Below are 57,671 nucleotides of genomic sequence, written 5' to 3' on the forward strand. Positions count from 1 at the left end.
ATATTTTTTTGAATAAAATAATATAATATTTTTATAATTTAATAATTCGTTAATATAAATGTTATTTTATAAATATTTCGTTTTTTATTTTATCTAATTGATTTACTAAACGTTAAAAAAAATAACTCAATTCCAAAAATTTAGAGTTAATAATTTCAGAGAAAAAAGTGTTTTTTTATGGTTATTCCTTAAAAGTTAAAAAAAGCGGTCCTACCTAGGATAATGCATACGTGTGAAGTCCCGGAACCATCCTCCGCTTTCTGAGTTTATCAAAAAAACAGGCAAAAACTATGTTCTCTTCTGTTTCTTGCTGGAAAACCCGGTTATCATCATTGGTAACGGAATCAAATTTTGTATTTTTGCAGTCATACTTTTATCAATGTCAATTTTTTCAAATAATATACGCTTTTTAAGAGCCAGAAGAAAGCTCTCCCAACAGAACGTAGCGGATGAACTGATGATCTCCCGTGTACGGTATTCCAAATATGAAAACGGAGTCTCTGAACCCCCTATCGAATTGTTGGTGAAAATTTCCAAATATTTCCACGTTAGTATTGATCTGATGTTGTCTGTAGATATAGAGAAACATCCTATGGATGACATGATGAAACTGCCTGATAACAGGATTGTGCTTCCTGTAGCGGTAGACGATCTGGGAAATGACACGATTGAAATTATCCCTCAGAAGGCCTCCATGGGATACCTTGAGGGATATAGTGATGTAGACTATATTGAAAGTCTTCAGCGCATTGCGCTGCCGTTCCTTACCAATGGGAAATACAGGGCTTTTCCTGCAGATGGGGATTCTATGCCGCCATTTAAGAACGGCTCCTATATCGTAGGTAAATATGTAGAAGGAATCAGTGAACTGAAACCAGGGAAAACATACGTTTTTGTGACCTTAAATGACGGGATCACCTACAAGCGTTTTAAAGAAACGAAAGAAAATACCATCTGTGTAAGTGCGGATAATTCATTCTATGAACCTTATGACATTCCGTTTGAAGAGGTGGTAGAGATCTGGCAGTATGCATCGGGAATTTTCCCGGAAGACTTTGAGCCGGGAGATTATGAAAGCTATAACTTTAAAGAAATGTTCCGCGAGCTGAGACAGGACATCCGGGAGCTGGACAAAAAGGTATCGGTGCGCCGAAAAAAATCCTAATCATATAGACACAGGATCAGCTATACAGGCTGATCCTCAGTTTCCAGCTCAATCCATACGGGGGCATGATCACTGCTTTTTTCCCACCCACGAACATGCTTGTCTACTCCACCGGATTGCAAACGCGAACTTATATAAGGGCTCAATAAGATATGATCAAGCCTTATGCCTGCATCACGGTCATAGGCTTTGTAAAGATAATCCCAGAATGTATAGATTTTTTCGTCCGGATACAGCGACCGGATAGAATCCAGCCAACCTTTTTTCTGTAATTCCCCATATGCTTTTCTAACCTCTGTTCTGTACAGGGCATCATTCTCCCATCGCTCCGGTTTGTGAACATCCAAAGGACCAGGAATGATATTGAAATCGCCGATAAGAATTGCCGGCAATTCCATTTTGATAAATTGCTGGGTTCGCTTTTTAAATCGTTTGATCCATGAAAGTTTATAATCAAACTTGGGTCCCGGATAGGGATTTCCATTGGGAAGATACAGACAGCAGATGACGATTTTTCCTATAATCGCTTCAATATAGCGACTCTGGAGGTCTTCGGGATCGCCAGGGAGCGAGTTTTGCACTTCAGTAATCTCCATATTTTTGGCTAGGATTGCTACACCGTTCCAGCTTTTCTGCCCTTTCCATATGGCTTCGTAGCCGGCCGCGTTAATTTCTCTTATAGGAAAACGTTCCTGTGGAGCTTTCAGTTCCTGGAGGCAGACAATATCCGGTGACGATTCTTTGAGCCATTGTAAGAGTACAGGTAGCCTCCCGTTTATACCGTTGACATTATAGGTTGCTATTTTCATAAAAGAATAGATTATTATAGGATGACAGCTATTAAGATGGTGGCAATAATTATTCCACACTTCTATCCTCACTTACAGCGTCTTGGCATAACAAGCTTGAAATATATGTAATCTCTGATCAATGGTTTTTCATGGAGCAGCCCTCAGTTCATATGCCTCTTCTGATCTCTAATATAATATCTCTACCCGGCATTAGTTTGTACGTTACAGAGAATTAACATACCTATAAAATTTTATTAATCAACACATTACAAAACAAATCATTTTCTTCAAAAAATCATAACTCTACTTTTATTATATATTTATATAACTTTGTATGATCAATTTTAAAGTTGGCAATGAGATGTTTGAATTTAAATTAATGAAGCCAAAATGTATAATATTCTTAAGGTAACACTCCTTTTTTCTCTTTTTTCCTTATTCCATATAAAAGCACAGTATAAAAGCCGCGATAATATCAGGTTAAACTATAAAAAGGAACTGGATATGTACGCTGAAGAATACAGAAATGATCCCAATACCTATTTAAATAAGTTTGAAGAACTACGGCAAAATGCAATCAGTGAAAATTACCACGATATTGCAGCTGACTGTCTTTATTATAAAGCTCGCTGTTTTTATTTTAATAATAAAACTGACAGCTCTGTAGCGAATGCTGAAAGGGCTATTGAAGAAGCCGAGAAATACAATATTATATATGTTAAAGCTAAGACTAAAGGATTACTGGCTTTAGAGTTTTCGAGAAAAGGATTAACCGACCGTGCTATTGATCAGCTGGAAGATGCATTGCAAATGCTGCCTGTGGGAGATCACAATAACAGAGCTCTGTTATCTGCAATGGGAATTCAAATTGCTTTTCATGGAAATGATTCTCAAAAAGAAGATGACTATTCAGATTCATGTCTGCGTGAAGCCCGGCTGTCCGGGAACAAAACCAGATTGCGCAGTGCCTATTTTGCTAAAGGAAAGATGAGTCTGGAATCTGAAAACTATGTACAGGCAGAGGCTTATTTCAAAAAGGCTGCTGCCTTATCAGATCCCAGGGATAATTTTCAAAATGCACATCTTCATATGGCTTTTGGAGAACTCTACTTTAAACAGCAGAAATATGACAGTGCGATATCGCGTCAGATGAATGCATTAAAATCTGCAATGATCGTAAAGGATAAACGTTTGCTGTTACAGATCTACAACCAATTAAAAAAATCTTATAAGGCAACTGATAACATCAAAAACTACCAGCTTTCTGATGAAAATTCAATACGACTTCGGGATACTTTGGACGTATTGAATATCCATCAGCAGCAAGCAGTACTAAGAGCCATGGAAAAAGAGCTGAAGAAAAGCCACGAACAGGAAAAAAATAATTATGTTATGGCCTGCGCAGGTGCCCTATTCATTTTACTTTTTATCCTGTTTCTGTTCTTAAAACATTATAAAAAAACACAAAAATTAAAGAATGTCTTTCTTGAAAAAGAGGTATTGCTCAACCGTGAACAACAAAAAAACAAACAGCTTGAGGGTGAACTCAGGAAAGATGTTCTCGCAGATCTGTTGTCCAGTGCTACAGAAAATCATCCGCTTTTTTTAAACAAATATAAAAAGGTTTATCCTGCATTTTTTGAAACATTGGATAAGCTAAGCAGTGAGCTTACCACTGAAGATCTAAAATGCTGTGCCATGATGCATATGAATCTTTCCGCCAAAGAAATGGCTGGCTATACCTATTCTTCCATAAGAACTGTTGAAAACAGAAAATATCGTATTCGTAAAAAACTCAACCTCTGTTCTTCAGTTGATCTCAATAAGTTTTTAATGAATGTCTAAAAAAGTAAATTCTATAGCGTTAAAACCGGCAGTTTTCTTGCTTGTAGCTTTTATTTGATTTTCAGGTGATTACCTCTCTGTTTTCACATGTGAGTAGAAACAGAGTATCTGAATTTTTGGTATTTATTTTTCCTTAATGGTAGTTTTGTCTCAGAATAATGAACAAATTACACGATTACAGAAAGTCGGTTTTCTTGTTCAGACTAATGATCCTGAAAGAAAAGCAAAAGTATAACTTCCGAACCTCTCAACTTAGATACAGAAATTCTCCCTTAAAAAAACTACTGAAATAATAGATTTACTAAATGAAAACTGACTTTAAAAACATTCACATTGGCAATCTGATTGAAAACCGCGTCAACGAAACAAGCATAGAATTGGAACGGATAAGCAATTTTATGAAATGTGAAGAAAATGAACTGAAACAGATGTATAAGCAGGAGCATCTGCCGGCTGACATCCTCCTCAAATGGAGTAAATTGCTGGAATATGATTTTTTCAGAATCTACTCTCAACATCTGGTCCTTTATGCACCCCAACAAAAACAGGGGCTTTACAAGCAAAATGAAGACTACGTATCCAGTTTACCGAAATTTAGAAAGAATGTATATACAAAGGAGATCATTAGCTTTATGCTGGAGCTTATCCATACCCGGGCAAAAACAAAACAACAGATTATTGATGAATATAAGATCCCCAAAACAACTTTGTATAAATGGATTGAAAAATATAACCCATAATAAAAAGGGATGAGTAATAGTACTTTAAAAAAACCTGATTATAAAAAGATCTATACCGATATGATCAATGCCCATTATCCGGATAAGAAACAGGTATGTGAACCGCTTCTGTCTAAAAAAGAGCTTTCTATAATGGAAGTCATCAAAATCAATAAGCTTTTGATTGGGGGCATAAAAAAAGAGAGTCAAAAATACAAATCTTACGACAACGCTTCGATCATAGAAATATTGGATTTCCAGAGAATGCATGGATTAAATAATTCTGAATTGGCTAACCACTTTCATCTGAGCAGAAATACCATTGCCCGATGGAAGAAAATGCGTTGCTCGGGGCTGTTAGGATAAAATCTAAAAAATCAACAGGAAGCAGGTCGTCATATTGCATAAAACAGGATGAATAGTATCATCCTGTTTTAAAAAAAACTGTTAAAAAATGTAAAATATGTACGAAGAAAATATTTTTATTATATCTGTGCCGCTTTCAGCATTACATCATGCAGATCTGTGTTCTTGATGAACGGCTGCAAAAGCTCGCTTCCGGGGCCATAGGCAGCAACCTCCACATAATCCCCCGAATGGTCCATACTGATCCATCCTACAGAATTTCTGCTTTTCTGCATGTCAGAATACAGTTTGAACGGAAGTTTCTTATAGTTATAAAGGCCTTCTTCTTTTTCAAGTCCGTTATAAAAGCTCAACAGATGCCTGGCTTCATCATCATTCAGAATCAGCTTGTTGCTTTCATAGATCCAGTCCTTTACCTGTTTTACCGAATAGTTTTTGTGAATCGTATTTAAAATATACTCATTGGCGTATTTATATTCTGAAATGCTGTTGAACTGTTGTGTAGCATCAGTGCCATAGATCGTTCCAGGATTCGCATTGCCATGATCAGTCGTGATAATGACCAGTGTGTTTCCATCTTTTTCTGCAAAATCCACTGCCGTTTTTACGGCTTCATCAAATGCCAGCTGATCGTGGATGAGAGCAGCAATGTCGTTGGCGTGGGCAGCCCAGTCTACCTTCCCCCCTTCTACCTGAAGCACAAAACCATCAGGATGGTTTTTCATCTGATCAATAGCAGATTGCGTCATTTCGGACAAGGTAGGTGTATTTTTAAAATCAGTAAGATTCGCCCGGTCTATGCTGTAAGGAAGGGCTCCTGTACTGAAAATTCCCAATGTTTTTTCTCCATTTTTCGCAGTTTTAAGATCTGCACGTTCTTTCATGATCCGGTATCCTTTTTTGCGGTAAACGGAATAAACATCTTTTTTATCTTTCCTATTTTCCGGATTGAAAAATTCGTCACCGCCCCCCATCAGGACATCCAGCTTCAGGTCGGCATACATTTCTGCAATCTGAGGTTCTGCATTTCTCCTTTCAGAATTGATACAGAAACCTGCCGGAGTAGCATGGGTAATGGTTACGGTGGTAACGCAGCCTGCCTTCTTCCCGGCTTTTTTAAATTTTTGCCAAATAGGAAGATGCTTTTCTCCATTCGCTCCGATATTCAACACCCCGTTTTTCACCCGTATACCGCCTCCGAAAGCCGAACTTGCCGCGGCTGAATCTGTTACAATGGAACTGGCGGAGGCAGTATCCATCAGCGCACGTGAAACTTTTTTCTCATGATACAGATTCATCCAGTGACTTCCTTTTCCAAGAATATTTCTGGAATACAGATCTGCCATGGAAAGGGTTCCAAGGCTCATTCCGTCGCTGACCATGAAGATGATATTCTTTGCTTTTCCCATATGCGGCGGTTGAGTACTCCGTTGCGAGCTCCACAAATCAGAAGGCGATAAAGTGAATAAGCCTGAAAATAAGGCTGATCCTTTTAGAAATTTACGTCTGTCCATATACGATTAAAAAATGATGCTAAAGGTAGTGTATTTATCTTTTATTGATACTTTGTTGCATTAACAAATGGTTAATTTTAAATATTCTTTGGGAACGGGTCTTCAAATTGCATTTTTTGGTCAAACATTTCCTTCTCCGTTTCCGTAATGAGACAATGCTGAAGGTCATTGATGACCTGGGTTTTGTCTACATGCTGTCCGATAAAGACGAGTTCATTGATCCTGTCGCCCCAGTTTTTATCCCATCTGCTTTCAATCAACTCCTGGTTTTCTGCAAAGGAATTATACTGAACACGAATATTCATAGGCATACTGATCCACCATACCCCTGCTTTTTCAAGACGGAACGAACCGCCTGCCTGGGAGAAGTTCAGCGCGTCATCCGGTCTGGATGCCAACCAGAATAACCCTTTGGCCCTGATCATTCCTTCCGGATAATGATGATGGAGGTAATCCCATAATCTCATAGGATGAAAAGGCTTTGCATCCCGGAAAACCAGGGAACTGATTCCATACTCCTCGGTTTCAGGAGTATGGTGGCCGGACATCAATTCTTTTTGCCAGCCTGCAGAAGACTCCGCAGTGTCGAAATCAAAAAGCTTTGTATTCAAAATCATTTTGGGATCAATTTTCCCAAATTCGGAATGGAGGATCACCGCTTCAGGATTGAGCTTTTTTATAGCTGCCGTCAAAAAGCCGAGGGATTCACCGTCAATAAGATCTGTTTTGTTGAGGATAATTACATTGGCAAATTCAATCTGATACGTAAGAAGATTGACAATCGTCCGGAAATCCCCTTCCATGTCCGTGAGATCACGATCAGCCAACAGCTCAGCAGAACCAAAATCTTTCATAAAGTTATAACAGTCCACTACCGTTACCATGGTATCAATATAGCTGAAACGGGACAGATCAATCCCACTTTGTTCATCCACATATGTAAAAGTCTGAGCTACGGGAACAGGTTCGCTGATTCCGGTACTTTCGATAATCAGGTAATCAAAACGGTTTTCATGGGCAAGGCGCTCCACTTCCACCATCAGATCTTCCCGTAAGGTGCAGCAGATACAGCCATTGCTCATTTCTACCAGTTTTTCTTCTGTTCTTGACAGACTGTTCTGGTTTTCAACAAGGCGGGCATCAATATTTACTTCGCTCATATCGTTTACAATGACAGCTGCTTTCAAACCTTGTTTATTATGCAGAATATGGTTCAGCAGCGTAGTTTTTCCTGCTCCCAGAAAACCACTGAGAACAGTCACGGGCAGTTTCTTCATAAATTAATGTTTATGGTTTTTATAATTGATGATATGTCCTGTAATCAGACCTGCTGCTCCTATATAGATAAGTGGCCAATGCGTTTCAAAGATCAGATCTGCCATCACAGAAACGAAAATCAGAGCAATAGAAACCCAAAATAATGCTTTTAACCAGCCGCCGGACATTTTTTGTGTAACCCTGAAAACTACGATAACGCCAATAAGGAGAAATGCCAGATCTATATAGGGATTATGGGATATTCCCAAGGGAATAATCAGCAATAATGGAAAAACGATACAATGAATCAGACATAAAATAGCAGCAGATATGCCTACAGCATCGAGGATTTTTGATTTCATAAATGTATGGGATTTAAATTTCTTATTGTAACTTTGTTGCAAAAGTAAAAATAAAAACCCAAATAACGCAACTTTGTTGCATTAAAAAATGAAACAAATCAGAAATACCCACGCGAAAACAGAAATTCTCAACCTTATCAATGACTCAGATATAGCCCTTACCCATTCTGATATTCAGAAAAAATTAGGTGATTTATGCAATCGAGTGACGATTTACAGGGTATTGGAAAGGCTTGAAAATGAAGGGGCTATTCATAAGATAGTCAATGTGGACGGGGTGGTTAATTTTGCCAAGTGCAGTGGAAAATGCACCCATGAGCAGCATTTCCACAATCATGTCCACTTCAACTGTAAGCAATGCCACTCTGTAACATGCATTGAAAATGCGATTCCGGAAATCAGCCTACCGGATCATTTTATTGCTCAGGAGTATAATTTTATCATCAGCGGTATCTGTCCGAAATGTACAGAAGCCTGATTCACCTATTGAATATTGGTTTTATACCTGTAATCATAAAGCATAAAAAAACGCCTTGAAAAATTATTTTTAAGGCGTTTTTATTTTTAGTTTCAAATACGTTAATACGTTATAAAGGAGAGATATAAACCTCTATTTTGGTCCCATCATAATTGAAGCTGCCGTCAGGGTTCTTCTTCCCTAAAATCCATTTCATATCCACAGCTTCGTTCCATGCTGATCCTAATTTAAATCCATTTACAGACCGGATATAATTAATATCTCCTGTAGTGATGGCAGAATGAAAAAAAGTTTTATCGATCAGTCTGTAAAACCCTATGGCCTTACCTTTCGGAATAATAGAATAGCCATCCCACTTATCTCCGCTTAAATAATCTAATTTTGTCAGCCATTTCTGTCCTGCTGATTCTGCAAGTTCATTGGGACTGATACTGGCGCCGTTCATATACAGGGTATACGCTACGACATCATGACAAACTCCGGTGTTGTATTTTGAAATATTCTCTGCGCCTGAAAGAAGTGCATTGGCAACGGTAGTTCTTTCGGACAAATCTAATTGAGCTTTCCTGGCTCCTTCTGGTGTGATGAAAGACATATTACTATTTTTTTTGGTGTACGTAAAGATACTCCTTTTATATTAAATGGCTCAGGAACAGTATTGAGATTAATTTTCTAATAAAAAAACAGCATATTATTTCGGGATTAGAAATAGTAAACGCATTCAATCTTTATTTTTTTATATTGCTTTGTCTATGGCGTGTTTAAGGAGTCAATTTCATGTTTGATCTTCATCCAGTTCATACTGTCCAGTGTCTGCAGCTCTTGGTCAAATTGCTGTTTCCAGTTCCTGCCAAGCTTTTTCTCAAGACTTTTAAAATAGATGGTGTTGGCAGATTCATATTGTTTTTTAAGATTTTCTATGCTGTCCGTAACTTCGCATCCGGTTTCAATGCGTTCATAGCACAGGTTCCATCTTTTGACCAGGCTGTCTATTGCATCATAGGCGCCCATCGGAGGAAGTTCGCCGTAACGCAAATCCTTCCAGCAAAGAGTTGTGGGCTTTGGAGAGGATTGGGTTTTGGCTGGATCCGGCTTACATGAGGTGAGACAAAGCAATAAGCCTATCCAAAGTAAATGGGTAGACGTATTCGGGTACATTTTTCTGATGCTTTCAGCACTATGACTATCTGACTTTTTCATGATATAAAATATATAATAGGAATACTTTCTTTATGCTGTCAGGCAGATCATCAGCCCATTACAAATTCCAGTAAACGCTCTCTTGTTATAACCTGGTTTCCCTTATAGAAATCTTCAGCATCCAACCGGGCCAGAGAAGCGGTGGACTGTGAGGCCAGCCACGCAACAAATGCATCTTTGCTTTTAAAGATCTGCGGCACCGAAAAGTCTGTCCCATCGTAAAATTCTCCGTATAGAAAATGTTGCTCAGCGTTCATACCCATTGCCATTCCACAATAATCACGGTGATGGAAGCCTAAAAGGTTTCCCCTCTGCAGTTGATCTGCCACCCTTTCCGCCAATTTTTTTCCCATCATTTGTGTATCTTCCGCCAGTAAATCTAAAAAATCCTGACCCCTCATCGTTTATATTTTATCTTTTTTTAAATGTAATAAAATTCCGGGTTACAATGCTCGAATAATGAAGAATCTTTTTGTTGTATTCGTAACATTATATTTTTTAATTTGGTCTAAAAATCTGCGGATGATAAAAATGAAAAATAAAATTGCATGCATTATTATACTATTACTTTCCATTGCTGTATTCGGACAGGAAGCTAAACAAATAGATGCGTATGCTGAAGCCAGGGCAATTATCAAAGACCTTGATTCTATTGTGAATCCCAACGGAATTCAGGAAAGATATAAAGCAGACATCGGAGGTACAAAACAATGGGTATTTGTACGGGGACAGGATAAGGAAAACCCGGTCATATTGTTTGTGCACGGTGGTCCCGCTTCTCCGCTTTCTCCTGTGATGTGGATGTTTCAACGTCCAATAGAAGAATATTTTACGGTGGTCAACTACGATCAGAGAGCTGCTGGCAAAACTTATAATGCAAATGATACCGTGTCCCTAAAGAATACGATCTATATTGAACAGTATGTCAATGATGCCATTCAAATGGCTGAGCAGATCCGGGAAAAGTATAAAAAGAAAAAGGTGATTCTCATGGGACATAGCTGGGGAACCATTATTTCCATGAAAGCAGCATTGAAGCGGCCAGATCTTTTCTACGCTTATGTGGGAATAGGACAAATCATCAATACCAAAGATAATGAAAGACTAAGTGTTGAATTTGCAGTGAAAGAAGCGACCAGACTTAAAAATGAAACCGCCTTGAAGGAGCTGATGTCGATAGCGCCTTATCCCGGAAATAAACCCATTACCCGGCAACGGATTATTATTGCCCGGAAATGGCCCCAGTATTATGGTGGCCTCTCGGCTTTCAGAGACAATTCCCGGTATTTTTTCCAGGCTCCATTGCTTTCGCCGGAATACAGTTACAGCGACGCGGAATCTATTGGAAAAGGAAGTCTTTTTACCCTCTCGAAAGTACTTCCTGAATTTCTTGATACTGACTTTAAAAATGTTAAAACATTCCCCATACCGGTTTTTATGTTCATGGGAAGACATGATTATACAACTCCTTCAGAACCTACGGCCCAATGGCTACAGCAGGTAAAAGCTCCTGCAAAAAAGGGGATCTGGTTCGAAAACTCTGCTCATCTGATTCCTATGGAAGAGCCGGGAAAAATGCTGGTTACCTTATTGAATGAAGTGAAGCCTGTCTGCCGGTAACAGAAGGCTCTGATAATGAATTTTTCTAAGCTTCCAGTTGGAAAAGCTCCATCGTCGCTTTATGATAATGTGATGGAAGTCCCTCCGCATTACCCATTTTTTTTGATCCAAGGTGAGAAAATCCACATTGTACATAGTAACCGGTGAGCCTTGGATTACCGGCTGTTGTATCCATTCGTACATACCTTTTATTATTTTCTGCAGCAAACTGTTTCGCCCATCCTGCGATCTGCTCTACAAACTTTTGTCCGCGAAAGTTTGGATTGGTGGCGATCCTGTGGATGTATATGGCGGAATCGGTATTTCGGTCTCCCCACACCGGAAGATCGTCAAATGTGATACTCCAGACACAGGCAATATGTCCGTCCACCATAATTTTCCAGTGCCGGTTTTCTTTAATTTCAGTTTCTATCATGTTGCGGTCAAAATCCGGCCATTGTACACCAGATACGGTTTTCTTAAAATCAGAAGCCGTTTTATAGAGATTGAAAACTTCATCAATATCCTGTAGAAAGGTATTCGCTATCATTAATTCATTATTCTTCTTCAAAAATACCGAAAAAATGATTCTCCATGGTATGCTCATTGTTATTCAGAATGGGTATAAATACCATCCAATTCAATGCGTTTCGTTGGGGAAAGAAAATAAAAATATTATTTTTATCCCCCTAAAAGAATTTAAAGACCCATTATGCCGACTGATGCTTCCCATAAGCTGATTCCCATGACCACTTTCGTTATTGAATATTATTCTAACGAAGGATATGCCGATCTTCAAATATTAAGTTTGATGAAGAACTACGCGAATTTTTTGAAACAACCCCTCACGCTGGGAATGTTTGTACCGGTAGATGAGCTGGGGAATGTATTGAAAGAACCTAAAAATTACACTTCATGGAAGTCGCTGGAGCACAATGACGGAAAAAGAATGAGTGCCGCTGGTTTTGCGGAATATGGTAACTATCAGAAGGCGGAAGAAAAAGTAATGTTTGAAGGCTTCAGAGTAGATTATAACGGATATTCAAAAGTAAGGATCGTGGCCTCATATCATCCTGTGATAGAATTCTCTTTCAATAAAAATGACCTGTTGCCTGCAGGATTTATTGATGTAGAATCGCTCACTGCTTTTGATGATATTTTCTTAACTGCTCACGCTTTGAGATTAATCGGAATAAAAATAAAACCCTGAATAATAAGGACATAGATGAGTAAATAATATATGTCATCCTGCTGCGGAATCAATATGCAAGAAACAAATCTATATAGAATGTTCGCAGAAATATCAGTTTTGTTTGTGAAGGCACCGTTCAATAGGAATGGACTTTAGTCCGTTCACATTGAATGTAAATAATTCATTGGCTAAATTTTCAATATTTCTTCCAGATTGATGATTAATGCAGCTTGTGCCGTATTGATCCTGGACTGTGCCTCTTCGGAAACAAACCATTCCCAACGGTCAACTTCAGGAATTTCTATTATTTTACCGGATTTAGGCGGCCACTCTAGCGATAAGGTATTGCTGCAAAGGTCTGACGTTTCGATATCACCTTCTATTGCCCAGGCATAGACGGTTTTCCCTCCTTTTTGTTTAATGGGGGTTAATTCTATAAAATCGCCTGTCATTGCTTTTCCTGTCTCTTCTTCAAATTCTATTAATGCCCGCGACAATGGATCTTCACCAGGCAGTATTTCTCCTTTTGGAATAGACCATGCGCCCATATCTTTATTTTTCCAAAACGGACCACCCGGATGTACGAGAAAGTAATGAAATCCATTATTTTCTTTTTTAAATAATAAAATTCCGGCACTTGTTTTCATAGACTTCATGGTTGGATTTTTCGATTATTAATAGGTTTCCAAAACTCTCTTATTTAGTTTTTGATGATGCAGGAACTTCTGAAAGTTTGTTATTTTTGTATATAAAACTAACCGGTATACTTTCACCATCAGAATAATGAAATCCGGGTTCTACCACTCCTTTTACGACTCCATTTTCTATGGTTTTAAAAAAAGTCTGTGTCTCAGCCAGATCGGCTCCCCTGTTGAAAGAATACTGATATTTGAGCTGGCCACCTTTATTGATAAAAACAGCATAATGGGCATCCCAGTTATTTCCCCCGTCACGTCCTTCAATTGTAAAAGGCATGATCGCATCGTCTAAATGATCTCCGTTCAAATCTCCAATAAGGATAGGACGTTCTGAGTCAAAAATAGATCCTGAAAGCTCATCCTGTATGTTGTAATTCACATCTTCGCCAAATTGTTTTGTTGCTGTAGCATTTTTAAAAGCATGCAATACTGCGGTAGTATCAATTACGGGAAGTTTCGTGATTTGCTTCAGAGTGTCGGCATCTTTTGCAATACCTGTACTGGTATTGGTAGTTATGGTATCTTGATCTTGATGTATATTTTCTGAACTCATCTTTTTTTCAGGTTTACAACCTATGATTAGCGTAAAAGACAATAATGAAAAGTATATTTTATTTAAATGCATACTGTTTATAGATTGATTTAATGCTCCTTTCTTTGTTCAATTTCTGTCTCTATTCCTTCCTGAAATTCAATTAAAGCTTTTGTACTGGCGGACTTCAGGCTTCCGTTTTTTTCTCCGGTTTCCCATGTCTTAAAAGCTTTTTCCTTCAATCCTAATGTATAGTAATAGCTTCCTAAAACAGTATATCCTTCCGGTTCTCCCAAATCAATAATCTTCTTGGACAGCGAAATTAATTCCGGATGGGGCTTTATCTTTTTTGAAGGAATTTTTGTCGGATCTGTCAGCAGTCCTGGAGTATATTGCATCATTTTTAACCCGAAAAGGTTCATGCATGCTTTTGCCAATCCCTTATTGCAAAGATCTTCATTAACTCCTGAAGTTTTTCCGGATAATAATGCATCAAAATCAAAACCCGATCCGGAAGAACTTTTTGTTTTATCATAGTATTCTGCTAAAAGCTGAGCTTTCTTTTTAGCAGCGACAGGATTATGCCTGTTATTCATTTCCGAACTGTCTTTTTTAGGAACCCAAACTCCTTTTTCTACCCAGTCTGAAATTCCGATTAGTTTTCCTTTTTTTATTTTAAAAATAAATATACTTTTATCGGGATAAATAATGAGACTGTCATTTCTGGTAAAATAATCTCCATAATCCATGTTGGATATTAAAACTTTTCCGTTTCCATCAAAATTAAAAGTATCATAAAACGTTTTATCATTACTAGCCTTATAATACCCTTGTAAAGAATTATCTGCTTCCTGTGCTGATACGGTATACCCTGAAAGGGATAATGCGATCAAAAATAATTTCTTTTTCATACTTTGCTGCTTCTTTCAGTATCGAATGATTGTTCTTTTTTACAAAGCTATTGAATAGAAAGGGGAATTTCAATAGTCAGTTTCAGCTATTTTATCCATGTAAACCAGCCAGAATGGAAAAATCAGCTATAAATATTTTACTATATTTGTTTCGGTGGAAAGAAAAATCACATATAAACACATTGATTTATTGCATTGTATAAAAATGGCAGGGCTGTTTTTAATGCTGTTCCACTTATCGATTTATAAGGCAGATTACAATAGATTGTTTACAACAATTTCAAGTGCCTTTCATCTTTTTAAGACGGATTCTGAGCATGAATGCAACAAGATGAGTCTCCAAGAAAACAATAAAACCCCGATAAAGTGCAATAGCAATTACTGTTCAAATTCTTCCCCTTTTTTTACAGTATCTTTTCCATCTTTTGGATTTGAAAAATTTATAGGGAAAGAAGTCAGTGGTAGATTCTTTTTGTATAATGATCCACCCTACTCTTCATTTTTTAATTCTATCTGGATTCCGCCTAAAATTTAACAAAGTTTGTAAGATACAATTACAGGTGGTCTTACCTATTAAATTTTCCCCGATAATACAATAATTATATCATTCAGAATTACATGATTTACTGAGTCTCATGGTGTTGCCCTGTGACCGCGATGATGTAATCAAAAAAGAATTTAACAATGAAAAACATACGATCAAACTTCGAAAAAAACACCACCAAAATTTATATCCTGTGCAGAATTTTAATTGGGCTTTTCTTCTTTATTGCAGGATTTAATAAACTCTTTCATCCCATTTTTCAGGGATATATGTTGAATACCATCACGAATATAGGCTTTCCTTTTCCACAATTTACAGCCAATTTCACAGCGTTTTGTGAATGTGTATTCGGTTTATTTTTAATGATAGGTTTCTGGACAAGAATAAGTTCTGTGTTTTTAATTTGCATTATTCTGGTGGCTTTATTCACCCACGATTTGAATTCAATACCTAAGGAGCTTATTCCTATTCAAGCTGAAACAGGCGTTTACGAAATGGATCCATTTACATGGCTCAGCTATTTCCTCTATCTGCCTCAGACATTATATCTGATGTTTTTAACGTTATTTCTGTTTCAGGGATGCACCGGATTTGGAATTGATTCTTTACGAAAGAAAAATTCTTGATACAGATGTGAATACATAATAAAAGCTCTCGGAAGAGAGCTTTTTTAGTGAACTAAAGATTTAATAATCGTGACCAGACTCATGGCAATGACCACCATTCCTACGACGACAAACATCTTTTTGGTAGGTAGCTTTGATGTCAGCATGGCAGAGAATGGCGCGGTGATAACGCCTCCCAATAATAAGCCCAAAACGATATTCCAGTGGTGAATACCAATTGTGAAAATAAAGGTGATGGCACTTGTTATGGTAAGTAAAAACTTAGCCACCGTAGAGCTTCCAACCACATAACGGGGAATTCTGCCTTCTTTGATTAAAGTTCCGGTAACCAATGGTCCCCAGCCGCCACCGGCAAAAGAATCAATAAAACCTCCTACCAATCCCAATATTCTTAAATTAGTTCTGCGTTTTGGCTTTCCCTGACTTGATTTTTTTGTTTTAAAAGCATTTCTCAGAATATTCACTCCCAGGTACAAAGTATAACAGGCAATAATAGGTTTTACAATATGGGCATAATGTTCTCCATAATGAGAAAGAGTCAATGCTCCGATAATGGATCCTACAATCGCTAACGGGAATAAGACCAAAACCATTTTTTTATTGACATTTCCCAATTTATAATGACTGAAACTTCCCGCAGCAGTTGTAAATGATTCCGCGGAATGGATGCTGGCACTGACTACTGGTGGTGGAACGTTCAACAATAAAAGAATCGTCGTACAGATGACGCCGTAGCCCATTCCCATAGATCCTGCTACAATTTCTGCCATAAAACCGGCAAATAACATCCAGTAAAAAATATGACCGTCTTTGTTTAAAAAAGCCTGAATATCACCGGAAAGATCAAACTGATATACCACAAGCCCCAATATCCCGAATAAAAGCAGAACTCCTATAATTGCCAGATAGATGTTGGCTCTTCTCTGAGCGATTTTGGTAATGCTGATCAGTTTTTCAATCTCCATATCATTCTTTTTCCCATCGGAAAGGTATTCGGTGGTGATTTTGTTGAGTTCTTTTACTTTATAATTGAAATCCTCTTTCAGCTGATTGCGGATGTTCTGCATATTATCCAGGACAACCTCCATTTCATCAGGAATAATTTCTGTAAAGGTTTCTCTTAACCTTTTGGCAATGGTGGGAGACTTTCCGTTGGTTGAAATAGCGATTTTAAGGTTTCCCTTTTTTACAATGGAACCCAGATAAAAATCACAGAGTTCGGGCTTGTCCGCAATATTAACAAGAACACTCTTCTGATGAGCATGATCGCGGATTTGACTAGCCAATACTAAATCATTAACGGCTATAATGGCAAGATCAGCATCATTAAAATCGTGGTCTTCGTAAGATCTTTCATGCAGGATAATATTAGGATACTGATTTTGTAAACTTCTTACCTCAGGAATAATTTCTTTAGCAACCAGTTTTATAGGCGTTTCCGGTGAATTTCCGAGTACTGATTCTAATTTTTCAAGAGAAACCCTGCCACCACCAATAATAAGCAGTGACAAAGTTTCAAGTTTTAAGAATATGGGATATAATGAATTACTCATCTTGATTACAGTTTTAAGTCATACGTAAAAGCGAGATAATATAAACCTCCAATCTCAGGGCCGGCTGCATACTGGAAATAACGACGGTTCAGTAAATTGGTGGCGCCAATTTTTACATTTGCATTAATTTGGGGAATCTTCCAGGTAGCCTGGGCATCGATGGTATAATAAGCCGGAATTTCTCCTGAAGCTAAAGGACTTTCCCACATAAAACGGCTCTGCCATCTTGCAACAAGGGTAAACCCTATGTTTTTGACAACCTCTCTGTTTCCTACGCTGACATTAAGCATCCATTTAGGCGTGTTGAAAGCAGTAATAAAAAGATCAGAGTTGGTATTGGAAGCCAGATCATTATAAGAAACGTTGGTGTTGATATTATAATTTCCGGTTACATTATAACGGATTCCCAATGAAGTTCCGTAGCTTTTATAAGTACTGTTGCTGTTGGTATACACCCTGTAACGATCCTGTTTACTTCTGTCCAGCATAGCAAGAACGGCTGCATTGCTTCCTACCTCGCTGTTTTTAGGGACTGCCACTTCCACCTGTCCGAGAAATCCTTCATAAATATTGTAATAGAAATCCCAATCCAGGACCAGTTTATTATTGAAGAATACCGATTTGTATCCTATTTCAAATGAATTGATTTTTTCAGGCTGTAGCTTTTGAAGGCTGGCAACAGTTAAAAGCGGTTGATGATCCTGAGCTGCCTGTGCCTGTGTTTTCCCGGCATCTACATCAGCATTAACCGCTGCAGTGAACCTGTCGATAGAAGCAAGGGTGTAAGAGTTTTCCAGGTAGCCCAGTCCCTCATTCACTTTTGTAAGTCCTCCCACCCTTCTTACATTACCGTTATTGACGAAAGAAAGGGCTTCGAAAAGCGAAGGGAACCGGTATCCGTTTTGGAAAGAAGCCCTGAAGTTGTGGTGGTTAACGGGCGAATACACGATGCTGATCCTCGGATTCAGCTTGGCTTCAAATTCCGGATTCCTGTCAATTCGTAAAGCGGCATTCAGTTTTAACCGATCATTAAAAAATATCTTGGTAATCTGTGCAAAAGCTCCATATTTCTGATAGATCACATCTTTTCCAAAAGTTCCGTCAGCTAAACGGACATTCCTTTCCACTACCGGTCTGTTGAAATCAACAAAATTATTTCCATCCGGAGTGATGCTGTATAAGCGGTAATCTATCCCGGCAAGAAGATTAAAAACTTTAACAAATCTGGTGAGATCATAAGTGAGTTCCCCCTGATAAAATCTGGAGCTTTGTTCCAGCTTTGCGCCTCCCGTTGCGGGAGCTCCAGCAATTCCGGCATTGGCAGAATCCCAGTTATTAATTCCGATGATGGTATTTTTTAATTGTTCAAAAGCAGCTGTCCCGGGCGTAACTCTGTTTTTATCAGCCTCCATTCTGGCAAGAACGAAGGCCTCATTAAGGTTTACTCCTGCATTGATATTATTCTGCAAAGAAGTCTGGAATATATTTTTCCAGTTTGCATTTGAAAGATTGCTGAGATCCAGATTGTCCGCCAAAGGTTTAAGGTTATAAGAATCCCCGGTATTTTCTACAGATACATAAGCCCTGAAAGTAAGTTCCTTGCCTGTCAGTTCCACTTTGTGATTCTGAACGATGGCGTTCTGTAATCTGATCTTATTTCCTCTCTGAAAAGTTCCGTCCAGCGAGCCGTAGCGATAAACGTAAGACGCTCTCCACTGATCTCCAAAACGGTAATACAATCCAGCATCAAACTTAATATTTTTAACTTCAGGACTTACCAGATCTTTTTCCAGATATCCTGTCCTGGATACGTTGAATGTGGTTGGTTTTCCATTATAATCTACTTTTACCGCTACTCTGTTATTTCTTTCATCTCCGTATTTGTTCCAAAGATCTTCAGCTGGGTTCCGGATCAGCGGGAAATTAGGATTACCCGTAACTAAGGAACCGGGATTCTGGTCTGTTTGGTTATTGGAAAGCCAGTCTGTACCGGTGAAATAAGAAGCGTTGATCTTCACCGCCCAGTTTTTATGAATTACTTTTGCCAAGCGGATGGCACTTTCTCCGAGAGAACTTATTTTGTGATTGACGTTGTCCACATGATTCACGCCACCCCGGAAATAAACGCTTACTCCTTCTGAGGTAAACGGATCTTTGGTCTGAAGGCTTGCCAGTCCGTTGATGGCATTCATTCCATACAATGCAGAAGCAGCACCGGGAGTAACTTCCATAGACTGGATGTCGAGTTCTGTAGGGCCAATGGCATTTCCCAGAGGTACACCTAATGTTGCAGATTGTACATCTACCCCATCTACCAGCTGCATAAACCGGAAATTATTAGGCGAGTTGAATCCCCTTGAGTTGGGAATTTTCAAGGTAAGGCTGGACGTTAAAAGCTGTAATCCTTTTACGTTTTCCAGGGTTTCATAGAAGGAAGCTGCCGGACTTTCCCGGATTGCTTTGATATCAATTTTTTCGATCGCGATAGGAGACCGTAATATTTTTTCGGGAACCCGGGATGCTGAAATAACGACCGCATCGATAATGGTATTCTGTGGATGAAGGCCGACACTTATTTTATTGGAAGGAGAAAGCACTTCAACGGTTTGAGCCGTAAAGCCATCTTTAATGATTACCAGGCGAAAAGGAATGGTCACCCGGGTCCTTATCTTAAACTGGCCAAGCTGGTCTGTGAACGCAGTATCTTCGGTATTTTCGATTTGAACTTTTACTGAGTCAAGACCCTTACGTGTTCCTGTATTTTTGATATTTCCGCTTAGTTCAATGAGTTGTTGCTGGGCTTCGGCAAGGTTAAAAAATAGAAAGGTAAATGCAATAATCCCTGCTTTAGGCAGGATGTTCCCTTGTTTTTTGTTTTTCATTTTTTCTTCTTTTTAGGTTGAGAATGAAACTGTTTGAACTTTAATTTTTAAACCGCAAAAGACACAAAAGTTATTATTTTAAACACTTTAGTTCACTTAAGAAGCTTAAAATGCTGCAGTATAAAAGTTCACATAAGATGAAAATCGTAGATTTTCATCTTACTAAAGTGTACTTTATCGGTGCATAGCTTGTCACTTAAAAAAATACTTAAGTGTTTAAAAGCTTTTGTGACTTTTGTGGTTTAATTAGAATTCAAACAGCCTGTATGATTGTTATTATTGAAAATCAACAACACATACACATTCGTTCGCCTGAAAGAAGGGGTTGATTGTTTTTGTTTTTTTTCAGATTATATTGAAAAGTAGCCATATATTCAATTTAATGTTTGTAAATATCGGTAAGAAAAATCACCAAATGTTTCTTCTGCAAGCCTCTGCTCTACATAGATTCCGAACAATTCATCCAATGTGGTAAGAATTTCGTCTTCCCCTATATTTTCTTTAAATTTTGTATTCAGACGCATGCCCAGCCGATCTCCACCGATATGAAGATTGTATTTTCCATAAGCAGTTCCCACAAATCCGATTTCCGCATTGGGTGATCTTCCACAACCGTTAGGACAACCAGTCATACGGATGGTGATATCTTCGTGTAAAAGGCCATACTTCTCAAGGACAGGTTCTATTTTGGTAACCAGAGACGGTAAATAACGCTGGGCTTCGGCTAATGCTAAAGAACAGGTATTTAAAGCCACACAGGCTACAGAATTTTTACGAAGCGCACTTGCTCCATCCGTATACCCTGAAATTCCATGTTCCTGTAAGATATTTTCGATTTCAGCTTTATCTTCTTCATGGATATCTGTGAGAATAAGATTCTGATTACAGGTAAATCTGAAGTTGACCTTTCCGGTTTGAGCAATTTTTAATAAACCTGATTTTAAAGGATAGTCTTTTGTATCAAGCACTCTTCCATGCTCCACAAATAAGGTGTAGAACCATTTGCCTTCGTGATTCTGTATCCATCCGTATCGGTCTTTTCTCTGTTCAAACCTGAACTCTCTGGCAGGTTCGAAACTGAAACCGGTTCTTTTCTCAACTTCGGCTCTGTACTGATCAATTCCTAATTTATCTATGGTATATTTTAGTCTGGATAGTTTTCTGTCACTTCTGTTTCCAAAATCTCTCTGTACGGTAATAATTTCATAGACTGCTTTTAATACTTTTTCTTCCGTATCCACAAATCCCAATACAGAGGCAAGGCGGGCATAGGTAGCTTCATTTCCGTGAGTTGCACCTAATCCGCCACCGGCAGCAATATTATATCCCGCAATCTTTCCATTTTCAATAATAGCAATCAGGGCAATATCGTTGATGAAAACATCCACATCATTGTTGGGAGGAACAGCGATTCCTATTTTTAATTTTCTGGGAAGATAGCGGTCCTGGTACAGCGGATCTTCTTCTGCTTTCCGGTCTACAATAAGCTCATCATCAATCCAGATATCATAATACGACTGGGTTTTTGGGAGACACATTTCACTTATTTTACCTGCCAGTTCATAAGCCTCCTGTTGAAGTGGTGATTCTGACGGATTGGCGGTACAGGTTACATTTCTGTTCACATCACCACAAGCGGCAATCGAATCAAGATGCTGTAGATTAAAGCTTTGGATGGTAGGTTTTAAATGAGATTTTAAAATACCATGCAGCTGAATCGTCTGACGGGTTGTTATTTTTATGGTGCCTGTAGAATGGTCTTTAGCCGTTTCATTCAGTCCTACCCATTGTTCAGAAGTTAAAAAACCTCCGGGTAGTCTCAGACGGATCATGTAAGAATATAACCACTCCAGTTTTTTGGCTACACGTTCTTCTCTTCTGTCCCTGTCGTCCTGCTGATACATGCCGTGAAACTTAATCAGAGTCTGGTCATCTTCTCTGATGGCTCCTGTAAAGTCATCCGAAAGGCTTTCCTTTAAAGTTCCTCTCAGTCCGTTGCTCCCGGTTTTAATTCTTTCTACCGGTGAAAGATTATCTTTATTATCGTTGCTCATAATTTTTTCCTTTAATTTTTGCTAATACTTCAGGGAGTTTTAATACACATCTTTGGCGTATCTGCCGCTCAGTTCCATTTCTTCAAGATAATGAAGGGCTTGCTCTTTGGTCTTTTTTCCTTCGTTCTGAATGATATTCAACAACGTTTCTTCTACATCCCGGCTCATCGGTTCTTTGGCACCGCATACATATACGGAGGCACCCCCTTCAAGCCAGTAAAAAACTTCCTGTGCTTTTTGTTCCAGTTTATGCTGAACATAGATTTTCTCTGCCGTATCTCTGGAAAAAGCAAGGTCTAAATGTGTAAGACCTCCTGTTTTAAGAAAATCCTGAAGTTCAGTCTGGTAAAGGAAATCTGAAACAAAATTTCTGTCTCCGAAAAACAACCAGTTTCTTCCTTCAGCTCCTACCGCATCACGCTCCCAAAGGAAAGATCTGAAAGGGGCAATTCCTGTTCCCGGCCCGATCATAATCATATCTTTATCGTGCTCAGGCAGTTTGAAATGACCTGCATCCTGGATGTAAAATTCAACCTCCTGTCCTTCGCTGAATTCACTGAGGAAACCGCTGCAAAGCCCGTTATGTTTCTGGTGATCAATAAAGAACTCCGATTTGGCTACGGTAATGTGAATTTCAGTATCACCGTGAGCTTCCAATGAAGAGGATATCGAATACAGACGCGGAGCTTGTCCTGTCAGGATCTGAAGAACATCTTCAAACTCTTCTGCATTTTTTACAGGATAAATTCTCAGGAGATCCAGCAGGCTCAAACGTACTTCAGGAATGATGTGTCCTGTGATTTTAGCATACTGGGCAACAACGGATTTCAACAAATAACTGATGTTAAGATGTCTTTGTAAAAGCTGTTCCACAGTATCAGTTACTTTCGGGGTTTCAATTCGTTTTTGAGAATGAATACCTGTCAGAGCAATAATTTCTTCAACGATTTGTTTTGAATTATAAGGCAAAATGCCCAATGCTGCACCCGGTTGATAAGCCAGTATATCCTCTGTTTCTATTTCTATGTGATAGGTCTCTTTGTCGGAAGTAATATCATTGAGATTGATAATTGATGATACTTTTCCCTGGAATTTTTTTCGTCCTGATGAAACTTTTGGAGCGGAAATATTTTTGGAGGAAGTTTCAGACGTTTTATTGACTGTTTCAAATACATGTTCTATCCAATGGCCGGCTTCCTGCTCATAATCGATGTCGCATTTTTTCAACGGAATGATACGTTGCGCACCCAGGATTTCAAAACGGGAGTCAACGTCTTCTCCGGTTTTACAAAACTGAGGATAGCTGCTGTCTCCTAACGCTAATATTCCAAATTTAAGATGGGTAAGATTGATTTCATTTTCATGAATATAATCGTAGAACTTTTTGGCTAATGCCGGTGGTTCTCCCTCTCCCTGGGTACTGATAACCACAAAAAAGAATTCTTCTTTGGCAAGGTCTTTAGGTTTGTATTGTGAAAGATCTGCCAGTTTTACCTGAACTCCTTTCTTTTTTATAATAGTGGCTAAACCTGTAGCCAGTTTTTTACTGTTTCCGGTTTCTGTACCATACGCCAGTGTTATTTTCTTTACGGCATTTGAAGCGGTAGTCTCTGTTTGAAGCGGTGGCAGTATGGCAGCAGAAAGACTTCCTCCGGCTAATCCGGCAAGGTATCCGCTCGCCCATATCGCTTCATCCCTGGAAAAATCACCGGATATTTGTTTAAGAATGTTTAATTTAGTTTCAGACAGCATATTCAAAGAAATTTTGGTGATTAGGGATTACGCTTCCATTTTCTACAGATTTGAAATAAAGACCATCCTTCTGGGCATTTTCAAACCACGAAAATTCTTCATGAAGGTTAACAATTTTACCTATAACCACTAATGATGGGGAGGCAAAGTTGTGGATTCCGAATTTTTCATTAAACTCGTCAAATGAAGAGGTGTATACCTTCTGAAAAGGAGTTGTGGCCTGTTCAATGACTGCGATTTTTTTATCAGCAGAAATTCCAAGGGTGTTCAGTCTATCTACGAGACCATTAAGTGTTCCCTTTGACATATAAAATACCAGTGTATCATTCGTAGCAGCCAGTTCTTTCCAATATTCTTCACTTACAATTTCGGATTTATAATAGGTCAGGAAACGAACCGAGGTCGAATATCCCCTTGCCGTCAAAGGCATTCCTGCACACGCAGCAGCTCCGAGAGCAGCAGTAATTCCGGGAATAATCTCGTAAGGAATATGATTGCTTTTCAAAGCCTGTAATTCATCCAGAATATTGGAAAATATGGAAACATCTCCCCCTTTAAGCCTTACGATGGTTTTATTCTGAAGGGCATATTCCACCATCAATGTATTGATATGAGATTGAGGGGTAGAAGCATTTTTACTACATTCTTTACCTACATAAATAATTTCAGTATTCGGGCTGACATAAGTTTCCAGGATTTCAGGACTTACCAGGCGGTCGCATAAAATAACGTCTGCTGCGGTAATGGCTTTTACTGCTTTTACGGTGATCAGTTCAGGGTTGCCGGGCCCTGCACCGATAAGGTAAACCTTTGGTGATTTTATATTTGTTTTCATTGAAGTAGGTGTTAGTTAAGGATTTAGAAGAGTCCTTCTACTGACAGATACCTTTCTCCGGTATCGTAGTTGATGGTAAGAATTTTAGCGTTAGATGGTATTTCGGGTAAATGTTTTGCAATGGCAGCCAAAGCAGCTCCTGTAGAAACTCCTACAAAAAGGCCTTCTTTTTTTGCCGCATTAATCGTGTATTCGTAAGCTTCTTCTTTTCCTACTGTAATGACTCCGTCTAAAAGAGTAATATCCAGGATGGAAGGTACAAAACCAGCTCCCAGCCCTTGCAAAGGGTGTGGTGCAGGGCTTCCTCCGCTTAATACCGGAGATAATTCAGGCTCTACGGCAAATACTTTAACATTCGGGAATTTTTCCTTCACTGTTTTGGCGATTCCTGTAATATGTCCTCCCGTTCCTACTCCTGTGATAATATAATCAAGACCATCCGGGAAATCATTTATAATTTCCTGTGCGGTGGTTTCGGTATGAACTTTTACGTTTGCAGGATTATCAAACTGTCTCGGAATCCATGAGTTCGGAGTTTCTTCAGCCAGCTCATTGGCTTTCTCGATAGCTCCTTTCATTCCTTTCTCTCTGGGAGTCAGTACGAATTCTGCTCCATAAGCTTCCATAATTTTACGACGTTCAATACTCATGCTTTCCGGCATTACCAGAATAAGTTTGTATCCTTTAACAGCAGCTACCAATGCCAGACCTATTCCTGTGTTTCCGCTGGTAGGTTCTATAATGGTGCTGTCTTTATTTAATAATCCTTTTGCTTCAGCATCTTCAATCATTGCCAGGGCAATTCTATCCTTAATGCTTCCTCCGGGATTGGATTTTTCAAGTTTAATCCAGATTTCATGATCTGAATTGAAAAGTTTGTTGATTTTTACGACGGGCGTATTCCCGATCGTGTCTAATGCGTTCTTAAATTTCATATCAATGTCATTTTTATTTTTTGTTTTTTTATATCACAAAGTTTAAAGATTCCGGTAAGGAACTGTTATCCTTTATTTTGATTTCACTCTTGTGAAATACAAGAGAACTGGCAGGTACGTCTTGTGTGATCCATACGTTTCCGCCGATGACGCTTTCTCTGCCTATGGTGGTATTCCCTCCCAAAATAGTGGCTCCTGAATAGATGATCACCCCATCTTCAATATTGGGATGTCTTTTCTGGTTGGCTTTTTCTTTGGAAACATTAAGCGCTCCCAGAGTAACTCCCTGATAGATCTTGACATGGTTTCCTATGATGGTGGTTTCTCCAATGACAATTCCCGTACCGTGATCAATAAAAAAAGAGGCTCCAATCATGGCTCCCGGATGGATATCGATTCCTGTTTTACTGTGTGCATATTCAGAAATGACGCGGGGCAATATTTTGACTTCCTGGCTCCATAGCTGATGCGAAATACGGTACACATAGGTGGCAAAAAATCCCGGATAGGCCAGATATACTTCTTCCAGAGAATCTGCTGCAGGATCAAATTCCAGAATAGAGGCTGCATCCAGGACCAACTGATCGTACAGTCCAGGTAAAGCCTCGAAGAATTGTTTCACATGCCCTTCTGCGGTCTCTTTATCTTCTGTTACTGTATTAATGAGATCAGAAAGAACATCCTGTAGAACTTCGAAGTTTTTTTTCAGACCTTCTTCCGTATGTTCATTTTGGGGAAGAAAAAGGGCTTCATATAAATCTTTTACCCACTTTTTTGTCTTTACTTTATCAAAGAATCCATGAATGCTCTCTTGTTTTGTCTGATGAATTTTTTCTATTAAATGATGAGAAACTGCCATTTTTCTATTGAATTATACAGGCAGCCACCGTTGAATTGGAAGTCTCATCCACCAAAATGGCTGATCCTGTGGTTTTGTTATTGCTAAAACTATCATAGACCAAGGGCTGTGCTGTACGGAGGGTCACTTTCACTATTTCATTGAGTTTTATATCCTCCTCAATAAGTTCCCGGTTCAGTGTATTGACATTGATCTTGTACTCTATGTCTTTAACAACTGCTTTTACCTGTCTGCTATTCTGTTGCAGGACATACTTATTACCTGGCTGCAGAGATTTCTGATCAAGCCAGCAAAGGAGAACATCCAGATCTTTTTCCACTGCCGGAAGCTCTTGTTCTGTAGAGAAAATATCTCCCCTGCTGATATCCAGATTATCGGCGATGTGAATCACTGCCGGCTGACCTTCAAATACATCTTCTTTTTCTACTCCGTTCACCTCAATTTTCGAAATCTCGCTGGTTATGCCTGCGGGAAGAACATGTATTTTGTCTCCTTTTTTAAAGGCCCCGCTCAATATTTGTCCGGCATATCCTCTGTAATCATGCAGTTCATCCGTTTGCGGACGGATCACATACTGGACCTGAAACCGGCTTCCGTTATTTTTTTCCTCATGCAGCGTCACCTGTTCCAGGTATTCCAGAAGCGAAGTTCCGGCATACCATTCTGTTCTGGATGAAGGAGTAACAATATTATCTCCTTTCAGTGCAGAAATAGGGAAATAGCTTACCTCATTCAGACCAAGATTTTCTGCAATTTTCGAATATTCAGATTTGATGGTTTCAAACACATCTTTCGAATAGTCAACCATATCCATTTTATTGATGGCAACAGCCACTTTTTTCAGCTGCAGAAGCGAGGCAATAATAGAATGTCTTCGCGTCTGTTCAATAACCCCTTTTCTTGCATCAATCAGAATGACCATCAGGTCAGAATTGGATGCTCCTGTGATCATATTTCGGGTATACTGTACATGCCCGGGAGCATCGGCAATAATAAATTTTCTTTTGGGCGTCGAAAAATATCGGTAAGCAATATCAATGGTAATTCCTTGTTCTCTCTCCGCCCGAAGGCCGTCTGTTAAAAGGGCCAGGTCTACCCCGTCTTCATTTTTATTTTTAGAATGTTTTTCCAGCACTTCCAGCTGGTCCTGTAAAATACTTTTGCTGTCGTATAGCAGTCTTCCGATCAGTGTACTTTTACCGTCATCTACGCTTCCTGCTGTTATAAATCTTAATATATCCATCCGTTTTTGTTTATGAGTAATGGGCAATGAATAATATATGGGAGGCATATGTGAAAATGTTGTTAATTTTCTTGCTGATTACCCATTGCTGATTGCTTGTTTAAAAATAGCCTCCTTTTTTTCTGTCTTCCATCGCAGCTTCCGTTACCCTGTCATCAATCCGGGTTTCTCCCCGTTCGGAAATTCTGGTAGCAGCAATTTCTTCGATAACCGCGTCAATGGTGGCTGCGTGAGATTCTACGGCTGCGGTACAGGTCATATCTCCTACGGTTCGGTAGCGTATCTTTTTAGTTGTGACAAGATCTCCGGGTTCAAGAAATACATGCTCTGAATTGGCCAGCCACTGTCCGTTAAAATCCACCACTTCTCTTTCGTGAGAGAAATAAATGGATGGGAGCGCTATTTGTTCTCTTCTTATGTAGTTCCAGATGTCCAGCTCGGTCCAGTTACTGATCGGGAAGACTCTTACGTTTTCTCCTTTATGGATCTTTCCATTAAAAATATTCCACAATTCAGGACGCTGCAGCTTGGGGTCCCATTGTCCGAATTCATCACGGACAGAGAATATTCTCTCCTTTGCTCTGGCTTTTTCTTCGTCTCTTCGGGCTCCTCCGATACAGGCATCGAATTCAAATTCTTCAATCGTATCGAGTAAAGTGTACGTCTGAAGCCAGTTTCTGCTGGGAAATTTACCTTTAGCCTCCTGCAGTTTTTTACTTTTGATGGTATCCTCTACTTTTCTCGCGACCAAATCGACATTCAGCTGATTGACCAACCGATCCCGAAATTCGAGTACTTCCGGAAAGTTGTGTCCTGTATCTACATGTACAAACTTAAACGGGATCTTTCCATGAAAGAATGCTTTTTTTGCCAGGTGCGCCAGCACAATACTGTCTTTACCGCCGCTGAACAATAACGCAGGGCGTTCAAACTGGCCCGCAACTTCCCTTAATATATAAATGGATTCAGCTTCCAGCTGGTCTAAATAGTTTAATTGGTGTATTGACATTTTTTTTCTTTTTTTATTGATGAATATGCAGTCCGCACTCTTTTTTATTGGCATCTTCCCACCACCAGCGGCCCGCTCTGAAATCTTCTCCCTCTTTTATCGCTCTGGTACACGGTGCACAACCAATGCTGACAAATCCTTTTTTATGCAGTTGATTATAGGGCAAATGATAAGATTTTACATACTCTGTTACCTGCTCCGAGGTCCAGTGAAGGATGGGATGAAATTTGATGATTTTGTTATCAGGATCCCATTCCAGCTGCGGCATATTCTGGCGGTTAGGAGAATGTTCTGCCCGCAGACCAGTGACCCAAACCTGATATCCCTTTAATGCTTTTTTCAAAGGATGCACTTTGCGAATCGTACAGCAAGTCTTCCTCTGCTCTACAGACTGATAAAAAGAGTCCGGACCGTTTTCTGAAACAAAATTTATCAGTTCTTCCGTATCAGGATAATAGGCCTTAATCTTCTTTTTAAAAAAAGCTCTTGTATTCGTCCAGGTTTCATAGGTCTGCTCAAAAAGTCGTCCTGTATCCAATGTAAAAATGTCAACATCTAAATCTTTTACGAGATGGGTGATCACCTGATCTTCATAACTAAAGCTGGTAGAAAAAATTACTTTACCCGGAAATCTACTGACCAATACCTGCAATCCATTGTCCTGGAAAGAGTTTTCAGAAGTTTCTTTCAGGAGTTGCTCAAATTCATTTTTCAGATTATTTTCCATATCCATTGAAATTAATTCCTGCAAATATATATAAAATTCTATAACTCCTATCAAATTAGTAGAATTTAAATGAAAAAAAATTTATTCCTGATTGATAAATTTGGTCAGAGTGGCTTCCATCATGCTTTTTCTGGTCTTTTCCCGAACAATAATCAATTCTTTTCTGAGGTAGCATACCGCCTCATCCACACAATCATCACAAGATTCGTAAAAGTTCAGGGATACACACGGTGTAAGGGCAATAGGTCCGTCAAAAATGCGGTAAATATCCGCCAGAGAGACCTCATCAGGAGACTTCAATAAGTAATATCCCCCTACTTTCCCCTGTTTGCTGTTGACAAGTTTAGCTCTTTTAAGCTCCAGAAGAATTTGTTCTAAGAATTTTTTCGGAATGTTCTCGTCCTGTGCAATAACGGAAGTGGGCAGAAAGCCTTGATTGTAATTTCTTGCTAATCTGACCATTGCTTTTAACGCATATTTGCAACGTTTCGACATCATAATTCCTGCAAGTTATGATAAATTATCTGATAAATGAAATGTTTTGAGATGGAGACGGTAATTCTCTTTTGACAGATTTTTTTAATGGCAAGATGGTTTAACCACAAAGTCACAAAAGTTTAAAACACTTAAGTTTATTTTAAGTTACATGAAGGCTGGTGAGAAGTTCACTAAAGTTTTAAATACTTTAATCAAGTGGATCACAGCATTGTACATATGAAAGAACATATCAATTTAAAAAAATCTGTGTCAATCCGTGTAATCTGTGGGAAAATAAAATATTTTTTTAACACTTAAGTTTATAAGTTACATAAAGAGCCACTGAGAAGTTTACAAAAGTTTTGAAAATCACAGATTTTCATAGTATTACAATGTTTTTTCCGGTTTGGATGAGCGTATTTTCTAAACGTTATAGGTTTTTGAAACCTATAACGTTTATGGTTCTTTTTAGAAAATTAGAAATAAGTTTTGAAGATCTTAGATTTTAATTAAACCATTAAGATTCAATAAGGTTATAAGATTATTAAGAAAGCTTCGCTTACAGCAATGGGCTTTATGATATAGTATTACAATGTTTTTCCCGTTTGGATGAGTGTATTTTCTAAACGTTATAGGTTTTTGAAACCTATAACGTTTATGGTTTTTTTTAGAAAATTAAAAATAAATTTTGAAGATCTTAGATTTTCGAGACATTAAATACATAATTAAACCATTAAGATTCAATAAGGTTATAAGATTATTAAGAAAAGCTTCGCTTACAGCAATGGGCTTATGAAAATCTTTCGATTTTCCCTTAACTTTCCTTAAACTCTTCACTTTTCTTAATGGTTTGAAATTATTAAACACAAAAACTTTTAAATACTTAAGTTTTGAAAAGCTCTGATTTTTATAGTATTACAATGTTTTCCCCGTTTGGATGAGTGTATTTTATAAACGTTATAGGTTTCAAAAACCTATAACGTTTATGGTTTTTTTTAGAAAATTAAAAATAAATTTTGAAGATCTTAGATTTTCGAGATATTAAATAAATAATTAAACCATTAAGATTCAATAAGGTTATAAGATTAAGAAAGCTTCGTTTACAGCAATGGGCTTATGAAAATCTTTCGATTTTCCCTTAACTTTCCTTAACCTCTTCACTTTTCTTAATGGTTTGAAAATATTGTTTAACACAAAAACTTTTAAATACTTAATTAAGTTTTGAAAAGCTTCGATTTTTATAGTATTACTATGTTTTTCCCGGTTGGATGAGTGTATTTTCTAAACGTTATAGGTTTCAAAAACCTATACCATTTGTGGTTTTTAGAAAATTAAAATAAGTTTGGAATATATCAGATTTTCATTTAGTTACAAAACAAAGTAAGCTAACTCTATATCCTCTCTAATCAGATTATCTATTCTTTTGAAACCTGTTTTTGTAAGGACTTTCTGAGATCCGATATTATCCAGATCGGTAACGGCAACAATATCTCTGTCTGTTGCTAATGATCTGCAATATTCTACCAAAGCTTTGCATACTTCAGATCCAAGGCCTTTTCCCCAGTAGTTTTCCCCTAATGTATAGCCAATTTCTATTTGTTCAGGGTTATCAAGAAAGATTCTGGCCAAACACATTCCGACAAAATCATTATTCTCCGCGTTGAATACTCCCCATCTGCTGAAAGGACCGTCTTTATAATCTGAAAGGGCTTTTCCAAACATGTCTTTGTATTCTTCAGGGGTTTTATAAGGCAGATAGCGGGTAACGTTTTCGTTTTCAAAAAGATTTAAAAATAAATTGAGTTCCTGAGGTGTGAATTCCCGTATGATGATGGTATCGTTTTTATAGTACATAAGAATAATTTGAGTTTGAAATAGATGAATAAAATTACGTAAATAAACTTACAATTGCCTATAAAGCCTGATAATATTCATCATAAAACAAAAGATGGACTTAAAAATTAAGCCCATCATTATTCAACAAGTGAATGCTAACATATCAATACTAAATTATTTCATTAAATGTATCTGTTTAAAAAGTCTTAAACCAGTCTGTAACCGCTTTGAAGTAGTAATCAGGAGGCTAATGGCCAAGAAGGGTTCCATTTCCAGAATACTGCCCACCTTCAATATTGTATCGATATAACGTTTTGATCCTATTTTTTAATGAATTTTTGGGAAGATTTCCCTAAAGAAGTTTCAATATCAATTAAATAAGTTCCGCTTAGGAAGTGTTTAACATCAACCTTATCACCCATCACTTTAGCATTCATTTTTCTTCCAGACCTATCGTAAACAGAGATTGATTTAATTTTCCCTTCTGTTTTAATATTCAATACATCAGAAACTGGATTTGGATAGATGGATATTTCTGAGTTTGTTGTATCAACGTCTGAAGTGGATAATGATGACAATGCACAAGGCGTTGTAATACTTCCATTTGGTTGTGTATTATAGGCAAACTCAGTTACAGAATAGCCTGAACCATTGGCCCCAACAGTCAGTTTGAAATAGCCGTTAATATTGTAGCCTTCGAATTGGTTTCTAAAACCAACATAAGCTGTTTTGCCAGACCAGGTAGTGTATGTTGGGGTGTACACGTCAAGTTGTCCTGGAGTACCAACAGGGTAACCTATATTATTTGCATTAGTTATCGTCGTGCAAGACGGAATTAAACTAATATTTCTTGTTCCCACCCCACATACTAATCCTTTCCAATAGGTTTCCAATTTTAATTGATTGGCTCCATAGTACCAAGCACCATAACCAGCATCATCGCTAAGCTCCGGGTTAATGATAAAATATTTCCAGGTTGCACCGGAGTTGGCTGTTACTGCTGTTGGTGTTGGATTGGCATAACTTTCCAGAGGAATTCCTGTAACTATTTTATAAGGATCTTTATAAGAAAAAGTTAATGCTAAAGCTGTTGTGGATCCTAATGACGTTGCACCTCCTGTTATAGCCGGATTTAGGAACGTAATTGATGAATTCAGGACCTGACTTTTAGGATGACTGGTTGCTGCACCATTTATGGTAAGTGTAGCAGTAGTAGGGCTTGTAACTGAGATAGTTGCTGTTAGTCCTGCTGGTAATGAAGAAGTGAAATGTGTTCCTGCAATAAGAGTTGTTCCATTGGGTACACCAAATGTTGCTCCGTTTAGGGTAATGGTTGATGTAGGAGCAGATGCTACTGTTCCATCTAATGATACTTTACCATTATTGTCTAGGTTTTCAGTAAATGTACTGTTGCTGAGAGTTAATCTAGGCGGAGTATTGGCAACACCGGTTGCGGCTAAGTTTGCGGGCTGCCATAAATTCATTCGCGAAGGATGGTTTAATGCGGCTAGCATCCTGTTAACTTGTCCATTGGTAAACATTTTATAACAACCAGCGGAACCATTGTATCCCATATAATTTTCAACGTTCACTTTTTGTCCAAGACAATTGTTTCCAGCTGTACATCCTAATCCGGAAGAATTATTTTCTACAGGGGTATCAGCAACTCCGTCACCATCATTACCAGGATTTGCAGTTGAACAAAGAACATTGAACGTGTGTTGAAGATTTAACCAATGCCCAAATTCGTGAGTGAATGTATCAGAAAACTCGTTGGAAGCTACTGTTCCTGCAGCATTGAATATATAACGGCCATTATAAACAACTCTTGCTGTATTTACTGAAGTCATGTATGAATCCGGATACCAGGCAACTCCGGATTGATATAAATCTTTATCAGCATATAGGTCATTTTGTATATACACATTCATATACTTTCTATTATCCCAGGCATCTGCACCAATTTGTGTATCATATCCGCCACCGTTGCCATATCCACCTTTGAAAGGGTGAAATACCACTCCGCTTGTTGCTTTTCCGGTTGGGTCAATTTTAGCTAATCGAAATTCAATACTTAGCGCTCCTCTAATAGATTGAAAATCAGGATCCACAGTATTTGAATCAGTGTTGATTCCATTGAAATTTAAGTTGATTTGTTGCAGCAAGTCAACTACTTTTTGGTAATTTACTTTTACATTACTCTGAGATTCTCCATACACATGAAAAACCACAGGGATGATATAGGTGGGAGCGCTGGCCTTATTCAATGGAGTTTTGTTTGATTCCATTTTTTTTACAAAATCTTTGGTGTATTTCTCAAAATTTTCATATTCAGCCTTAGATTCAGGGTGCAGTTCAAAATGTTTTTTCATCATTTCATCTGCTTTACACTCATGAGGTCTATGTTCCTGAGCAAAACCTATTATTGGAAATAGGGAAACAAGTAGTAGTAATTTAAATTTTTTCATGATTTTTGGGATTTGTTTGTTAATAAATTATTTGAATAATCAAATTGTTTTAGGCATAATTTTGTGTGTTTTATGTGATGTTTTTTAACTAAATCTTTCAGGGTTGAATATCTTTATCTCAACCGTTGGTTTTTGGTCATTGGCTAGCTCAGAAACTGTTTTTCCGAAAATAGGTCCAAGACTTAGTCCCATCATTCCTCCACCTCCGGCAATAATCAGATTTTTTAATTTCGAAGATTGACCTAAATACGGAAGTCCATCTGGTGCACAGGGTCTGTATCCAAACCAGATTTCTGATTCTTTGGGTATTTCCATCTGGAAATCTGGCAAGTACTGAGGAATAGACTGAACAATTCCTTCTACTCTTTTCATATTAATTGTATCTCGATGGGAAGCCAGCTCCATGGTGCCTCCGAAACGGATCTGCCCGTTCATGGGAGTTACCGCCACTCTTGCTTCCAGTAATAATGCTGCATGTTCCAAGGTATTCATAGGATTTTCGGGGGTATGCATAAATGAATACCCTTTTCCAGGCAACAATTGAATTTTTATACCGGCTTTTTGAGCGAGTTCTGGTAAAAAAGAACCTCCGGTCATTACAAAACGGTCTGCTGAAAACTTTTTACCATTTGCTATTATCGCATTTATGGCGTTCCCTGCAATTTCATATCCCGTAACTTTATGCTGTGTGTGGAAAATAACCCCATTGTTTTTAAGATAAGAGATCAATTGCTTCATAAGCTTCACCGGATTCATATGACCGTCACATTTGTAATTGATTCCTCCGATGACATCCAGTTGAGCATTAGGTTCAAGTTCCTGAATTCCTTTTTTATCCAGAATATCAACAGGCAATCCCAAACTGATGGCTTTATGAGCAAGTTCCGTCTCCTCTTCTGCTACTTTTTGTGTTTTATACAGCATCAGAATTCCGTTTTGATTCAGTTCAAAATCAAATTCATCTTTTTGAGCTATTTCATTATACAGCCGGCTGCTTGCCAGGTTAAGATCCCTGATGGCTGCTGCCGAACGGTCCACATGGCTCTGGTTGGAATGCTTTAAAAACTTCAGTCCCCAGGATAGCAGTTGAGTACTGAGTGATGGCTTCACATAGAACGGACTTTTGCTATCAAACATCCAGCGAATTCCCTGAGCTACTACGCCCGGTGCTGCCAATGGAGTGAAATGACTGGGTACGATCATGCCGGCGTTGCCGTAAGAGCAATTGTTGGTAAGGTCATTCTGTTCCAGGATCTCTACCTGCCAGCCTTTCTGTAAAAGATAATAGGCTGAGCTTAGTCCCGCGATTCCTGCACCGATGATGAGTGCTTTTCCTTTATTTTCTGTCATATACTTAGTTACATTACCTGAAACCCCTGCCAGTAGGGATCTTCATCGTCAATAATGATGTGATTGTATCCGGTAATCCGTGCCCAGCCTTCTACTGACGGGATAATGGCTGACTTTCCGTCTACAGTGGCTGTTCCTTCAATTCTCCCTATAAATTGAGAACCGATATAACTTTCATGGATAAACTTTTCCCCTTCTTTTAGTTTTCCCTTGGCATGCCACTGGGCCATCCGTGCTGAAGTTCCGGTTCCACACGGTGAGCGGTCCAACGCATTTTCACCCACTAAGACGGCATTCCGGCCGCTGGCGTTAGGATCCATAGGAGTACCTGTCCATTGGATATGGCTCAGTCCGATAATATGTTCATTTTCAGGATGGATAAACTGATACTTCTCATTCAGTAATCTCCTGATGATCTTCCCATAATGAATAAGCTGACTGGCTGTAAAATCAGAAATATCCCTGAAGTTTTCCTGCGGGTCTATGATTGCATAGAAATTCCCACCATATGCAACATCAGCTTTTATCAATCCGAGATCCGGGCATTCAACTTCCAGATTTTCAGCATAAAGAAACGATTTTACATTGGTGAGTTTTACAGAAGTTACCTTTTTTCCTTCCTGTACATAATCGATCAGAATAAGTCCTGCCGGCGTTTCCAGACGTAACTTTCCAGGAATTTTCGGGACAACCAGACCTTCTTCTATGACAATGGTAACCGTTCCGATGGTACCGTGTCCGCACATGGGAAGGCATCCGCTGGTTTCAATATATAATACGCCGATATCATTCTGTTCGTCAGTAGGAGGATACAAAATACTTCCACTCATCATATCGTGTCCACGGGGTTCGAACATGAGCCCTTTCCGAATCCAGTCGTATTCTTTCATGAAGTGAAGTCGCCGTTCCATCATGGAATTTCCTTTCAAAAGAGGTCCGCCTCCGGCCACAAGACGTACCGGGCAGCCACAGGTATGTGAATCTATGCAAAAAAAAGTTCTGTTCATACGGTTTCTAATTTTAATGATCCTAAGTTCACTTCACCATCTACGATTCTGTTGATCTGCAATGGATTTTCATTCTTGAGCTCTTCGGGTAAAAATTCATCCGGCCAGTTCTGAAAAGAAATGGGACGAACGAATCGTTTAACGGCATCCGGTCCTACAGATGTAAAACGGGCATCTGTTGTAGAGGGGAAAGGCCCTCCGTGCTGCATGGCATACACCACTTCTACTCCGGTGGGCATTCCGTTAAATAAGAGTCTTCCACATTTATCTTTCAAAAAATGAATCAGTTCAGAATTCTCCCGAATATCATCCGAAGTAGCAGCAACCGTAATGGTTAGCTGTCCTTTTAGGTTTTGAGCGATCTGTATAAGTTCTTCTCTGTTTTCACAAGTGACAATGATACCAAATGGACCGAAAACTTCTTTACTCAGTACAGGATTATTGATGAAACTTTGAGCATCGGTTTGTATAACAGCAGCACTTCCTTTCCCTTCTTCTGTTTCTATGAAGGCAATGATCTCAATATCAGGCTGTGATATTGCCTCTATTTTATGCTTTTCAAAACTTTCATATATTCCTTTATGAAGCATATTGGCAGGTACAATGCCTGTAATTTCATTTTTTACTACTGTGATAAAACGATCTAAAGATTCCCCTTTAACAGCAATAAATACCCCAGGATTTGTACAGAATTGGCCTACTCCTAATGTTAATGAACTGATGTATTCTTTAGCTAAAGTTTCTGCTTTATTTTCAATCAGGTTTTCAAGTGCAAATACAGGATTGATACTTCCCATTTCGGCAAATACAGGAATAGGATTTTCACGACGACTGGCGATGTCAAACAAAGCTTTTCCGCCATTGAATGAACCCGTAAATGCTACTGCCTGGATATCCTTGTGCTCTGTTAAGTAAGTTCCAATTTCATAGGATGTTCCTGTAATGTGACTGAAAATACCTTCAGGCCAACCGTATTCTTTTACCGTATTCGCTATCGCATCAGCCATCATTTGAGAGGTCTGACAATGTGCCGGATGTGCTTTTACAATAACAGGGCAGCCTGCTCCTATGGCACTAGCTGTATCTCCTCCCGCAGTAGAAAAAGCAAATGGAAAATTACTGGCCCCGAAAACGACCACTGGTCCTAATCCTATATTGTATTTTCTGAGATCTCCTTTTTGCTTTTCAGGTTGGGCAAGATCAATTCTTGGCTCAGTGTATATTCCTGAAGCTACTGCTTTGGCATAACTTCTCCATTGGCCTACCGTTCTGGCTTTTTCGCCCGTAAGTCTTGCCAGAGGTAATGAGGTTTCAGTATGGGCAGTGGTCAAAAGTTCTTCTCCTAAAGCCTCAATCTGATCGGCAACAGCATTCATGAATGCTGCCCGTTGTTTTATGGTTGTATTCTTCAGGAACTGATACGCTTCGGAAGCCATTTGAATTCTTACCTCAATATTTTCTTTTGATGTTTCTTCAATCATAGCTTTTGTTTTGATGTTAATCTAGTGTAGGACGGTTGGTTCTGCCCTCTTCAATAATCTTATTGACTTCTTGGGCTTCTTCACCCTGAAGTTCAAGACGGGGTGCTCTTACATACGGATTGCTGATTCCTTCTGCTGTAGCAGCCAGTTTGATATATTGGATAAGTTTAGGATGAATATCAAGTTCTAACAATGGCATAAACCATCTATAAATAGCCACGGCTTTATCATATTGTCCTGCTTTAGCATAGTTGTACATGGCCATGGTCTCATTAGGAAAGGCATCTACAAGTCCCGCTACCAATCCATCAGCGCCAAGCATTAAAGTTTCAAGGCAAATAGTGTCTACTCCACCAAGAATTTTGATTCTTTTTCCGAAACGGTTAATCATTCTGGTTACATTGGCAAGATCCCTTGTAGATTCTTTAACCGCCTGAATGGTTGGATATTCAATAAGCTGGTCAAACATTTCCAGCGTGACATGAATTCCGTAATCCACCGGATTGTTATAGATAAGAATAGGAAGATCTGTAGCAGTGGCAACCGCTTTGAAATATTCTACTACTTCACGGCTATCAGCTTTGTAACGCATTGGAGGAAGTAGCATTAATCCGTCTGCTCCTAATTCTTTTGCTTTTTGAGCAAAATTGACTGCATTTTGGGTTGTATTTTCAGAAAGGTTAAGGATAACGGGAACTCTTTCCTGTGTAATTTTTTTAGCATATTGAAGAAGCTCAAATTTTTCTTCAGTTTCCAGTGCGCTGGCTTCTCCTAATGTTCCGGCAAGGATAATCCCGTGAACGCCGGCTTTAATCTGGGCTTCTGTATTGACTGCAAACATTTCAAAATCAATCTTTCCCTCTTTGGTAAAAGGCGTTAATACAGCAGGATAAATACCTTCCCAGTTTAGTTTTGTACTCATATCAAATAATATTTATTCAAAACTAAGTGAATTTTAAAACGGTAAATGTTAATATTTTAATGAATTCTGACCGTATTTTAACATGTAGTTATTCGCGGTCAAAAGTAGCTTCTTTATAATGCTTCAGATATTCCTTAGGAGAATATTTCATAATGGATTTAAAAACGCGGTTAAAGTTTGTAAGACTGTTGAATCCGCTGTTAAAAGCAACAGAGGAAATGCTGTATCTGCTGCTGGATGTTAATAATCTGCAGGCTCTCTGTACCCGTAATTCATTAAGATATTGGATATACGTAATCCTGGTGTGTTTTTTAAAGGATCGGCAAAATGCCTGGGGAGTCATACAGGCTTCTTTAGCAATGGTATCAAGAGAAAGTTTATGCTGAGTGAAATTTTTCTTTATATAAGTCTGGGCATCAATAATCCTCTGATCATTGTCCGAAATATGGTTGGGCAGATTCTTTTCTGAAGATAGTGGGATATGCAGATGTCTGTTTTGCATTAGATGATTTAAAATCTTTATAAAATCTATGATTTGTTCTACCCCCTGTGTCTTTTGTAATGCAGCCATGCTCTCTCCTACACTCGATTTTAATTTTGAAGCAACCTGAAATCCTACTTTAGAATGTTTAATGAAGTTTTTAAGCTCTTCAAATTCCGGTAAATCAAAAAAAGCGGATATTTTTTTATCAGGATCGAAGAATATAGAGATCGCATGAACCTTCTGCTTTTCATTTTCTTTAAAATCTCCTTTGAAAACGTGGGATTGATTGGCGCCAAGGTAGAAAATATCTCCAGGCTCAAAGGTAAAAAGGTTCTGTTCTATGGCGAGCGTACCATGTCCTTTCAGGATCCACATGATCTGAGTTTCAGTATGCCGGTGGAAATAAGGATAAAAATTAGGCATAATATCTTCCTGAATACGGATGCTTTTGTTCGTATCAGCAGGAACAGAAAACTGGAGACTCTTCATACAATCAGTACTTTATGAGATTAGTAAATGCGAAGGTTAAAATATTGCCGAATTTAAGCAAAATATGAACATTACCTATCATATTAAAATCCAAACTTTACATCTCCATTATTTTAACGAAGAAAGGGCTTCAAATAGTACAAAATCGTAACTTTAACCTTTTAAAATAAAAACTATTCATAAATATATGTTTTCAGCACAGACTTATCAAAGCAGAAGAGCCGTATTACAGAGCAATGTGGCAAGCGGAATTCTATTATTTCTGGGAAATATAGAAAATCCTGTAAATTTTGAGCATAATCCTTATTATTTCCGTCAGGATAGTACTTTCTTATATTATTTCGGAATCCAGGAGCCGAGGATTGCCGCTATTATTGATATTGATGAAAATAAAACCATTGTTTTCGGAGATGAACTGAGTATTGATGACATCGTATGGATGGGCAGACAGGAAACATTGAAAGAAAAGAGCCAAAAGTCTGGTGTACATGAAACTTTACCGTATGCAGAACTTTCTCAATATCTTCTGAAAGCACAGACATCCGGTAGAAAAGTACACTATCTTCCACCCTATCAGTCTTCCAATAAAATCTTACTGGCAGATCTCTTAGAGATCAAGATTGCTGAACTGCAACCTTCTGTGGAGATGATTAAGGCTGTTGTAAAGCAACGTTCTATAAAAGAAGCTCAGGAAATCGCACAGATAGAAGAAGCTGTAAATGTATCCAATGAAATGCATTTACTCGCAATGAGGATCGCAAAACCAGGTGTCAAAGAATATGAAATCGCCAATGCAATTCAATATCTTGCCGCCAATAAAGAATGCCAGATGTCTTATCCGCCAATTGTTACCATAAATGGTGGAATCCTTCACAATCATTACCGCCTTAATACCTTGAAGGAAGGAGATCTTTTCCTTAATGATTCCGGCGCTGAGACAGCCATGGGATATGCAGGAGATCTAACCAGAACATTCCCTGTAAGCAAAACTTTTAGTACAAAACAAAAAGAAATCTATGAAATTGTTCTGAATTCATTCAATAATGCTCATCATCTTTTGAAGCCGGGAGTTAAATTCAAAGATATTTATCTGAAAGCCTCAGAATATCTGGTAGAAGGACTGGTTGATCTTGGATTGATGAAAGGTAATCCTGAAGAAGCGGTGAAAAACAATGCCCATACCCTGTTTTTCCAGTGTGGATTAGGACATATGATGGGATTGGATGTACATGATATGGAGGATCTTGGAGAGCAATATATCGGATATACAGAAGAAGAACCAAAAGATACCCAAACATTTGGTCTTAAATCGTTACGTTTAGGGAAAGCTTTAGAATCCGGATACGTAGTAACGGTGGAACCGGGTATTTATATGATTCCGGAGTTGATCGATATCTGGCAGGCTGAAAATATAAACGCAGCATTCATTAATTATGATAAGGTAAATGAATACCGAAACTTCGGCGGCGTTCGTGTGGAAGATGATTTTCTGATTACAGATGATGGGTACAGGCTTCTTGGAAGCGGATTGATTACCACCGTTGATGACATTGAAAACTACAGAGCAGAATATTTAGATTAATTCAGATTTTATATATGAAGAATATAAAAAAAATAACAGCCATTGCCCTATATTTCCTGTGCTTGTCACCGTTGGCCGCACAAAAAACACAATGGACTCCTGACGGCAATGCCTATTATTCATTCACTAAAAATGGTGTTGGAATTATTGATGTGCTGAATCCAGGAAAAGATCAGGCTTTTTTAAGCAATAATGAATTGATTCCTTCCGGAAGTTCTACGGCTTTAGAAGTACAGAGTTTTCAGGTTTCTCCTGACAGCAAAAGTTTGCTGCTTTTCACGAATACCAAGAAAGTATGGCGGGATAATACCCGTGGAGATTACTGGATTTTCGATAAAAATACGAAGAAGCTTACCCAGCTTGGAAAAGATCTTCCCAAGGCTTCATTAATGTTTGCTAAATTCTCCCCTGATGGAAAAAAGGTAGCCTATGTGTCTAAGCACAACATTTATATTGAAGACCTTTCCAATAATCAGCTTACTAAAATTACCAATGATGGTACAGACCGAATGATTAATGGTACTTTTGATTGGGCTTATGAAGAAGAATTTGGGACTCAGGATGGTTTCAGATGGTCTCCGGACGGAAGTAAAATTGCTTACTGGAAGCTGGATGCCCGAGGAACTAAAAACTTCCTGATGATTAATAATACCGACAGTCTCTATTCATTTACCATTCCTGTAGAATATCCGAAAGTGGGAGAAAACCCTTCAGGATGCAGCATCTGGTTTTATGATCTTGCTTCAAAATCTTCTAAGAAAGCAGATATTGCAGGTGATGAAGTACAGCATTATATCCCCAGAATGGAATGGGTGCAGGATTCTAAATCTATTATTCTGCAGCAATTGAACAGAAAACAGAATCAGAGTAAAATTATGGTGGCTGATGCTCATTCGGGAACAGGCAAGACCATTTATACTGAAACAGATGCTGCATGGATAGACATCAAATCCAGATGGAATGATAATGATCCAAGCGGTTGGGACTGGATCAACAATGGTAAAGAGTTTTTGTGGGTTTCTGAAAAAGATGGCTGGAGACATATTTATAAAATAGATATGAATGGTAAAGAAACTTTGATTACAAAAGATGCCTTTGATGTTATAAAACCAGAGTTTTTTGATATTCAGAACAAACAGATTTACTTTTTAGCTTCTCCTGATAATGCCACTCAGAAATATCTGTACAAAGTAAGTATGCAAGGTGGAAAATCTCAAAGAATAACTCCTGTAGCTTATACCGGATCCAACCAATATATGATATCTCCCAATGGGAAAATTGCGATGTTTAACAACAGCAGCGTAAATGCGCGTTCGGCAGGAGCTGTAGTATCATTGCCGGAACATAAAGAACTTGTTGCTGCAAAAAGTGTTTCAAAAGCAGATCCGGCTAGAGCTAAAACAGAATTTTTCCAGATTACTACGCAGGATGGTGTTACCTTAGACGGATGGGTGGTAAAACCTAAAAATTTTGATCCAAACAAAAAATATCCAATTGTTTTCATGGTATATGGTGAACCGGGTTCCCAGACCGTAACAGATAATTTCTATGCAGGTAAAAACGGTTTGTATGTTGGAGATATGGCTCAGGATGGTTATCTGTATGTTTCTCTTGAAAACCGCGGAACTCCTGCTCCTAAAGGACGTGAGTGGAGAAAATCTATTTATCGTAAAATAGGACAGCTTAATATCCGCGATCAGGCGATGGGAGCCAAAGCCTTATTTGCAAAATGGCCATATGCAGATACTTCCAGAGTTGCCGTTTGGGGATGGAGCGGCGGAGGTTCTTCCACACTGAATCTTTTGGGACAATATCCGGATATCTATCAGACAGGAATAGCCATTGCTCCGGTAGCCAATCAATTATTCTACGATAATATCTATCAGGAACGGTATATGGGACTTCCACAGGAAAACAGAGAAGATTTTGTCAACGGATCTCCATTGGCTTATGCTAAAAACCTGAAAGGAAACCTTCTATTGGTTCATGGTACAGGAGATGATAACGTACATTATCAGAATACGGAAGTGTATATCAATGAGCTGGTAAAATACAACAAACAGTTCCAGCTGATGTCCTACCCAAACCGAACACACTCGATCAGTGAAGGTGAAGGTACATCATTGCACCTCGCTACTATGTTTACGAAATATCTGAAAGAACATTGCCCTCCGGGAGCAAGATAAGAACTGAAAAATCCCGCAGTAATGCGGGATTTTTTATGTAAGTCTGTTTTATTTTCTTTTAAATACAATTGTCCAGGTTATATGAAAAGGTTCTCCCTTGTACGGGTCTGTTTCTTTCATAACAATTTTCATTGTTGTCTTGTCCAGTTGGACGATTTCAAACTTTCTTTCATCATTACCCCCTTCAAATAAAGATAAAGATGTATCATGATCAGGGTCCAATGAGTAGGAGAAATAAAGCTGTGCACTATCGGTAATAGAACCGTCTGCATTAAACTGCATAAGGTCATTCTTGCTTAATCTGTAATTTTTTATGGTACGCTTTCCGTTGGCCTCTATTCCTTCCGATGTTGAAAGTATAGGTTGCCATTTTCCCACAATCATTTTTCGATACGATTGCTGACAGGGAATACTGAATGACAGTGCTGTCACACAAAAAGTACACAGAAACAGGATCAGATGAAAGGACTTTACCATATTTTTGCTTTGGATGTAAAGAATTAATACCCACTTATTTTCAAATGTAGTGACATTCTGGTTAATATTGTGAAAATTGTTTTTATATCCTTATTTTTAACCTGTTAATATAATATCATTCATTTGAAACTATCACGCTCCTATTATTCCAGTCAGGATGTGCTTTTTCTGGCTCAGGATCTCTTGGGAAAGGTCCTTTTTACAAAAATCGATGGCGATATAACAGCTGGGATTATTGTGGAAACTGAAGCTTATTTTGGGGTTCAGGATAAAGCGTCTCATGCATATGGCTGCCGACGGACAGACCGTACGGAAACTTTATACAGCCATGGCGGCATTTCCTATGTTTATTTGTGCTATGGAATTCATCACCTTTTTAATGTGGTAACTTCTGTAGAAGATGAACCTCACGCGGTTCTAATCAGAGCAGTTGAACCATTAATCGGAAAGGAGATCATGGAAGCCAGACGGAATATGCCTGCCTCTAAGGCAGCCATTTCTTCCGGTCCCGGATCAGCAGCGAAAGCATTAGGTATCGACAGGTCATTTAATAAAAAAGATCTGGAAGGAAACGAAATCTGGATTGAAGATCATGGCATATTGTACAAACCGGACGAAATTGTTACAGGGCCCAGAATAGGAGTTGCTTATGCGCAGGAAGATGCCCTTTTGCCCTGGCGTTTTTTTGTAAAAAATAACAGGTACGTCAGCAAACCAAACAAAGTATAATACGGCTATTCCTGAATTGCCTGATAAAAATCCTTATAAGACGTCACAAGATCCCCAAGGCTGAATCCACGGTTCAGTCCGCTGGTATTAGGGAGCACCCAAACCCTTGCGCCACAGAAATCTTCAGATTGCTCTCCCCAAAGAATGTCTTTCTTTTTATAAAATGCTTTGTAAGCCGCTTTACCCAGAAAAGCAATATATTTTGGCTGGAATTCGTTTATTTTAGCGGTAAAACTTTCAAGCGCATAATCAAATTCGTGCGTTGAAAGCTCATCCGCACGGGAGGTCGCTCTTGCTACGGCAGTCGTCAGGCCATATCCGAAATCTAAAATGGATGTATCCTGTACCGCTTCAATCTCATGGGGAGTAAAGCCAGACTGATGAAGGACTTTCCAGAAACGGTTGCTTCTTCCTGAAAAATGATGCCCGTCATCTGCTGATTTTAAACCGGGATTGATCCCACAAAAAATAACTTTGAGGTTAGGGCTGATGATATCTGTTAACATATTGACATGGATTAATGCTGATAAAACAGAATGGTTAGCACGCCTCTGTTTCATTATTTAAAGATACTGATATTAGCCATATCCGGAACAATATTCCAAAAATAATGGATCCCGTTTCACCTTCTTTAAGATACGTTCCATCTGTATTTTTTACCGGATCAGCCCATTTCCTGCACTGAATAGAAAAAAACAGCGGTAATTTTGTCATAGAAATATAAAAAACGATGGTCAGTAAAATCATGTTCTTCAGAACAGACAGGTTTCCTGAAAATCATTTAAAACAAATTGTATGAACTGGATCGCATTACTCATCGCAGGTATTTTTGAAATCGGATGGCCGTTGGGTCTTAAATTATCACAACAGCCGGGAGGCAACAAATGGAGCTGGGTTCTGTTCTCTGTAGGATGCATGGCCGTCAGCGGAGGTTTCCTCTGGTATGCTCAGAAAAGTATTCCTATCGGAACTGCTTATGCTGTATGGACAGGAATAGGTGCAGTAGGAACTTTACTCGTAGGGATTATATTTTTCCAGGACTCTGCCAGTATGCTAAGGTTATTGTCTGCATTCCTGATTGTAGCCGGTATTGTAGGGCTCAAACTTTTTTAAATCTAAAATTAGGACTACTAAAAAATGGCTTAAGATATAAATCATTAAGCCAAATTATTATCCAATATCGGATAATCAACTAACCCATTAGATGTTCTTCAATGACTGGTATGTTTACCAGTAGCCTATTAGCTCGGCTTTTGTTTCAAGATGGTGATCAGAATTCCTACGATAATCGTTATGGAACATCATCCGTTTTTCCAGACTTCGGTCTCCAGACTTCATGTTTTTACAGCCCAAGATCAGGCTTCGTGCCATGAAGAATAAAAAAAGCAAAGCCGCCCACCTCAAAATTTCCGGTCTTTTCATGGTATATGATATGTATGATGCTTCAAATTTGGATAAAATAGATCGTTGAATCATCGGAATATCTACTAATGATCAGCTTCAATCTATCAATATTCTCCATACTCATTTTCAAGATTAGAGAAGCACCAAAAAAAAGGCTGCTTCAAAAAATAGAAACAGCCACATCGAATAGAATTGATATGAATAAATAGTCGTATCAGATTGATTTTTACTAATGAACGTCCCAGAAAATTTTTGTGGTTAACCGGTCCCCACCAATTGCAGATGCCGCTTTAGCATAATTAGTTCCATTGGTGGTCGCTTCCAGAGTTGGATACTGCAGTCTTACGGGTACCTTTCCGTCTGCATTGGCAATGGCTGTGGGAGGAGCCTGTAAAGCCGGATAATCCAACCGTCTGTAAAAGTTCCAGGAGATGACCGGATGATTGTACAGCGCAACCCAAGCCTGCTCCCCTATGGATTTTTTCCAGTTGGCAGTGTTATAAGGTACTCCTGTGAGATACTGCTGAGCCTCCTGATCAGACAATCCCCACTCCCGGAAAGAAGACTGTACCGCAGCGTTGTATAAAGCTTCAGGGGTTCCGCCAATTCCAAATCTTGCAGCAGCTTCTGCAAGATAGAAAGCCACTTCCGTAGAAGTGATCAGATTTCCGGAAGTGACGGGGATATACGCAAATACTCCCGGTGCCGAAAATGCTGAAAAATCTCCCGCAAGACCAATAACCTGCCCGATATACTCACCATCTACATCCTGAAAATACCTGGACACTCTGGGATCTGAATTCGTATTGAGAAAATCAATAAAAGGTTTTCCTCCAAAAAAATCATCCCGGCCACTGTTCGCAAGATTCTCAAACAGCGGATTAAAATTAGGAGTATCCGGAAGATAGCGGAAAAGGCCACTCTCCGATCCATCCGTAATGACTCCGCCTGTAATGGCAGCGTTGATCGTAGATTGAGCAAGTGCCGGATTGACATCGGAAACAGCAATACCCAGTTTCAAAAGCAGGGAATTTCCGAATTTTTTCCACTTCCCTATATCTCCACGGTATATAATGTCTCCGGAACCGAAAGTTCCTGCCCCTTCCTTCAGACCGGTAACATCCGCCTTCAGGCGGTTGATAAGACCTTCATAGATCTGCCGGTCATCATCATAAGCTGGCAAAGGAAACTTTTCCTGATGGAGAGCCTGGCTATAGGGAACATCGCCAAAGGTATCCGTTACCGTCTGAAAGGCATAGACTGAAAGAATATCGATAATCGCCAGCTGATTTTTTTTCTTATCCTGCCAGGTACTCACTTCAGAAGGTCCGGGCCGGTACTGCTCTATCAGTTCCTTTGCCTTGTTGAGGTTGTTGAGCACATTCACATAGTTGTCTCCCCATACATTATTGGAAACATTTCTGGCCGTAAAGTTGTAATTGCTTTCATTCACATAGGTAACTTCCTGCCAGTACTGCATGGTAAGACGGAAATTGTTCTCGTTAACACTTGGCGTGTTCATATAATCGCTCAGTTCTTTCTCTGCATAGGTAAGAAGCGGTTCCGGAGACATCTCATAGGCTACATGTGGATCGGTATTCACATCGTCTGTCGTGCATCCTGCCATTAATAATGCCAGAAAAGAACCTAATATCATGGTATGTTTCATAGTAATCATTTTAAAAATTAACTTTAAGATTGAATGCGAAATTTCTTGTAGAAGGCATCACGCCGGACTGATATCCCTGGATGCTTCCTGAAGAAAGCCCTGCCTCTGGATCAGCGTAAGGAAGATTCTTATGGATAATCCAAAGATTACTTCCCGTAAAGCCAAGAGTAAGCCCCTGAATACCCGTATTTTTTAAAAACTCATGGGTAAAGCTGTAAGAAACAGATACCTGTCGGAGCTTGATAAAACTGGCATCGTACACAAATGCTGCTACCGGCGGATCGGTACCCAAAGTCTGACTGGAAATAGAACGGTCCAGACGGATGGTATTAGGAATATAATGTCCGGGATTACCAGGATCCTGCATGACACCCGGTAAAATCACTCCGCCACCATTAGCCAGTGTATTTCTGATAGGATTGCCAAGATCATTCAGTCCTACAGAGTCGGGATACAGTCCGGTTCCATATCCGTAATACTGATCCAGGGAAAATATTTTGCCGCCTTTTTTCCAGTCGATCTGGAAACTCAGGTTAAAGTTTTTATACGTAAAAGAATTCGTTAGTCCGGCAATAAAATCCGGCTGGAAGCTTCCCAAATTATAATTGGAGCCGTCAGTATGAAGGTATGCCCCATTTTTCCCTACCACTTTATTTCCGTTGGGATCGTAAACAAAATCCGCCCCCCAAATACTGCCGTAGTCACCATTGAGCGGTGCGTTGATACTGATGCCTCCCTGCAGCGTACCAATCGTGATATTCTCTATTCCTTCGCGAAGAGCAGTCACTTTAGTTTTGGGATTAGACCAGTTGAGGTTCATATCCCAGGAAAAATTGCTGAACTTCAATGGAGTGACATTCATGGAAAATTCCACACCTTTGGTTGTAAGTTCGCCCGTATTCTGAATTTTCGCACCATTTCCCGTGCCTAAAGAAACGGGAAGCGGAAGAATCTGGTCAAAGGCTATATTCCTGAACCAGGCAAGATCGAACCCCAGTCTGTTTTTAAAAAACTGCATATTTGTTCCCAGTTCAAGGTTCTTCAGTTTCTGAGGAAGGAGATTGGCATTCCTTAACGTAGTATTATAAGAGTATACCGGATTGTTTTCAAAAGAAGCCAGAGCCAGAAACCGGTTTCTCAGCTGATCCGCATTAGTATCCGAGCCCACTTCAGCATACGCTGCCCTCACTTTTCCGAAGTTCAGCCATTGCTGTTTCAACATATTTGAAAACACCACACTCGCTGAAACAGAAGGATAATAATAAGCGGCTTTTTCTTTTGGTAAAGAGGTAGACTGATCTCTTCGGAAGGTTCCTTCAAGATAATACGTATTTTTGTATCCTAAAGAAGCCTGGATAAAAGCTCCGTAAATATACTTTGAGGTATTGGTAGTAATAGGTTTTGCTGGTGTGACGACCGAATTGGAAATCGTATAAAGACCCGGAATATAAAGCCCTCCGGAAGTCGTCTGCGCGTTGGAGTAGCTGGTCTGTACATTTACATTTCCGCCTATTAATGCCTGCAGATTCAAATCTTCAAGAATGTTCTTTTTGTAAGTGGCGATCAGGTCGTAATTGGTCTCTGTAAACCGGAGGTTGGTAACGGCATATCCTGAAGGCTGTTCTATGGGATTAAAGCTGAAAAGAGCAGGAATAGAACCTACTGCTCTTCGTTCTTCCGTAATCATAGTATAGCCGTCAATCCCTACCCTTCCAAGGATATTAATACTTTTGGAAAGATCATAGTTCAGGCTGAAATTTCCTGCAAAACGCTCCCTCTTATCATTCTGATAGTTTTCGTAACGGGTAAAATAAGGATTATCCCAGTAGGCCGGCGAAAGGTTCACAGGAGATTTTATATTCCACGTATAGTTTTTATGAAAGGTATCATACAGGTATTTCTGATCCTGAAGATCCACATTGGTAGGCCACCACTGTCTGAAATTCCCCATAATATTATCTCCGTATCCCGTAGAATTTCTTCCCTTTGTCCTTTGCACGATATAGTTGGCGAAAATAGTAGCGGTTAACTTATCCGTAAGTTGATAGGAAGCATTACCTCCAAAGTTATTCTTGACCAGTGAAGAATTGGGCATGATGTCTGTAGCGTACGTATTGGCATAGCTTAGCCTGAAAGTAGCCTTATCATTTCCGCCACTCAGTGCAATGTTATTGGTTCGGTTGATGGCTTTGTCAAAAAAAGTGATGGGACCATTCTTCGCCATTATCCAGGGGGTCTGTTTTCCAAAATTCCTGGACCCGGGAATGAAGGTATCATATTGGTACACCATAAGATTGGGATCATAAGCAACTCCATAGGATGCATCATGCCAGAAATAAACAAGAGAACCGTTTTGATAAGGGATCAGCTCCTGTCCTAAATATCCCTGTCCGTACTGGGTCTGATATTCCGGAAAAGTAGAGCGGTCGATGGCTGAAATGGAGATGCTGCCATTATACTCCAGACCGATACCCTGGGTATTTTTCTTCCCTTTTCTGGTGGTAATGATAATAGCCCCGTTCTGAGCTCTCGATCCATATAAAGCAGTTGCAGCAGCTCCCTTTAACACATTCACCGTTTCAATATCATTGGGATTGATATCCGAAACCGGACTCCCGTAATCATAGCCGCCAAACCCGTTCTGCTGAACGGAGGAATTAATATTCCGGTTGATCACAGGAACCCCATCCACAACAAACAGGGCCTGATTATCCCCTAAAATAGATTTGTATCCTCTGGAAACAGCATCTACGGAACCTCCAAAGTTCGTAGATTGTCTGATCTCAAGCCCTGCTACTTTTCCTGAAAGATTATTCAGAAAATTGGTGGTAGGATTTCTGCTGATATCCTCTCCCTTTACTTCCTGAGTAGAATAACCCAGTGCTCTCTTTTCCCTCTTGATCCCTAAAGCGGTTACTACAATTCCCTCAATGTTCTGCGTGGCTATAGTATCCTGCTTTTGCTGGCTGAAATAGGTTTCGCTTCCGATAAAAAAGGCGACCCCGGCACTTAAAAGCTTTAACTTGTATTTCATAATTATTGATTTTTTTTAACTTGTTAATCAAAATTCAATAATTGGTGAAGAACATCATAAAATGTATATATCAACGGCCGGCTGGCGTCTACTAAAAATAAATGGAACCATCTAAAACATACAACCCAGCATCTAAAACCCACAGAGGATACCATTGACATTTTTATTTCAATATTCTTTATTTTGCTAATAAAATAAATAGTTTTATAAAAATTGGTTAAGTTTTTGAAGGCTAATTATAAACCATTCACACCATTGAAACTAATCACATTTACAAAAAAAGGAATTTACTGCCCGCAGGGAAAATTTTATATTGATCCCTGGAGGCCTGTAGATATGGCCATCATCACCCATGGTCACGCTGACCATGCGCGATGGGGAATGAAAAAATATCTCTGTCATCACTTTACAAAACCTATTCTGTACCAAAGAATTGGTGTAGACATCGAATGCCAGAGTATAGGATATGGTGAAAAAATCACAATAAACGGGGTCAGCGTTTCCCTTCATCCTGCCGGGCACATCATTGGTTCTGCCCAGATCCGGCTGGAGTACAAGGGATACGTTACAGTGATCTCCGGAGACTATAAAATTCAGGAGGATGGCCTGAGTACTCCCTTTGAGCTGGTACGGTGTCATGAATTTGTGACGGAAAGTACCTTCGGCTTACCGGTATACAACTGGCTGGAAACAGAAGATCTGAATAAGAAACTCCAAAATTGGGTACTCCAGAACCGTGAAAACAGTAAAACGTCCGTATTTATAGGCTACTCTCTGGGAAAAGCCCAGCGTATTATGAAAGCGGTAGAAGGATTGGGTAAAATCTACGTACACTATTCCATCGGGAAACTCAATGAAGCATTCGAAACTGTGGGGATAGATCTTCCGGATTATACCATTGCCGATTTCAGAGAAAATGCCAAAGAAGTACAGCATGAGATCGTCATTGTTCCACCGGCTTTGCTGGACAGCAATATCATCAGAAAAATTCCGGATGCCGCTACGGCTATCTGCTCAGGATGGATGCAGGTACGTGGTGCCAGAAGGTGGCGGAGTGCAGATGCAGGATTTGCCATGAGCGATCATGCAGATTGGGGCGGGCTGCTGCAGGCTGTAAAAGCCACGGAAGCAGAGATTGTTCACGTTACCCACGGCCAGACGGAAGTCTTTTCAAAGTATTTAAATGAAATCGGCATCCGGTCTGATGTGGTAGAGACACTCTATGGGGAAGATGAAGAAGAATCAGAAAAAGAAATCATTGAAAAACCTGAATTATGAGACATTTTGCAGATCTGATCAATGCTTTGGAAACCACCAATAAAACCAATGCCAAAATAGACGCCATTATCGATTATCTGGAACGTGCCCCGGATGATGATAAAGTATGGTTTATTGCTTTGTTTACAGGGAAAAGACCTAAAAGGAATGTCAATACCAATTATATGAAGGAATGGGCACTGGAAATCACAAAGCTGCCCTTCTGGCTCTTTCAGGAATCCTATTCTTCCGTTGGAGATCTGGGTGAAACCCTTTCATTGATCCTTCCGCCACCACAGGAAAAAATAGAGCGCAGCCTTTCACAATGGATGAATGATATTGCAGGCTTAAAAAATAAAACAGACGCTGAAAAAAAGGAATTTGTACTGCAGTCATGGAACGGACTGGATTACACAGAGCGGCTGATCTTCAACAAACTGATTGGAGGCAGCTTCAGAATCGGTGTGTCTGATAAAACACTGATCAATGCCCTCACCAAATTTTCAGGACAGGAGCCGAGTACGCTCATGCACAGTCTCATGGGAAAATGGATTCCTGATGAAGTCTCATTCAAAGAACTCATTTCTGCTGAAAATGTTAACCCTGATAACTCAAAACCTTACCCTTTCTGCCTGGCCTATCCTCTGGAAAAGGAAATCCAGGAACTCGGGAAACCGGAAGAATGGCTCACCGAATATAAATGGGACGGAATACGGGGTCAGATCATCCGGAGAAATGATGAGGTTTTCATCTGGTCGAGAGGGGAAGAGCTCGTGACAGAGCAGTTTCCTGAAATTACAGAAACCGTACAAGCGATGAATGGAAATTTTGTTCTGGATGGAGAGATACTTGCAGTAAAAGACAGCAACGTTTTAAATTTTAATGAATTACAAAAAAGACTGAACAGGAAAACTTTAACCAAAAAAATGCTTTCTGACATTCCCATTGAAGTATTTGCCTACGACCTTCTGGAATGGGAAGGTAACGACCTCAGAGAGAAACCACTGTATGCAAGAAGAGCTATGCTTGAAGAACTGCTGATCAATGAAAATCCTGAAAATATAAAGCTTTCCAGAAGTATTAATTTTGAAGACTGGGAAGAACTTGCGCAGGTACGGGAAAATTCAAGGGACATCAACAGTGAAGGCCTCATGCTGAAACATAAAAATTCAGCTTACCATTCAGGACGTAAGAAAGGCGACTGGTGGAAATGGAAGATCAGCCCCCTCACCATTGATGCTGTTCTGATCTATGCCCAAAAAGGGAGCGGCAGGCGAAGCGCTTATTATACCGACTATACTTTTGCGGTTAAAAATGGGGATGCACTCGTGACTATAGCGAAAGCCTATTCCGGATTAACTGACAAAGAGATTATGGAGGTCAGCCGTTTTGTAACCAAAAATGCCATTGAAAAATTTGGTCCGGTAAGAACGGTAAAGGCTGAGCTTGTTTTTGAAATAGCTTTTGAAGGCATAGGTTTCAGCAACCGTCATAAAAGCGGTGTAGCCCTCCGCTTTCCAAGGATAGTGCGGTGGCGAAAAGATAAAACCGTAGATGAAATAGATGAACTGGAAGAAATTAAAAAATTAATAAAGTAATTTGACAGCTTTTGAACATACCGACGGATTTAAAATCATTCAGCAGTGGATGAATGATAAGGATATATCCCCTTTTAAATTTCAGATGGACACATGGAAGAAATTTGGAAACGGATATAGCGGAATGGTGGTTGCCCCTACCGGTTTCGGAAAAACATTTTCTGTTTTTCTAGCCTTGGTTTCAGACTTTTTGAACCAGCCGGAAGACTACAAAAAAGGGCTGAAGATGGTATGGATCACTCCCCTGCGCTCTCTGTCTAAGGACATCGCCAAAGCCATGCAGGAAGCTATCGATGAGATCGGTTTAGATTGGGCCGTAGGGGTCCGCAACGGAGATACAGATCCGAAAGTAAGACAACAGCAGGTAAGGAAAATGCCCGATATTCTGGTGGTTACACCAGAAAGTCTTCATTTGCTGCTGGGTCAGAAAAATCATGAGACATTTTTTAGAGAAATGAAATGTATCGCTGTGGATGAATGGCACGAATTATTAGGCTCCAAACGAGGAGTCATGGTAGAGCTCGCCATCTCGCAGCTTACAAAATATGTTCCCCGGCTTAAAATCTGGGGTATTACCGCTACCATTGGCAATCTGGACGAAGCCATGGAAGTCCTGATCCCTTATGATATCAAAAAGACAAAAATTACCGCCAGGGAACATAAGAAAATCGACATTATCCCGGTTTTCCCGGATGAGGTGGAAGTACTGCCCTGGGCGGGGCACCTTGGAAATAAGCTTGCGGATAAAGTAGTTCCAATTATTTTGAATTCAAAATCAACCATTGTTTTTACGAATACCCGAAGCCAAAGTGAGATGTGGTATCAGCTGCTGCTGGACGCTTACCCTGATTTTGCGGGGCAGATTGCCATCCACCACAGCTCTATTGATGCCCATCTGAGGATCTGGATTGAAGAAAACCTCAGCAACGGTAAACTGAAAGCGGTTGTTTCTACCTCATCATTAGACCTCGGTATCGATTTTAAGCCTGTTGATACCGTTATTCAGATAGGTTCTGCGAAAGGTGTGGCAAGATTTCTACAACGGGCAGGACGTAGCGGACACTCCCCTTTTGAAACCTCAAGGATTTATTGTGTGCCTACCCATTCCTTAGAACTCATTGAAGTTTCTGCCTTAAAAGAAGCAGTAAAGCAGAAAGTGGTAGAGCCCCGGGATCCTCAGGTTTTATGCTTTGATGTATTGGTCCAGTTCCTGATGACCCTGGCCGTCGGTAACGGTTTTTACCCGGATGAACTGTACGAAAGAATAAAAAAAGTATATGCCTTTCAGGAAATAATGGATGAGGAATGGCGCGGCATTCTCGAATTTCTGACAATTGGAGGCAGTGTCTTAAAAAGCTATGAAGAATTCCATAAAATCGTCATTATGGATGATGGATTATACAAAGTGACCTCCCGCAAGATCGCCATGCTGCACAGAATGAATATGGGCGTTATTGTAAGTGATGCCATGCTGAAAGTAAAATTCATCTCGGGAGGGTACATCGGGATGATTGAAGAGTATTTTATTTCAAAACTGAAGAAAGAAGAAAAATTTATTTTAGCAGGCCGGACACTTGAAGTGGCCATGATCAAAGATATGACCGTCTATGTGAGAGCCGCTAAAGGAAAAGCATTGGTTCCCAGTTATCTTGGAGGAAGGTTGCCTTTAAGCTCCGATCTGGGTCATTTTTTAAGAGAAAAACTTTCGCATGCCTTGAACCCCAAAGCTTCTGAAAAAGAACTAAAGTTTCTCAATCCGCTCCTTTCCAGACAGGAAAAAAACTCCCATATTCCCAAAGAAGATGAATTTCTGGTAGAGCTGATCAAAAACAGGGAAGGCTATCACCTCTTTATGTATCCGTTTGAAGGACGTCTGGTACACGAAGTGATGGCAGCGCTCGTCGCTTACCGTATTTCAAAGCTTGCCCCCATTTCCTTCTCAATGGCTATGAATGATTATGGGTTTGAACTTTTCAGCGACAAGGAAATTCCATTGAATGAAGAAAATCTTCATCAGATCCTTACCAGGGAACACCTGATGAATGATGTGATCTCCAGTATCAATTCAGCAGAAATGGCCAGAAGAAAATTTCGGGATATCGCTGTAATCTCGGGGATGGTCATCCAGAATTATGCCGGCCAGCAGCGTTCCAACAAAGCGTTACAGAGTTCTGCCGGGCTTATCTTTAAGGTCCTGGAAGATTATGATCCTAATCATTTTCTGATCAAACAGGCCTATACTGAAGTTTTTAATGTGCAGCTCCAGGAACAAAGGCTGGTAGAGGCTTTTAAAAGAATTGAAAAATCTAAAATCATCTTAAAACTCTCCCGCACCTTTACGCCGCTGAGCTTCCCGATAAAAGTTGACAGTCTGAGGCAGACCCTCTCCAGTGAAGGACTGGATGCAAGAATCCGGCGTATGCTAAAATTATAAATGATATTTTCTCGTAAAGATAATATTGGCGGCTGTTTTTTTTTTGTCGAAACAATCGCCGTACCTTAGATAAACCCTTTGTGCAGAATAAACTAAAGTTAGAAAAACAATGGCAAAATTGTTCTTGGTCCGTCATGGGCAGTCTCTGTGGAATCTAGAAAACAGATTTACCGGCTGGCATGACATCGACATTACAGAAACCGGTATTGAAGAAGCGAAAAAAGCAGGCCTTGCCTTGAAAGGCGAAAAAATTGATATGGCATTTACCTCAGTATTGATGAGGGCCGAACACACGCTCAATGTCATTCTTGAAACCATGGAAAAAAAAGATATTCCGATCATCAGAGATAAAGCATTGAATGAACGGTCGTATGGAACCCTGGAGGGCCTTAATAAAGCTGAAACCGCCAAACAGTATGGTGATGAACAAGTGCTTAGCTGGCGTAGGTCATACGATATTGTGCCGCCCGGCGGAGAAAGCCTTAAAGACACCTATAACCGTGTTATTCCCTATTTCGAAAAAGAAATCGTTCCTTTACTTAAAGAAGGAAAAAATATATTGGTTGTAGCCCACGGAAACAGCCTTCGCTCATTGGTCATGCACCTGGAACATCTTTCTCCCGAAGAAATTCTCCAAAGGGAAATTGCCACGGGAATTCCAATTGTTTATCTGTTTGACGAACAGTTTCATGTACACAGGCAAGACCACTGATTTATTATTTCCACATTCATTACTTATACTTATCGATCGTGTTTATAGCAACAAAAAATATTATTATTCATAACGAAACGTTTACATTAACCAATCAGCGTGCGGTCTTCTGGGAAAAAGAAAAATCTCTGATCCTGTCGGATCTTCATATCGGAAAAACAGCCCATTTCCGGAAGAATGGTATTGCTCTGGCCAATCATATCATGAAAAGCGATCTTGAAAGGCTTTCTGCCCTGATAGAATATTTTCTTCCAGAAAAATTCATTGTCGTGGGTGATCTCCTTCATGCAGGGGATAATTCCGATGTGGATGAGTTCTGTACATGGCGTAATCAGTATCCCGACCTACAGTTTTATCTGATTGAAGGAAATCATGATCGTATTTCGGGGACATTGGAAAAAAAACTTTGCATGAATCTGAAAGAAAA

50 protein-coding genes (1 of these 50 running past the window's edge) are annotated in these 57,671 nt (G+C 39.3%); 17 read left to right on the forward strand and 33 right to left on the reverse strand.

Annotated features, from left to right (window positions below; translation table 11 throughout):
- Positions 1-379 precede the first annotated feature (379 nt).
- A complete protein-coding gene (locus tag DRF67_RS15725; protein ID WP_115929357.1) occupies positions 380-1,165 on the forward strand; it encodes a LexA family transcriptional regulator in 786 nt (261 codons plus the stop codon).
- Between the two features lie 20 nt (positions 1,166-1,185).
- Here DRF67_RS15725 and xth read toward each other — a convergent pair whose 3' ends face one another.
- Entirely contained in the window at positions 1,186-1,974 is a 789-nt protein-coding gene (gene xth / locus DRF67_RS15730) for an exodeoxyribonuclease III (RefSeq protein WP_115929254.1), read from the reverse strand.
- A gap of 486 nt (positions 1,975-2,460) precedes the next feature.
- On the opposite strand from xth, the gene DRF67_RS15735 reads away from it, so the two are divergent.
- The 3 genes from DRF67_RS15735 to DRF67_RS15745 all read left to right on the forward strand — a co-directional run bounded on the left by DRF67_RS15735 (position 2,461) and on the right by DRF67_RS15745 (position 4,886).
- Positions 2,461-3,801 (forward strand): tetratricopeptide repeat protein, encoded by a 1,341-nt coding sequence (locus tag DRF67_RS15735; protein WP_123912764.1) that lies wholly within the window; start codon positions 2,461-2,463, stop codon positions 3,799-3,801.
- A 305-nt stretch (positions 3,802-4,106) separates the two neighbouring features.
- A complete protein-coding gene (locus DRF67_RS15740; protein ID WP_115929256.1) occupies positions 4,107-4,541 on the forward strand; it encodes a transposase in 435 nt (144 codons plus the stop codon).
- Between the two features lie 9 nt (positions 4,542-4,550).
- A complete protein-coding gene (locus DRF67_RS15745; RefSeq protein ID WP_115929257.1) occupies positions 4,551-4,886 on the forward strand; it encodes a helix-turn-helix domain-containing protein in 336 nt (111 codons plus the stop codon).
- Positions 4,887-5,005: 119 nt separating this feature from the next.
- Here DRF67_RS15745 and DRF67_RS15750 read toward each other — a convergent pair whose 3' ends face one another.
- The 3 genes from DRF67_RS15750 to DRF67_RS15760 form a co-directional block, all read right to left on the reverse strand.
- A complete protein-coding gene (locus DRF67_RS15750) occupies positions 5,006-6,400 on the reverse strand; it encodes an alkaline phosphatase (RefSeq protein ID WP_115929258.1) in 1,395 nt (464 codons plus the stop codon).
- 77 nt (positions 6,401-6,477) lie between these two features.
- The gene (locus DRF67_RS15755) at positions 6,478-7,677 is read right to left on the reverse strand and encodes a GTP-binding protein (protein WP_115929259.1); all 1,200 of its coding nucleotides are present in this window, start codon (positions 7,675-7,677) and stop codon (positions 6,478-6,480) included.
- A gap of 3 nt (positions 7,678-7,680) precedes the next feature.
- Complete coding sequence (locus DRF67_RS15760) at positions 7,681-8,019, reverse strand: MerC domain-containing protein (protein WP_115929260.1); 339 nt, start codon at positions 8,017-8,019, stop codon at positions 7,681-7,683.
- Positions 8,020-8,107: 88 nt separating this feature from the next.
- On the opposite strand from DRF67_RS15760, the gene DRF67_RS15765 reads away from it, so the two are divergent.
- On the forward strand, positions 8,108-8,497 hold the full coding sequence (locus DRF67_RS15765) for a Fur family transcriptional regulator (protein WP_115929261.1): 390 nt from the start codon (positions 8,108-8,110) through the stop codon (positions 8,495-8,497).
- Positions 8,498-8,606: 109 nt separating this feature from the next.
- Here DRF67_RS15765 and DRF67_RS15770 read toward each other — a convergent pair whose 3' ends face one another.
- The 3 genes from DRF67_RS15770 to DRF67_RS15780 all read right to left on the reverse strand — a co-directional run bounded on the left by DRF67_RS15770 (position 8,607) and on the right by DRF67_RS15780 (position 10,098).
- The gene (locus DRF67_RS15770) at positions 8,607-9,092 is read right to left on the reverse strand and encodes a hypothetical protein (RefSeq protein ID WP_115929262.1); all 486 of its coding nucleotides are present in this window, start codon (positions 9,090-9,092) and stop codon (positions 8,607-8,609) included.
- 155 nt (positions 9,093-9,247) lie between these two features.
- Positions 9,248-9,697 carry a hypothetical protein gene (locus DRF67_RS21370; RefSeq protein WP_123912765.1) on the reverse strand — a complete coding sequence of 150 codons (450 nt, stop codon included), beginning with the start codon at positions 9,695-9,697 and terminating at the stop codon, positions 9,248-9,250.
- Positions 9,698-9,747: 50 nt separating this feature from the next.
- Positions 9,748-10,098 carry a hypothetical protein gene (locus DRF67_RS15780; protein ID WP_115929264.1) on the reverse strand — a complete coding sequence of 117 codons (351 nt, stop codon included), beginning with the start codon at positions 10,096-10,098 and terminating at the stop codon, positions 9,748-9,750.
- A 130-nt stretch (positions 10,099-10,228) separates the two neighbouring features.
- On the opposite strand from DRF67_RS15780, the gene DRF67_RS15785 reads away from it, so the two are divergent.
- Positions 10,229-11,317, forward strand: a complete 1,089-nt coding sequence (locus DRF67_RS15785; RefSeq protein WP_115929358.1) for an alpha/beta fold hydrolase — start codon at positions 10,229-10,231, stop codon at positions 11,315-11,317.
- Between the two features lie 25 nt (positions 11,318-11,342).
- Here the strand turns inward: DRF67_RS15785 and DRF67_RS15790 are convergent, their stop codons facing one another.
- Positions 11,343-11,846: a GNAT family N-acetyltransferase gene (locus DRF67_RS15790; protein WP_115929359.1), complete on the reverse strand. Its 504-nt coding sequence runs from the start codon at positions 11,844-11,846 to the stop codon at positions 11,343-11,345.
- A 162-nt stretch (positions 11,847-12,008) separates the two neighbouring features.
- Between DRF67_RS15790 and DRF67_RS15795 the strand changes: the two genes are divergently transcribed.
- Positions 12,009-12,506: a hypothetical protein gene (locus tag DRF67_RS15795; protein ID WP_115929265.1), complete on the forward strand. Its 498-nt coding sequence runs from the start codon at positions 12,009-12,011 to the stop codon at positions 12,504-12,506.
- 170 nt (positions 12,507-12,676) lie between these two features.
- On the opposite strand, the gene DRF67_RS15800 is transcribed toward DRF67_RS15795, so the two are convergent.
- The 3 genes from DRF67_RS15800 to DRF67_RS15810 form a co-directional block, all read right to left on the reverse strand.
- Complete coding sequence (locus tag DRF67_RS15800; protein WP_115929360.1) at positions 12,677-13,135, reverse strand: NUDIX hydrolase; 459 nt, start codon at positions 13,133-13,135, stop codon at positions 12,677-12,679.
- A 49-nt stretch (positions 13,136-13,184) separates the two neighbouring features.
- Positions 13,185-13,739: a hypothetical protein gene (locus DRF67_RS15805; protein WP_115929266.1), complete on the reverse strand. Its 555-nt coding sequence runs from the start codon at positions 13,737-13,739 to the stop codon at positions 13,185-13,187.
- A gap of 89 nt (positions 13,740-13,828) precedes the next feature.
- Positions 13,829-14,629, reverse strand: a complete 801-nt coding sequence (locus DRF67_RS15810; RefSeq protein WP_115929267.1) for a hypothetical protein — start codon at positions 14,627-14,629, stop codon at positions 13,829-13,831.
- 684 nt (positions 14,630-15,313) lie between these two features.
- Here DRF67_RS15810 and DRF67_RS15820 point away from each other — a divergent pair.
- Complete coding sequence (locus DRF67_RS15820; protein ID WP_115929269.1) at positions 15,314-15,799, forward strand: DoxX family protein; 486 nt, start codon at positions 15,314-15,316, stop codon at positions 15,797-15,799.
- A gap of 44 nt (positions 15,800-15,843) precedes the next feature.
- Here DRF67_RS15820 and DRF67_RS15825 read toward each other — a convergent pair whose 3' ends face one another.
- The 18 genes from DRF67_RS15825 to DRF67_RS15915 form a co-directional block, all read right to left on the reverse strand.
- Positions 15,844-17,352 carry a TSUP family transporter gene (locus tag DRF67_RS15825; protein WP_115929270.1) on the reverse strand — a complete coding sequence of 503 codons (1,509 nt, stop codon included), beginning with the start codon at positions 17,350-17,352 and terminating at the stop codon, positions 15,844-15,846.
- A 5-nt stretch (positions 17,353-17,357) separates the two neighbouring features.
- A complete protein-coding gene (locus tag DRF67_RS15830) occupies positions 17,358-20,234 on the reverse strand; it encodes a TonB-dependent receptor (protein WP_115929271.1) in 2,877 nt (958 codons plus the stop codon).
- A 374-nt stretch (positions 20,235-20,608) separates the two neighbouring features.
- Positions 20,609-22,288, reverse strand: coding sequence for an NADPH-dependent assimilatory sulfite reductase hemoprotein subunit (locus tag DRF67_RS15835; protein WP_115929272.1), 1,680 nt, complete (start codon positions 22,286-22,288; stop codon positions 20,609-20,611).
- A 39-nt stretch (positions 22,289-22,327) separates the two neighbouring features.
- Positions 22,328-24,040, reverse strand: coding sequence for a diflavin oxidoreductase (locus DRF67_RS15840; protein WP_115929273.1), 1,713 nt, complete (start codon positions 24,038-24,040; stop codon positions 22,328-22,330).
- Positions 24,030-24,875 carry a uroporphyrinogen-III C-methyltransferase gene (cobA, locus tag DRF67_RS15845; protein WP_115929274.1) on the reverse strand — a complete coding sequence of 282 codons (846 nt, stop codon included), beginning with the start codon at positions 24,873-24,875 and terminating at the stop codon, positions 24,030-24,032. Before cobA ends, DRF67_RS15840 begins: the two co-directional genes overlap by 11 nt.
- A 23-nt stretch (positions 24,876-24,898) precedes the next feature.
- Positions 24,899-25,810: a cysteine synthase A gene (cysK, locus tag DRF67_RS15850; RefSeq protein ID WP_115929275.1), complete on the reverse strand. Its 912-nt coding sequence runs from the start codon at positions 25,808-25,810 to the stop codon at positions 24,899-24,901.
- 28 nt (positions 25,811-25,838) lie between these two features.
- The gene (epsC, locus tag DRF67_RS15855; RefSeq protein WP_115929276.1) at positions 25,839-26,669 is read right to left on the reverse strand and encodes a serine O-acetyltransferase EpsC; all 831 of its coding nucleotides are present in this window, start codon (positions 26,667-26,669) and stop codon (positions 25,839-25,841) included.
- Positions 26,670-26,673: 4 nt separating this feature from the next.
- The gene (locus DRF67_RS15860; protein WP_115929361.1) at positions 26,674-27,912 is read right to left on the reverse strand and encodes a sulfate adenylyltransferase subunit 1; all 1,239 of its coding nucleotides are present in this window, start codon (positions 27,910-27,912) and stop codon (positions 26,674-26,676) included.
- Positions 27,913-28,012: 100 nt separating this feature from the next.
- The gene (cysD, locus tag DRF67_RS15865) at positions 28,013-28,921 is read right to left on the reverse strand and encodes a sulfate adenylyltransferase subunit CysD (RefSeq protein WP_115929362.1); all 909 of its coding nucleotides are present in this window, start codon (positions 28,919-28,921) and stop codon (positions 28,013-28,015) included.
- 13 nt (positions 28,922-28,934) lie between these two features.
- The gene (locus tag DRF67_RS15870; RefSeq protein WP_115929363.1) at positions 28,935-29,648 is read right to left on the reverse strand and encodes a phosphoadenylyl-sulfate reductase; all 714 of its coding nucleotides are present in this window, start codon (positions 29,646-29,648) and stop codon (positions 28,935-28,937) included.
- Between the two features lie 81 nt (positions 29,649-29,729).
- The gene (locus DRF67_RS15875; RefSeq protein ID WP_115929277.1) at positions 29,730-30,146 is read right to left on the reverse strand and encodes an RrF2 family transcriptional regulator; all 417 of its coding nucleotides are present in this window, start codon (positions 30,144-30,146) and stop codon (positions 29,730-29,732) included.
- Positions 30,147-31,493: 1,347 nt separating this feature from the next.
- Positions 31,494-31,979, reverse strand: a complete 486-nt coding sequence (locus DRF67_RS15885) for a GNAT family N-acetyltransferase (protein WP_115929279.1) — start codon at positions 31,977-31,979, stop codon at positions 31,494-31,496.
- A 302-nt stretch (positions 31,980-32,281) separates the two neighbouring features.
- Positions 32,282-34,429 carry a zinc-dependent metalloprotease gene (locus DRF67_RS15890; protein WP_115929280.1) on the reverse strand — a complete coding sequence of 716 codons (2,148 nt, stop codon included), beginning with the start codon at positions 34,427-34,429 and terminating at the stop codon, positions 32,282-32,284.
- An 84-nt stretch (positions 34,430-34,513) separates the two neighbouring features.
- The gene (locus tag DRF67_RS15895; protein WP_115929281.1) at positions 34,514-35,779 is read right to left on the reverse strand and encodes an NAD(P)/FAD-dependent oxidoreductase; all 1,266 of its coding nucleotides are present in this window, start codon (positions 35,777-35,779) and stop codon (positions 34,514-34,516) included.
- A gap of 8 nt (positions 35,780-35,787) precedes the next feature.
- On the reverse strand, positions 35,788-36,786 hold the full coding sequence (locus DRF67_RS15900) for a 4-hydroxyproline epimerase (RefSeq protein ID WP_115929282.1): 999 nt from the start codon (positions 36,784-36,786) through the stop codon (positions 35,788-35,790).
- Positions 36,783-38,267 carry an aldehyde dehydrogenase (NADP(+)) gene (locus DRF67_RS15905; protein WP_115929283.1) on the reverse strand — a complete coding sequence of 495 codons (1,485 nt, stop codon included), beginning with the start codon at positions 38,265-38,267 and terminating at the stop codon, positions 36,783-36,785. Before DRF67_RS15905 ends, DRF67_RS15900 begins: the two co-directional genes overlap by 4 nt.
- Positions 38,268-38,283: 16 nt before the next feature.
- Positions 38,284-39,189, reverse strand: coding sequence for a dihydrodipicolinate synthase family protein (locus tag DRF67_RS15910; protein ID WP_115929284.1), 906 nt, complete (start codon positions 39,187-39,189; stop codon positions 38,284-38,286).
- A gap of 88 nt (positions 39,190-39,277) precedes the next feature.
- Positions 39,278-40,162: an AraC family transcriptional regulator gene (locus DRF67_RS15915; RefSeq protein ID WP_115929285.1), complete on the reverse strand. Its 885-nt coding sequence runs from the start codon at positions 40,160-40,162 to the stop codon at positions 39,278-39,280.
- 187 nt (positions 40,163-40,349) lie between these two features.
- On the opposite strand from DRF67_RS15915, the gene DRF67_RS15920 reads away from it, so the two are divergent.
- Together DRF67_RS15920 and DRF67_RS15925 are read left to right on the forward strand one after the other, a co-directional pair.
- Positions 40,350-41,744, forward strand: coding sequence for an aminopeptidase P family protein (locus DRF67_RS15920; RefSeq protein ID WP_115929286.1), 1,395 nt, complete (start codon positions 40,350-40,352; stop codon positions 41,742-41,744).
- A gap of 14 nt (positions 41,745-41,758) precedes the next feature.
- Positions 41,759-43,930: a S9 family peptidase gene (locus tag DRF67_RS15925; RefSeq protein WP_115929287.1), complete on the forward strand. Its 2,172-nt coding sequence runs from the start codon at positions 41,759-41,761 to the stop codon at positions 43,928-43,930.
- A gap of 48 nt (positions 43,931-43,978) precedes the next feature.
- On the opposite strand, the gene DRF67_RS15930 is transcribed toward DRF67_RS15925, so the two are convergent.
- A complete protein-coding gene (locus tag DRF67_RS15930) occupies positions 43,979-44,407 on the reverse strand; it encodes a hypothetical protein (RefSeq protein ID WP_115929288.1) in 429 nt (142 codons plus the stop codon).
- Between the two features lie 123 nt (positions 44,408-44,530).
- Here DRF67_RS15930 and DRF67_RS15935 point away from each other — a divergent pair, with 123 nt between their 5' ends.
- Positions 44,531-45,136 carry a DNA-3-methyladenine glycosylase gene (locus tag DRF67_RS15935; RefSeq protein ID WP_115929289.1) on the forward strand — a complete coding sequence of 202 codons (606 nt, stop codon included), beginning with the start codon at positions 44,531-44,533 and terminating at the stop codon, positions 45,134-45,136.
- Positions 45,137-45,141: 5 nt separating this feature from the next.
- Here DRF67_RS15935 and mug read toward each other — a convergent pair whose 3' ends face one another.
- Positions 45,142-45,696, reverse strand: coding sequence for a G/U mismatch-specific DNA glycosylase (gene mug, locus DRF67_RS15940; RefSeq protein WP_228435827.1), 555 nt, complete (start codon positions 45,694-45,696; stop codon positions 45,142-45,144).
- A 235-nt stretch (positions 45,697-45,931) separates the two neighbouring features.
- On the opposite strand from mug, the gene DRF67_RS15950 reads away from it, so the two are divergent.
- On the forward strand, positions 45,932-46,249 hold the full coding sequence (locus DRF67_RS15950) for a DMT family transporter (RefSeq protein WP_115929292.1): 318 nt from the start codon (positions 45,932-45,934) through the stop codon (positions 46,247-46,249).
- Between the two features lie 520 nt (positions 46,250-46,769).
- Here the strand turns inward: DRF67_RS15950 and DRF67_RS15955 are convergent.
- Positions 46,770-48,209, reverse strand: coding sequence for a SusD/RagB family nutrient-binding outer membrane lipoprotein (locus DRF67_RS15955; RefSeq protein WP_115929364.1), 1,440 nt, complete (start codon positions 48,207-48,209; stop codon positions 46,770-46,772).
- A 10-nt stretch (positions 48,210-48,219) separates the two neighbouring features.
- Entirely contained in the window at positions 48,220-51,243 is a 3,024-nt protein-coding gene (locus DRF67_RS15960) for a SusC/RagA family TonB-linked outer membrane protein (RefSeq protein WP_115929293.1), read from the reverse strand.
- A gap of 255 nt (positions 51,244-51,498) precedes the next feature.
- On the opposite strand from DRF67_RS15960, the gene DRF67_RS15965 reads away from it, so the two are divergent.
- From DRF67_RS15965 to pdeM, 5 genes are all read left to right on the forward strand, one after another.
- A complete protein-coding gene (locus DRF67_RS15965; protein WP_115929294.1) occupies positions 51,499-52,521 on the forward strand; it encodes a ligase-associated DNA damage response exonuclease in 1,023 nt (340 codons plus the stop codon).
- Positions 52,518-54,098 (forward strand): ATP-dependent DNA ligase, encoded by a 1,581-nt coding sequence (locus DRF67_RS15970; protein ID WP_115929295.1) that lies wholly within the window; start codon positions 52,518-52,520, stop codon positions 54,096-54,098. The genes DRF67_RS15965 and DRF67_RS15970 overlap by 4 nt, the downstream gene beginning before the upstream one ends.
- A gap of 1 nt (position 54,099) precedes the next feature.
- A complete protein-coding gene (locus DRF67_RS15975; protein ID WP_115929296.1) occupies positions 54,100-56,532 on the forward strand; it encodes a ligase-associated DNA damage response DEXH box helicase in 2,433 nt (810 codons plus the stop codon).
- Positions 56,533-56,641: 109 nt separating this feature from the next.
- The gene (locus tag DRF67_RS15980; protein ID WP_115929297.1) at positions 56,642-57,244 is read left to right on the forward strand and encodes a 2,3-bisphosphoglycerate-dependent phosphoglycerate mutase; all 603 of its coding nucleotides are present in this window, start codon (positions 56,642-56,644) and stop codon (positions 57,242-57,244) included.
- Between the two features lie 38 nt (positions 57,245-57,282).
- Positions 57,283-57,671, forward strand: the 5' portion of a protein-coding gene (gene pdeM / locus DRF67_RS15985; protein ID WP_115929298.1) for a ligase-associated DNA damage response endonuclease PdeM. The gene runs 256 nt beyond the window's last position; 389 of the gene's 645 nt are visible here — the first part of the coding sequence; it begins with the start codon at positions 57,283-57,285; its stop codon lies off the right edge, out of view.

Origin of the sequence: Chryseobacterium pennipullorum (assembly GCF_003384725.1) — a bacterium.
GTDB classification, from domain to species: Bacteria; Bacteroidota; Bacteroidia; order Flavobacteriales; family Weeksellaceae; genus Chryseobacterium; species Chryseobacterium pennipullorum.

Bases quoted from the DNA above. Each gene is read 5' to 3' on its own strand.
- DRF67_RS15750 (WP_115929258.1), bottom strand. From the start codon at position 6,400: ATGGACAGACGTAAATTTCTAAAAGGATCAGCCTTATTTTCAGGCTTA.
- DRF67_RS15860 (WP_115929361.1), bottom strand. From the start codon at position 27,912: ATGGATATATTAAGATTTATAACAGCAGGAAGCGTAGATGACGGTAAA.
- DRF67_RS15870 (WP_115929363.1), bottom strand. From the start codon at position 29,648: ATGGAAAATAATCTGAAAAATGAATTTGAGCAACTCCTGAAAGAAACT.
- DRF67_RS15795 (WP_115929265.1), top strand. From the start codon at position 12,009: ATGCCGACTGATGCTTCCCATAAGCTGATTCCCATGACCACTTTCGTT.
- DRF67_RS15770 (WP_115929262.1), bottom strand. From the start codon at position 9,092: ATGTCTTTCATCACACCAGAAGGAGCCAGGAAAGCTCAATTAGATTTG.
- DRF67_RS15930 (WP_115929288.1), bottom strand. From the start codon at position 44,407: ATGGTAAAGTCCTTTCATCTGATCCTGTTTCTGTGTACTTTTTGTGTG.
- DRF67_RS15905 (WP_115929283.1), bottom strand. From the start codon at position 38,267: ATGATTGAAGAAACATCAAAAGAAAATATTGAGGTAAGAATTCAAATG.
- cobA (WP_115929274.1), bottom strand. From the start codon at position 24,875: ATGAAAACAAATATAAAATCACCAAAGGTTTACCTTATCGGTGCAGGG.
- DRF67_RS15825 (WP_115929270.1), bottom strand. From the start codon at position 17,352: ATGAGTAATTCATTATATCCCATATTCTTAAAACTTGAAACTTTGTCA.
- DRF67_RS15735 (WP_123912764.1), top strand. From the start codon at position 2,461: ATGTACGCTGAAGAATACAGAAATGATCCCAATACCTATTTAAATAAG.
- DRF67_RS21370 (WP_123912765.1), bottom strand. From the start codon at position 9,697: ATGAAAAAGTCAGATAGTCATAGTGCTGAAAGCATCAGAAAAATGTAC.
- DRF67_RS15745 (WP_115929257.1), top strand. From the start codon at position 4,551: ATGAGTAATAGTACTTTAAAAAAACCTGATTATAAAAAGATCTATACC.
- DRF67_RS15830 (WP_115929271.1), bottom strand. From the start codon at position 20,234: ATGAAAAACAAAAAACAAGGGAACATCCTGCCTAAAGCAGGGATTATT.
- DRF67_RS15950 (WP_115929292.1), top strand. From the start codon at position 45,932: ATGAACTGGATCGCATTACTCATCGCAGGTATTTTTGAAATCGGATGG.
- mug (WP_228435827.1), bottom strand. From the start codon at position 45,696: ATGAAACAGAGGCGTGCTAACCATTCTGTTTTATCAGCATTAATCCAT.
- DRF67_RS15875 (WP_115929277.1), bottom strand. From the start codon at position 30,146: ATGATGTCGAAACGTTGCAAATATGCGTTAAAAGCAATGGTCAGATTA.
- cysK (WP_115929275.1), bottom strand. From the start codon at position 25,810: ATGAAATTTAAGAACGCATTAGACACGATCGGGAATACGCCCGTCGTA.
- DRF67_RS15895 (WP_115929281.1), bottom strand. From the start codon at position 35,779: ATGACAGAAAATAAAGGAAAAGCACTCATCATCGGTGCAGGAATCGCG.
- DRF67_RS15970 (WP_115929295.1), top strand. From the start codon at position 52,518: ATGAGACATTTTGCAGATCTGATCAATGCTTTGGAAACCACCAATAAA.
- DRF67_RS15840 (WP_115929273.1), bottom strand. From the start codon at position 24,040: ATGCTGTCTGAAACTAAATTAAACATTCTTAAACAAATATCCGGTGAT.
- DRF67_RS15800 (WP_115929360.1), bottom strand. From the start codon at position 13,135: ATGAAAACAAGTGCCGGAATTTTATTATTTAAAAAAGAAAATAATGGA.
- DRF67_RS15740 (WP_115929256.1), top strand. From the start codon at position 4,107: ATGAAAACTGACTTTAAAAACATTCACATTGGCAATCTGATTGAAAAC.
- DRF67_RS15760 (WP_115929260.1), bottom strand. From the start codon at position 8,019: ATGAAATCAAAAATCCTCGATGCTGTAGGCATATCTGCTGCTATTTTA.
- DRF67_RS15805 (WP_115929266.1), bottom strand. From the start codon at position 13,739: ATGAGTTCAGAAAATATACATCAAGATCAAGATACCATAACTACCAAT.
- DRF67_RS15755 (WP_115929259.1), bottom strand. From the start codon at position 7,677: ATGAAGAAACTGCCCGTGACTGTTCTCAGTGGTTTTCTGGGAGCAGGA.
- DRF67_RS15890 (WP_115929280.1), bottom strand. From the start codon at position 34,429: ATGAAAAAATTTAAATTACTACTACTTGTTTCCCTATTTCCAATAATA.
- DRF67_RS15820 (WP_115929269.1), top strand. From the start codon at position 15,314: ATGAAAAACATACGATCAAACTTCGAAAAAAACACCACCAAAATTTAT.
- DRF67_RS15885 (WP_115929279.1), bottom strand. From the start codon at position 31,979: ATGTACTATAAAAACGATACCATCATCATACGGGAATTCACACCTCAG.
- DRF67_RS15925 (WP_115929287.1), top strand. From the start codon at position 41,759: ATGAAGAATATAAAAAAAATAACAGCCATTGCCCTATATTTCCTGTGC.
- DRF67_RS15835 (WP_115929272.1), bottom strand. From the start codon at position 22,288: ATGAGCAACGATAATAAAGATAATCTTTCACCGGTAGAAAGAATTAAA.
- DRF67_RS15920 (WP_115929286.1), top strand. From the start codon at position 40,350: ATGTTTTCAGCACAGACTTATCAAAGCAGAAGAGCCGTATTACAGAGC.
- xth (WP_115929254.1), bottom strand. From the start codon at position 1,974: ATGAAAATAGCAACCTATAATGTCAACGGTATAAACGGGAGGCTACCT.
- DRF67_RS15955 (WP_115929364.1), bottom strand. From the start codon at position 48,209: ATGAAACATACCATGATATTAGGTTCTTTTCTGGCATTATTAATGGCA.
- DRF67_RS15765 (WP_115929261.1), top strand. From the start codon at position 8,108: ATGAAACAAATCAGAAATACCCACGCGAAAACAGAAATTCTCAACCTT.
- DRF67_RS15915 (WP_115929285.1), bottom strand. From the start codon at position 40,162: ATGAAGAGTCTCCAGTTTTCTGTTCCTGCTGATACGAACAAAAGCATC.
- cysD (WP_115929362.1), bottom strand. From the start codon at position 28,921: ATGTCAATACACCAATTAAACTATTTAGACCAGCTGGAAGCTGAATCC.
- DRF67_RS15780 (WP_115929264.1), bottom strand. From the start codon at position 10,098: ATGAGGGGTCAGGATTTTTTAGATTTACTGGCGGAAGATACACAAATG.
- DRF67_RS15900 (WP_115929282.1), bottom strand. From the start codon at position 36,786: ATGAACAGAACTTTTTTTTGCATAGATTCACATACCTGTGGCTGCCCG.
- epsC (WP_115929276.1), bottom strand. From the start codon at position 26,669: ATGGCAGTTTCTCATCATTTAATAGAAAAAATTCATCAGACAAAACAA.
- DRF67_RS15725 (WP_115929357.1), top strand. From the start codon at position 380: ATGTCAATTTTTTCAAATAATATACGCTTTTTAAGAGCCAGAAGAAAG.
- DRF67_RS15960 (WP_115929293.1), bottom strand. From the start codon at position 51,243: ATGAAATACAAGTTAAAGCTTTTAAGTGCCGGGGTCGCCTTTTTTATC.
- DRF67_RS15910 (WP_115929284.1), bottom strand. From the start codon at position 39,189: ATGAGTACAAAACTAAACTGGGAAGGTATTTATCCTGCTGTATTAACG.
- DRF67_RS15980 (WP_115929297.1), top strand. From the start codon at position 56,642: ATGGCAAAATTGTTCTTGGTCCGTCATGGGCAGTCTCTGTGGAATCTA.
- DRF67_RS15810 (WP_115929267.1), bottom strand. From the start codon at position 14,629: ATGAAAAAGAAATTATTTTTGATCGCATTATCCCTTTCAGGGTATACC.
- DRF67_RS15785 (WP_115929358.1), top strand. From the start codon at position 10,229: ATGAAAAATAAAATTGCATGCATTATTATACTATTACTTTCCATTGCT.
- DRF67_RS15790 (WP_115929359.1), bottom strand. From the start codon at position 11,846: ATGATAGCGAATACCTTTCTACAGGATATTGATGAAGTTTTCAATCTC.